44 protein-coding genes and 2 tRNA genes are annotated in these 57,671 nt (G+C 71.2%); 16 read left to right on the top strand and 30 right to left on the bottom strand.

Annotated elements, in window-relative coordinates; genetic code table 11:
* Positions 1–185: 185 nt before the first annotated feature.
* The 12 genes from AB0C73_RS31330 to AB0C73_RS31275 form a co-directional block, all read right to left on the bottom strand.
* Positions 186–1,640, bottom strand: coding sequence for a hypothetical protein (locus tag AB0C73_RS31330; RefSeq protein ID WP_362536750.1), 1,455 nt, complete (start codon positions 1,638–1,640; stop codon positions 186–188).
* A 73-nt stretch (positions 1,641–1,713) separates the two neighbouring features.
* The gene (locus AB0C73_RS31325) at positions 1,714–3,642 is read right to left on the bottom strand and encodes a TIGR03960 family B12-binding radical SAM protein (protein ID WP_362536748.1); all 1,929 of its coding nucleotides are present in this window, start codon (positions 3,640–3,642) and stop codon (positions 1,714–1,716) included.
* Between the two features lie 51 nt (positions 3,643–3,693).
* Positions 3,694–5,439, bottom strand: coding sequence for a CYTH and CHAD domain-containing protein (locus tag AB0C73_RS31320; protein ID WP_362536746.1), 1,746 nt, complete (start codon positions 5,437–5,439; stop codon positions 3,694–3,696).
* Positions 5,440–5,497: 58 nt separating this feature from the next.
* Entirely contained in the window at positions 5,498–6,697 is a 1,200-nt protein-coding gene (gene rodA, locus AB0C73_RS31315; RefSeq protein ID WP_362536744.1) for a rod shape-determining protein RodA, read from the bottom strand.
* A 4-nt stretch (positions 6,698–6,701) separates the two neighbouring features.
* On the bottom strand, positions 6,702–8,951 hold the full coding sequence (mrdA, locus tag AB0C73_RS31310; RefSeq protein WP_362536743.1) for a penicillin-binding protein 2: 2,250 nt from the start codon (positions 8,949–8,951) through the stop codon (positions 6,702–6,704).
* Positions 8,952–8,970: 19 nt separating this feature from the next.
* Positions 8,971–9,639, bottom strand: a complete 669-nt coding sequence (gene mreD / locus AB0C73_RS31305) for a rod shape-determining protein MreD (RefSeq protein ID WP_362536741.1) — start codon at positions 9,637–9,639, stop codon at positions 8,971–8,973.
* Complete coding sequence (gene mreC / locus AB0C73_RS31300) at positions 9,636–10,718, bottom strand: rod shape-determining protein MreC (protein WP_362536739.1); 1,083 nt, start codon at positions 10,716–10,718, stop codon at positions 9,636–9,638. Before mreC ends, mreD begins: the two co-directional genes overlap by 4 nt.
* 108 nt (positions 10,719–10,826) lie before the next feature.
* A complete protein-coding gene (locus AB0C73_RS31295) occupies positions 10,827–11,846 on the bottom strand; it encodes a rod shape-determining protein (protein WP_019886273.1) in 1,020 nt (339 codons plus the stop codon).
* A 329-nt stretch (positions 11,847–12,175) separates the two neighbouring features.
* Entirely contained in the window at positions 12,176–12,586 is a 411-nt protein-coding gene (ndk, locus tag AB0C73_RS31290; RefSeq protein ID WP_362536737.1) for a nucleoside-diphosphate kinase, read from the bottom strand.
* 76 nt (positions 12,587–12,662) lie between these two features.
* Positions 12,663–13,043 carry a DUF4233 domain-containing protein gene (locus AB0C73_RS31285; protein ID WP_362536735.1) on the bottom strand — a complete coding sequence of 127 codons (381 nt, stop codon included), beginning with the start codon at positions 13,041–13,043 and terminating at the stop codon, positions 12,663–12,665.
* 9 nt (positions 13,044–13,052) lie between these two features.
* Positions 13,053–14,573, bottom strand: a complete 1,521-nt coding sequence (locus AB0C73_RS31280; RefSeq protein ID WP_362536733.1) for a folylpolyglutamate synthase/dihydrofolate synthase family protein — start codon at positions 14,571–14,573, stop codon at positions 13,053–13,055.
* A 133-nt stretch (positions 14,574–14,706) separates the two neighbouring features.
* Positions 14,707–17,328 carry a valine--tRNA ligase gene (locus AB0C73_RS31275; RefSeq protein WP_362536732.1) on the bottom strand — a complete coding sequence of 874 codons (2,622 nt, stop codon included), beginning with the start codon at positions 17,326–17,328 and terminating at the stop codon, positions 14,707–14,709.
* Between the two features lie 138 nt (positions 17,329–17,466).
* Here AB0C73_RS31275 and AB0C73_RS31270 point away from each other — a divergent pair, with 138 nt between their 5' ends.
* Positions 17,467–18,420 carry a hypothetical protein gene (locus tag AB0C73_RS31270; RefSeq protein WP_362536730.1) on the top strand — a complete coding sequence of 318 codons (954 nt, stop codon included), beginning with the start codon at positions 17,467–17,469 and terminating at the stop codon, positions 18,418–18,420.
* Between the two features lie 78 nt (positions 18,421–18,498).
* Here the strand turns inward: AB0C73_RS31270 and clpX are convergent, their stop codons facing one another.
* From clpX to AB0C73_RS31245, 5 genes are all read right to left on the bottom strand, one after another.
* Complete coding sequence (gene clpX, locus AB0C73_RS31265; RefSeq protein ID WP_362536728.1) at positions 18,499–19,782, bottom strand: ATP-dependent Clp protease ATP-binding subunit ClpX; 1,284 nt, start codon at positions 19,780–19,782, stop codon at positions 18,499–18,501.
* A 179-nt stretch (positions 19,783–19,961) separates the two neighbouring features.
* The gene (locus AB0C73_RS31260; RefSeq protein ID WP_362536726.1) at positions 19,962–20,639 is read right to left on the bottom strand and encodes an ATP-dependent Clp protease proteolytic subunit; all 678 of its coding nucleotides are present in this window, start codon (positions 20,637–20,639) and stop codon (positions 19,962–19,964) included.
* 44 nt (positions 20,640–20,683) lie between these two features.
* Positions 20,684–21,301: an ATP-dependent Clp protease proteolytic subunit gene (locus tag AB0C73_RS31255; protein WP_362536724.1), complete on the bottom strand. Its 618-nt coding sequence runs from the start codon at positions 21,299–21,301 to the stop codon at positions 20,684–20,686.
* 331 nt (positions 21,302–21,632) lie between these two features.
* Positions 21,633–23,012, bottom strand: coding sequence for a trigger factor (gene tig, locus AB0C73_RS31250; RefSeq protein WP_362536722.1), 1,380 nt, complete (start codon positions 23,010–23,012; stop codon positions 21,633–21,635).
* A gap of 186 nt (positions 23,013–23,198) precedes the next feature.
* Positions 23,199–23,275, bottom strand: a tRNA-Pro gene (locus tag AB0C73_RS31245).
* Between the two features lie 131 nt (positions 23,276–23,406).
* On the opposite strand from AB0C73_RS31245, the gene AB0C73_RS31240 reads away from it, so the two are divergent.
* Positions 23,407–23,477, top strand: a tRNA-Gly gene (locus tag AB0C73_RS31240).
* A 170-nt stretch (positions 23,478–23,647) separates the two neighbouring features.
* Positions 23,648–25,216, top strand: a complete 1,569-nt coding sequence (locus AB0C73_RS31235; RefSeq protein ID WP_362536720.1) for a hypothetical protein — start codon at positions 23,648–23,650, stop codon at positions 25,214–25,216.
* Between the two features lie 99 nt (positions 25,217–25,315).
* Here AB0C73_RS31235 and AB0C73_RS31230 read toward each other — a convergent pair whose 3' ends face one another.
* Entirely contained in the window at positions 25,316–25,510 is a 195-nt protein-coding gene (locus AB0C73_RS31230; protein ID WP_362536719.1) for a hypothetical protein, read from the bottom strand.
* A 300-nt stretch (positions 25,511–25,810) separates the two neighbouring features.
* On the opposite strand from AB0C73_RS31230, the gene AB0C73_RS31225 reads away from it, so the two are divergent.
* Positions 25,811–26,893, top strand: a complete 1,083-nt coding sequence (locus tag AB0C73_RS31225) for an acyltransferase family protein (RefSeq protein ID WP_362536717.1) — start codon at positions 25,811–25,813, stop codon at positions 26,891–26,893.
* On the opposite strand, the gene AB0C73_RS31220 is transcribed toward AB0C73_RS31225, so the two are convergent.
* Positions 26,874–28,019: a PP2C family protein-serine/threonine phosphatase gene (locus AB0C73_RS31220; protein WP_362536715.1), complete on the bottom strand. Its 1,146-nt coding sequence runs from the start codon at positions 28,017–28,019 to the stop codon at positions 26,874–26,876. The genes AB0C73_RS31225 and AB0C73_RS31220 overlap by 20 nt on opposite strands.
* Before the next feature lie 107 nt (positions 28,020–28,126).
* Here AB0C73_RS31220 and AB0C73_RS31215 point away from each other — a divergent pair, with 107 nt between their 5' ends.
* Positions 28,127–29,365, top strand: a complete 1,239-nt coding sequence (locus tag AB0C73_RS31215) for a GNAT family N-acetyltransferase (RefSeq protein WP_362536713.1) — start codon at positions 28,127–28,129, stop codon at positions 29,363–29,365.
* 55 nt (positions 29,366–29,420) lie between these two features.
* Here AB0C73_RS31215 and AB0C73_RS31210 read toward each other — a convergent pair whose 3' ends face one another.
* Positions 29,421–30,266, bottom strand: a complete 846-nt coding sequence (locus AB0C73_RS31210; protein WP_362536711.1) for a DNA-formamidopyrimidine glycosylase family protein — start codon at positions 30,264–30,266, stop codon at positions 29,421–29,423.
* On the bottom strand, positions 30,266–30,760 hold the full coding sequence (locus tag AB0C73_RS31205) for a ribose-5-phosphate isomerase (protein ID WP_362536709.1): 495 nt from the start codon (positions 30,758–30,760) through the stop codon (positions 30,266–30,268). Before AB0C73_RS31205 ends, AB0C73_RS31210 begins: the two co-directional genes overlap by 1 nt.
* A 230-nt stretch (positions 30,761–30,990) precedes the next feature.
* Between AB0C73_RS31205 and AB0C73_RS31200 the strand changes: the two genes are divergently transcribed.
* Both AB0C73_RS31200 and AB0C73_RS31195 read left to right on the top strand, forming a co-directional pair.
* Positions 30,991–32,451, top strand: coding sequence for an amino acid permease (locus tag AB0C73_RS31200; protein ID WP_362536707.1), 1,461 nt, complete (start codon positions 30,991–30,993; stop codon positions 32,449–32,451).
* Positions 32,452–32,500: 49 nt separating this feature from the next.
* A complete protein-coding gene (locus AB0C73_RS31195) occupies positions 32,501–33,823 on the top strand; it encodes an FAD-binding oxidoreductase (protein ID WP_362536706.1) in 1,323 nt (440 codons plus the stop codon).
* A 7-nt stretch (positions 33,824–33,830) separates the two neighbouring features.
* Here AB0C73_RS31195 and AB0C73_RS31190 read toward each other — a convergent pair whose 3' ends face one another.
* Positions 33,831–34,427 (bottom strand): biotin transporter BioY, encoded by a 597-nt coding sequence (locus tag AB0C73_RS31190; RefSeq protein ID WP_362536704.1) that lies wholly within the window; start codon positions 34,425–34,427, stop codon positions 33,831–33,833.
* A 257-nt stretch (positions 34,428–34,684) separates the two neighbouring features.
* On the opposite strand from AB0C73_RS31190, the gene AB0C73_RS31185 reads away from it, so the two are divergent.
* The gene (locus AB0C73_RS31185; RefSeq protein ID WP_362536702.1) at positions 34,685–36,106 is read left to right on the top strand and encodes an amino acid permease; all 1,422 of its coding nucleotides are present in this window, start codon (positions 34,685–34,687) and stop codon (positions 36,104–36,106) included.
* Between the two features lie 117 nt (positions 36,107–36,223).
* On the top strand, positions 36,224–37,699 hold the full coding sequence (locus AB0C73_RS31180; RefSeq protein ID WP_362536700.1) for an amino acid permease: 1,476 nt from the start codon (positions 36,224–36,226) through the stop codon (positions 37,697–37,699).
* 79 nt (positions 37,700–37,778) lie between these two features.
* Here the strand turns inward: AB0C73_RS31180 and AB0C73_RS31175 are convergent, their stop codons facing one another.
* Positions 37,779–38,684 (bottom strand): hypothetical protein, encoded by a 906-nt coding sequence (locus AB0C73_RS31175; protein ID WP_362536698.1) that lies wholly within the window; start codon positions 38,682–38,684, stop codon positions 37,779–37,781.
* A 163-nt stretch (positions 38,685–38,847) separates the two neighbouring features.
* Positions 38,848–39,483, bottom strand: a complete 636-nt coding sequence (locus AB0C73_RS31170; RefSeq protein WP_362536696.1) for a DsbA family protein — start codon at positions 39,481–39,483, stop codon at positions 38,848–38,850.
* Between the two features lie 167 nt (positions 39,484–39,650).
* On the opposite strand from AB0C73_RS31170, the gene pepN (AB0C73_RS31165) reads away from it, so the two are divergent.
* Both pepN (AB0C73_RS31165) and AB0C73_RS31160 read left to right on the top strand, forming a co-directional pair.
* A complete protein-coding gene (gene pepN, locus AB0C73_RS31165; protein WP_362536695.1) occupies positions 39,651–42,212 on the top strand; it encodes an aminopeptidase N in 2,562 nt (853 codons plus the stop codon).
* Between the two features lie 150 nt (positions 42,213–42,362).
* On the top strand, positions 42,363–43,193 hold the full coding sequence (locus AB0C73_RS31160) for a hypothetical protein (protein WP_362536693.1): 831 nt from the start codon (positions 42,363–42,365) through the stop codon (positions 43,191–43,193).
* A gap of 3 nt (positions 43,194–43,196) precedes the next feature.
* Here the strand turns inward: AB0C73_RS31160 and AB0C73_RS31155 are convergent, their stop codons facing one another.
* From AB0C73_RS31155 to AB0C73_RS31145, 3 genes are all read right to left on the bottom strand, one after another.
* Entirely contained in the window at positions 43,197–44,411 is a 1,215-nt protein-coding gene (locus AB0C73_RS31155) for a serine hydrolase domain-containing protein (RefSeq protein ID WP_362536691.1), read from the bottom strand.
* Positions 44,412–44,512: 101 nt separating this feature from the next.
* On the bottom strand, positions 44,513–44,980 hold the full coding sequence (locus tag AB0C73_RS31150) for an NUDIX domain-containing protein (protein WP_362536689.1): 468 nt from the start codon (positions 44,978–44,980) through the stop codon (positions 44,513–44,515).
* Positions 44,981–45,002: 22 nt separating this feature from the next.
* Complete coding sequence (locus AB0C73_RS31145) at positions 45,003–45,515, bottom strand: HPP family protein (protein WP_362536688.1); 513 nt, start codon at positions 45,513–45,515, stop codon at positions 45,003–45,005.
* Positions 45,516–45,668: 153 nt separating this feature from the next.
* Here AB0C73_RS31145 and AB0C73_RS31140 point away from each other — a divergent pair, with 153 nt between their 5' ends.
* The 4 genes from AB0C73_RS31140 to pepN (AB0C73_RS31125) all read left to right on the top strand — a co-directional run bounded on the left by AB0C73_RS31140 (position 45,669) and on the right by pepN (AB0C73_RS31125) (position 53,756).
* Entirely contained in the window at positions 45,669–46,226 is a 558-nt protein-coding gene (locus AB0C73_RS31140; RefSeq protein WP_362536686.1) for a CGNR zinc finger domain-containing protein, read from the top strand.
* 301 nt (positions 46,227–46,527) lie between these two features.
* Positions 46,528–49,857, top strand: coding sequence for a S8 family serine peptidase (locus AB0C73_RS31135; RefSeq protein ID WP_362536684.1), 3,330 nt, complete (start codon positions 46,528–46,530; stop codon positions 49,855–49,857).
* Between the two features lie 170 nt (positions 49,858–50,027).
* Positions 50,028–51,044, top strand: a complete 1,017-nt coding sequence (locus AB0C73_RS31130) for an aspartate-semialdehyde dehydrogenase (RefSeq protein WP_362536682.1) — start codon at positions 50,028–50,030, stop codon at positions 51,042–51,044.
* Positions 51,045–51,185: 141 nt separating this feature from the next.
* Positions 51,186–53,756 (top strand): aminopeptidase N, encoded by a 2,571-nt coding sequence (gene pepN / locus AB0C73_RS31125; protein ID WP_362536680.1) that lies wholly within the window; start codon positions 51,186–51,188, stop codon positions 53,754–53,756.
* Between the two features lie 113 nt (positions 53,757–53,869).
* On the opposite strand, the gene alc is transcribed toward pepN (AB0C73_RS31125), so the two are convergent.
* The 3 genes from alc to AB0C73_RS31110 are packed head-to-tail and all read right to left on the bottom strand — an operon-like array spanning position 53,870 to position 56,947.
* The gene (gene alc, locus AB0C73_RS31120) at positions 53,870–55,006 is read right to left on the bottom strand and encodes an allantoicase (protein WP_362536678.1); all 1,137 of its coding nucleotides are present in this window, start codon (positions 55,004–55,006) and stop codon (positions 53,870–53,872) included.
* 59 nt (positions 55,007–55,065) lie between these two features.
* On the bottom strand, positions 55,066–55,992 hold the full coding sequence (locus tag AB0C73_RS31115; RefSeq protein WP_362536676.1) for a LysR family transcriptional regulator: 927 nt from the start codon (positions 55,990–55,992) through the stop codon (positions 55,066–55,068).
* 10 nt (positions 55,993–56,002) lie between these two features.
* Complete coding sequence (locus tag AB0C73_RS31110; protein ID WP_362536674.1) at positions 56,003–56,947, bottom strand: EamA family transporter; 945 nt, start codon at positions 56,945–56,947, stop codon at positions 56,003–56,005.
* A 110-nt stretch (positions 56,948–57,057) separates the two neighbouring features.
* On the opposite strand from AB0C73_RS31110, the gene AB0C73_RS31105 reads away from it, so the two are divergent.
* Positions 57,058–57,555 (top strand): MarR family transcriptional regulator, encoded by a 498-nt coding sequence (locus AB0C73_RS31105; RefSeq protein ID WP_362536672.1) that lies wholly within the window; start codon positions 57,058–57,060, stop codon positions 57,553–57,555.
* The last annotated feature ends 116 nt before the right edge of the window (positions 57,556–57,671 follow it).

Genomic DNA, 57,671 nt, shown 5'->3' with positions numbered 1-57,671 from the left:
CTGCTGCGGGGAGATCTCGGGTGCGGGCGCCGCGCCGGGGACGTTCGTTGTACTACCCAGAGTACGCGCCCCCGCCACCTGCGGTTCCCCGCCCGGCTCCGGCTCGGCTCCGCCGAGGAGCGCGCGCGAGGGGTCTCCGGCCGACCAGGCCGGATCAGCGAGCGCCCGCCGCGCAGCGGCTGATGTCACCGCGGGGACCCCGGATCCAAGGCGGAGGAAGCCGACGATGGAGGAGCCATGGCGGCTGACGACAACGTGGGAGACGGGGTGTCAGGGCGACGCGAGCCCGGCCTGGCCGGCCAGAGACCCCTCACGTCCTGGCGGGCCCGGCGGACGGTGTCCCGGGCCGAGGCGAGCGCGGCGCGCGTGGCGTGGCGGCCCTCGGCGAGCGCCTTGCGCGCCGGCGCCCACACGGCGTCGCGGACCCAGTGCCCGACCGGGGTGCAGACCTCGCGGTACGCCCAGGCGAGGGGCCGCCGGACCAGATGCCGCGCCAGCCAGCGGACCGGCCGCCCGACGAGATTCCGCGCCGCCCACGCCACCGGCCGCACCAGCAGCGTGCGCACCGCCCAGGCGATCCCCCGCCCCACGGCCCGCGACACGAACCCGGCGGCCCGCCAGCAGATCCCGACCGCGTCACGGATCTCGCGCCCGAGCGGGGCGAGGACGCGCCGCCAGAGCCAGGCGGCGGGGCGGGCGATGCCGTACGTGACGAAGGGCACGAGCAGATACCGCCAGAAGGTGACGACGGGCCAGGCGAGTGCCGTGAGGGTCCAGCGGCCGAGGACGGCGAGGCCGCGGCCGAGGCGGGTGAGGGCGAAGGCGAGGCCGTACCAGATGCCGCCGAAGAACCACGCGAGACCGCGCCAGACGCCGGTGCCGAGCCAGGCGAGACCGCGCCAGACGCCGGTGCCGAGCCAGGCGAGACCGCGCCAGAGGCCCGTGGCGGCCCAGGTCACGCCGTGCCAGAGGCCCGTGGCGGCCCAGGCGATCCCGCGCCCGAGGCCGGTGAACAGCCAGGTCAGGCCGTGGCCCGTACGGGTGAGCAGCCACCCGACGCCCCGGCCCAGCGGGGCGAGCACCGCGCCGTACAGCCACACCGCCGGGGCCGCGATCCCGTACCGCCACACGAAGACCACAGGCCACACAAGCACCTTGGCGAGGCCGGTGAGCAGCCACCGGAGCCCCCGCCCGAGCGGCGCCAGCACCGCCCGGTACAACCACACCGCCGGGGCCACGACCCCGTACCGCCACAGGGCCGTGAAGAACCAGGCCACCGCCTTGCCGAGGCCGGTGAACACCCACCCCAGGCCCTGGCCCGTACGGGTGAGCAGCCACCCGACACCCCGCCCCAGCGGGGCGAGCACCGCGTCGTACAGCCACACCGCCGGGGCGACGATCACGTACCGCCACAGCATCACGAAGGGCCAGGTCACCGCCTTGCCGAGCCACCTCGCGCCGAGGGCGAGACCGCGGCCGGCCGGGCGGAGCACGGCGCGGTCGAGGAAGCGGGCCGTGACCTTGAGGGCGTCCCAGGTCATGCGGACCGGGAGGATCAGGAGCAGCACGACGATCCGCACCGGGATGCGGATCAGGGCGTGCGGGGTGGGCGGGGCCGGCGCCGGGTTTTCCGTGCTCATGACCGACAGGACGCCGACGGCCCGGCGGAGGGTTCACCTTCCGCCGGGCCGTCACCCGATCGCAATACCGGGACTACTTCACGACCGTCAGGGGCAGCAGCTTCTTGCCGGTCGGGCCGATCTGGATGTGCGTGTCCATCTGAGGACACACGCCGCAGTCGAAGCACGGCGTCCAGCGGCAGTCCTCGACCTCGGTCTCGTCGAGCGCGTCCTGCCAGTCCTCCCAGAGCCAGTCCTTGTCGAGACCGGAGTCCAGGTGGTCCCAGGGCAGGACCTCCTCGTAGGTGCGCTCGCGGGTCGTGTACCAGGCGACGTCCACGCCGAACTCGGGGAGCGTCTTCTCGGCGCACGCCATCCAGCGGTCGTACGAGAAGTGCTCGCGCCAGCCGTCGAAGCGGCCGCCGTCCTCGTAGACCGCGCGGATGACCGCGCCGATGCGGCGGTCACCGCGCGAGAGCAGGCCCTCGACGATGCCGGGCTTGCCGTCGTGGTAGCGGAAGCCGATCGAGCGGCCGTACTTCTTGTCGCCGCGGATCTTGTCCCGGAGCTTCTGCAGACGCTCGTCCGTCTCCTCGGCCGACAGCTGCGGGGCCCACTGGAACGGCGTGTGCGGCTTGGGCACGAAGCCGCCGATGGAGACGGTGCAGCGGATGTCGTTCTGGCCGGAGACCTCACGGCCCTTGGCGATGACGTTGATCGCCATGTCGGCGATCTGCAGCACGTCCTCGTCGGTCTCGGTCGGCAGGCCGCACATGAAGTACAGCTTGACCTGGCGCCAGCCGTTGCCGTACGCGGTGGCGACGGTCCGGATCAGGTCCTCCTCCGAGACCATCTTGTTGATGACCTTGCGCATGCGCTCGGAGCCGCCCTCGGGGGCGAAGGTGAGACCGGAGCGGCGCCCGTTGCGGGTCAGCTCGTTGGCGAGGTCGACGTTGAACGCGTCCACGCGGGTCGAGGGGAGGGAGAGGCCGACCTTGTCGTCCGTGTAGCGGTCGGCGAGGCCCTTGGCGATCTCGCCGATCTCCGTGTGGTCCGCGGAGGAGAGGGAGAGGAGGCCGACCTCCTCGAAGCCGGTCGCCTTGAGACCGCGCTCCACCATCTCGCCGATGCCGGTGATGCTTCGCTCCCGCACGGGGCGCGTGATCATGCCGGCCTGGCAGAAACGGCAGCCGCGGGTGCAGCCGCGGAAGATCTCGACGGACATGCGCTCGTGGACGGTCTCCGCGAGCGGGACGAGGGGCTGCTTGGGGTACGGCCACTCGTCGAGGTCCATGACGGTGTGCTTGGACACGCGCCACGGCACGCCGGACTTGTTGGGGACGACGCGGCCGATGCGGCCGTCCGGCAGGTACTCGACGTCGTAGAAGCCCGGGATGTAGACGGAGCCGGTCTTCGCGAGGCGGAAGAGGACCTCCTCGCGGCCGCCGGGCCGGCCCTCGGCCTTCCACTGGCGGATGATCTCGGTCATGTCGAGCACGGCCTGCTCGCCGTCGCCGATGATCGCCGCGTCGATGAAGTCCGCGATCGGCTCGGGGTTGAAGGCGGCGTGGCCGCCCGCGAGCACGATCGGGTGGTCGACGGTGCGGTCCTTGGACTCCAGCGGGATGCCGGCGAGGTCAAGCGCCGTGAGCATGTTGGTGTAGCCGAGCTCCGTGGAGAAGCTCAGGCCGAACACGTCGAAGGCGGAGACCGGGCGGTGGGAGTCGACGGTGAACTGCGGCACGCCGTGCTCGCGCATCAGCTCTTCGAGGTCCGGCCAGACGCTGTAGGTGCGCTCGGCGAGGACGCCCTCCCGCTCGTTCAGCACCTCGTAGAGGATCATGACGCCCTGGTTGGGCAGACCGACCTCGTACGCGTCCGGGTACATCAGTGCCCAGCGGACGTCGGCGGACTCCCAGGGCTTGACCGTGGAGTTCAGCTCTCCACCGACGTACTGGATCGGCTTCTGCACGTGCGGGAGCAGAGCTTCGAGCTGCGGGAAGACAGACTCGGCAGCAGACATGTCGAACCTTCGTGAGCTGGCAGGGGGCGACTCTCAAGCGTACCCCGGTGCTCAGTGGCTCAGTGCCGCCCGGATTTCCGGGGCGGAGGCCCTGGCCCAGACCTCCGGGAGCTGGTGTTCGCGGGCCGCCGCGGCGGCTTCCTCGCGCGCGTACAGGACGCCCCAGGTGAAGGAGGGTTCGCCGGCGGCGTGCGCCTGGGTGGCGAGGTCGAGCAGCGCGGCGCGGGCGACGACGCTGTCCTGGTGGTCGCCGAGGCAGGTCTGGACGGCCTTCATGCGCTTCGCGAAGCGCCGGGCGGGCTTCCCGAGGGTCGGTACGGCGGCCTCGCCGGCGTAGCGGGCGCGCTTCGCCGCCTTGCGGGCGGCGTGGAGCGCGAGGTCGCGGTCCTGGCCGGGGTCGAGGGCGAGGGCGTGGTCGACGCGGGCGGCGAGGCGGCGGTAGTCGCGGCGGACGGCCTTGGGGATGACCTTGGCCGCGTCCTTGCGGGCGGCGGGGAGGAGGGGCGGGGCGGCGAGGAGCGCGTCGAGGCGGTCGAGCAGGGCGAGGTGGCGGGCGGAGTCGAGGGCGTCGAGGGTACGGCGCCGGGAGCCGCCGCCCTTCGCCTCGGCCCAGGTCCTGAGCCGGTCGCGCACGGGGCCGACGTGCAGGTCGGGCGGCAGCGCGTCGAGGGCGGCGCGCAGCCGGGCGTCGAGGACCTCCAGGTCCCGGGCGTACCCCAGCTCGCCCGCGAGCCACTTCAGCTCCTCGCCGACGGGGTCGGTGACGGTGCGGTCGAGGACCTTGCCGTACGTCCGGAACGCGCTGCGCAGGCGGCGGGAGGCGACGCGCATCTGGTGCACGGCGTCGGGGAGGTCGCGGCGGACGGCGGGGTCGAGGGCGACGAGGGCGTCGACCTGCTCGCGTACGTACGCGAGGACGGCGGCGCCGGCCGTGCCGGGGGCCAGGGCCTTGTCCCCCACCCCGCCCCTTCCCGAAACCCTGACGAGACCGGGGGCTCCGCCCCCGTCCCCCCGCCGCGCCCGCTTCGCGGCGCGATCGTCACCGGCCGGGGCCGGGGAAGCACCCGCCTCCCCAGCCGCAGGCGCGGGGCCGCCCGCGCCGCCAGGGGAGGCATCGGCCTCGCCCGCCGCAGGCGCGGGGCGGGCCGCGGCGGCCGGCGGCGCAGCCGCCGACGCCACCGCGCCCGCCGTCCCGCCCGTCTCCTCCAGGGCCCTCGCCAGTTTCGACGGGGACGACGAGCGGTGGATGCCCGCCTTCTTCAGGCGTTTCTCGACCGCGTCGAGGAGAGCTTCGTCCGCGGCCTCCGTGTCGTCCGCCAGTTCGACCTCGATCTCGGTCCAGGTGGTCTCGGGGCCCGTGGGGAGGCGCTGGGCGTGGACCGTGTCCGTGGAGAGTTCCGCGAGGACCGTGCCGTCCTTCGACGTGAGGTGGTGGACGTCGCGGTGGGAGACGAGGCGGACGACCGGGACGACGGGAAGATCGCGGACGCGGGAGCGGAGGAGGGACGCCAGGGCCTCGGGGAGGGTGTCCGAGAGCGGGGCGCGGATCTCGTCGCGGATGCCCGTCGCGACCGGGAACTTGAGGTGCCAGCCGGCATCCGCGCCGCCGGTGCGGCGCCGCAGGGTCAGGGAGGCGGCGGCGAGGCGCAGGTCGGCGGTGTCGTAGTAGACGGCGTCGAGTTCGGTGACGCCCTCGTCCTGGACGGCGGCCACGCCCCGGACCCTGGTCAGGTCCGGGAGCCGCACGTCCGCGCCGTCGGCCTCGTACTTCCGCTCGACCTCTCGCTTCTCCTCCATGAGACGAATCTACGACTGGAGGACGGCCAAGGGGAGTACGGCGCCGGACAGGTCCTGGCTAGGCCGTCATCGGCCGCTGGACCCGGATCGACTGGAGCAGGCCGATCGCCACCCACACCGCGAACATCGACGAGCCGCCGTACGACACGAACGGCAGCGGAAGTCCCGCGACCGGCATGATGCCGAGGGTCATGCCGATGTTCTCGAAGGCCTGGAAGGCGAACCAGGCGATGATGCCGGCGGCGACGATCGTGCCGTACAGCTCCGTGGTCTCACGCGCTATCCGGCAGGCGCGCCATAGGATGACGCCGAGCAGGACCAGGATCAGCCCCGCGCCGACGAAGCCGAGTTCCTCGCCCGCGACGGTGAAGACGAAGTCCGTCTGCTGCTCGGGGACGAACTGGCCGGTCGTCTGGGAGCCCTTGAAGAGGCCGGCGCCGAGCAGGCCGCCGGAGCCGATGGCGATGCGGGCCTGGTTGGTGTTGTAGCCGACGCCGGCCGGGTCGAGGTCGGGGTTGGCGAAGGCGGCGAAGCGGTTGATCTGGTACTCGTCGAGCATGCCGAGCGTGGTGACGAGGACCGCTCCCGCGATGCCCGCGCCGATCAGGCCGAGCACCCAGCGGTTGGAGGCGCCGGAGGCGAGCAGCACGCCGAGCACGATGACGGCCATGACCATCACGGAGCCGAGGTCGGGCATCAGCATGACGATGCCCATCGGCAGGGCCGCGAGGCCGAGGGCCTTGGCGACCGTGCGGTGGTCGGGGTGGAGCTGGTCACCGGCGTCGACCTTCGCGGCGAGCAGCATCGCCATCACCAGGATGATCGTGATCTTCACGAACTCGCTCGGCTGGAGCGAGAATCCGCCGCCGACCACGATCCACGCGTGCGCGCCGTTGATGGTCGCGCCGAGCGGGGTGAGGACGGCGAGGATCAGCAGGATGGAGATGCCGTAGAGGATCGGCACGGCGCCGCGCAGGGTGCGGTGGCCGAGCCAGACCGTGCCGATCATCAGGGCGAGCCCGATGCCGGTGTTGAGGACGTGCCGGAAGAGGAAGTAGTACGGGTCGCCCTGGTTGAGCTCGGTACGGCCGCGGGTCGCGGACCACACGAGCAGCGAGCCGATGAAGGACAGCGCGAGCGCCGACAGCAGGATCGGCCAGTCGAGCCGGCGCAGCACCGAGTCGCGGGCGGTGAGCTTGGCGAGGGTGCCGCGCTCGGGGGCGTAACGGGAGACGGAGAAGCCGTGCGGTGCGGTCATCGGGTCACAGCCTTCCCCGGGTGGCGGGCGGGCCCGCGAGCTGCTGGTCGTCGGGCTTCTTCGCCGGGTCGGCCGGCGGGTCGGCCGGCGGGTCCGCCGGCTGGGTGGCGTCCGCCGTCGCCTTCTCCGGGTCCACCTTCCCGGCCTCCGGGTCGTACGGCTGGATCTTCGGCGCGTCGATGGAGCCGTCCGCCTCGATCTTGGGCAGCGCCTTCTGCGGCTGCGGAAGGAGGGCCCTCTTCAGGTCCTGCTTGCCGGAGTCGTCGAGTCCGTACAGCGCGTCGTAGATGTTGCGCACGGCGGGGCCGGAGGCGCCGGAGCCCGTACCACCCTGGGCGATCGTCATGATGATCGCGTAGTCCTTGGTGTACGTGGCGAACCAGGAGGTCGTCTGCTTGCCGTAGACCTCGGCGGTACCCGTCTTGGCGTGCATCGGGATCTTGTCCTGCGGCCAGCCGCCGAAACGCCAGGCGGCCGTACCGCGGGTGGCGACTCCCGCGAGGGCTTCGTCTATCAAGTCGCGGGTCTTGGCGTCGAAGGGCAGCCTGCCGTGCGACTTGGGAGCGATCTCGTCCACCGTCTTGCCGTCGGCGCTGATGACGGCCTTGCCGACGGTGGGGTTCCACAGGGTGCCGCCGTTGGAGATGGCGGAGTAGATGGTGGCCATCTGGATGGGGGTGACGAGGGTGTCGCCCTGGCCGATGGAGTAGTTGACGGAGTCACCGGCGCGCATCAGGTTGCCTTCGAGGCAGTTCTCGTACGAGAGCTGCTGGACGTAGGTGCCGCCCTTCTTCCCGTACTTGCACCACCACTCCTTGTTGTCCTCCCAGAACTTCTGCTTCCACTGGCGGTCGGGGACGCGGCCGGTGACCTCGTTGGGGAGGTCGATGCCGGTCTCGGCGCCGAGGCCGAACTGGTGGGCGGTCTTGTAGAACCAGTCGCCCGGGTTCTTCTTCGGCTTCATCCCGCCGTCCTTCTGCCACTGCTGGTGCGCGAGGGCGTAGAAGACGGTGTCGCAGGAGACCTCAAGGGCGCGGCCGAGCGAGATCGGGCCGTGGTTCTGCGACTCGAAGTTCTTGAAGACCTGGTTGCCGATGGAGTACGAGCTGGTGCAGGGGTAGCGGCCGTCGAAGTCGTAGCCCGCGTTGACGGCGGCGGTGGTCGAGATGACCTTGAAGATGGAGCCGGGGGCGGCCTGGCCCTGGATGGCCCGGTTGAGCAGCGGGAAGTTGGAGTTCTTGCCGGTGAGGGCCGCGTAGTCCTTCGCGGAGATGCCGCCGACCCAGGCGTTGGGGTCGTAGTCGGGCTGCGAGGCCATGGCGACGATGCGGCCGGTCTTGGCCTCCATGACGACGACGGCGCCGGCGTCGGCCTTGTAGTTCTCGTTGGTGTTCTTGTCGAAGGTCTTGCGGGCCTCGACCATCGCGTTGTGGAGCTCCCATTCGGCGACCGCCTGGACGCGGGCGTCGATGGAGGTGACCACGTTGGCGCCGGGCACGGCCACGTCGCTCTTGGCCTGGCCGATGACCCGGCCGAGGTTGTCGACCTCGTAGCGGGTGACGCCGGCCTTGCCGCGCAGCTGCTTGTCGTAGGTCCGCTCAAGGCCCGAGCGGCCGACCTGGTCGGAACGCAGATACGGCGAGTCGGTGTCCTTGGCCTTGGTGATCTCCGCGTCGGTGACGGGCGAGAGGTAGCCGAGGACCTGGGAGGTACGGGACTTGCCGGGGGCCGGGTAGCGGCGCACCGCGGCGGGCTCGGCGGTGATGCCGGGGAAGTCCTCGGCGCGCTCGCGGATCTGCAGGGCCTGCTGGGTGGTGGCCTCGTCGGTGACCGGGATCGGCTGGTAGGGCGAACCGTTCCAGCAGGGCTTGGGGGTCTTGGAGTCGCAGAGCCGGATCTTGTTGACGACGTCCTCGGGCTTCATGCCGAGGACGCCGGCGAGCCGGGTGAGGACGCCCTTGCCGTCGTCCTTCATCTTCAGCAGCTCGGTGCGCGAGGCGGAGACCACGAGCCGGGTCTCGTTGTCGGCGAGCGGGACGCCGCGGGCGTCGAGGATGGCGCCGCGGACGGCGGGCTGGACGACCTGCTGGACGTGGTTGCTCTTCGCCTCGTCGGTGTACTCCTTGCCGTTGCGGATCTGGAGGTACCAGAGGCGTCCGCCGAGCGTGAAGAGCAGGGAGAAGACGAGGACCTGGATGACGACGAGCCGGATCTGGACGCGGGGGGTCCGCCCGGTCTCGGGGATGTTGCTCATGCTGCGGGCTCCCCCTGGATCACAGTCGCTTGACTCCCTTGATGCGTCCGGCGCGTGAGGCGCGGCTGCGGGCGGCCTTGACGCGCAGGCCGCCGCGCTGGGTGCCGATCCTCAGGCCGGTGCCGGAGGACAGCCAGCCGGAGGCGACGTCGGAGCCGCTGCCCCCGTTGGTGTCGGCCAGCGGGTCGTTCTCCGCGCGCCGGGCGATCGCCATGATCAGCGGCACGGTGAAGGGCGCGAGGAGCAGGTCGTAGAGGGCCGCGGTGAACAGCAGGAAACCGAGGCCGACATGGCGGGCGGCGGTGTCGCCGACGAGGGCGCCGACGCCCGCGTAGAGCAGGGTGGAGCCGATCGCTGCGGCGACGACCACGGCCATCGGGCCGGTGGCGGACTTGAGCCGGCCGGTCTCGGGCTTGGCCAGGCCGCACAGGTAGCCGACGACGCACAGCACGAGGGCGTAGCGCCCGGCGGCGTGGTCGGCGGGCGGCGCGAGGTCGGCGAGCAGCCCGGCCGTGAAGCCGACGAGGGCGCCGGTGACGTGCCCGTACACCAGGGCGAGGGCGACGACGGTCAGGAGGACCAGGTCGGGGACGGCGCCGGGGAGCTGGAGGCGGGCGAGGACGGAGACCTGGACGACGAGGGCGACGACGACCAGGGCGGCGGAGAGGAGGATGCGGTTGATCTTCACGGTGTCTCCCCCTGGTCCTGCGGCTGCTGCTGGTTCGGCTGCTGGGCCGGCTGGTCGGCCGCGTTCGGCTGGTCGGCCGGCGCCTGCGGGTCCGCCGGTGTCTGCGGGTCGACCGGCTTCACGCCCTGCTGCTGCGGCTGGTTCTGGTTCGCGCCCGGCTGCTGCTGTCCGTCCGGGGGCGGCGGGGTGACCGTCACCGTGACCGTCGGGGCCGGCTTGGGCTTCTGCGGCAGGACCATGTCGCGCGGGTCGGAGCGCGGGGCCTGGACGACGACGCCGACGATGTCGAGCTTGGTGAAGCCGACGTACGGGCGGACGTAGATGTTACGGGTGAGGCCGCCGCCCGAGGGGTCGACGCGGACCACCTCGCCGACCGGCACACCGGGCACGAAGGGCTTGTCGGCCTGCGAGCCGAAGGTGACGAGACGGTCGCCCGCCTTGACCTTGGCCTTGCCGTTGAGCAGCTGGACGAGCAGCGGGCGGTCGCCCTGGCCGGTGGCGAAGCCGAGTTCGTCGGTCTTCTCCATGCGGGTGCCGACGGTGAAGTCGGGGTCGTTGGCGAGCAGCACGGTGGAGGTGCTGGGGCCGACGGTGGTGACCCGGCCGACCAGGCCGGAGCCGTTGAGCACGGTCATGTCGCGCTGGATGCCGTCGCGCGCGCCGACGTCGATGGTGACGGTCCAGGAGAAGCCCTGGGCCGCCCCTATGGCGATGACCTCGGCGCCCTTGATGCCGTACTGGCCGGCGCCGGCGGTCTTCAGCATCGCGTCGAGCTCGCGCAGCCGGCTGCGGTTGCGGTCGTCGCTGCCGAGCCTGGCCTTGAGGGCGGCGTTCTCCTGCTCCAGGGCGGCGATCCGGTCGTGCCGTTCGCCGGAGTCGCGGACCGCTCCTATGGCGTTGCCGATGGGGTCGACCGCCGAGGCGACTCCGTTCTCGACGGGACCGAAGACCGCGGCCGCGGCCTGTCGGGCACCGTCGACCGGCGACTCCTGGCCTCCTCGGATGTCCACCGTGATCAGTGCGAACGCGATGGCGATCAGCAGTACCAGGAGCAGCCGGCTCTCTCGTGTGTCCCTCACGTGCGGCGGCCGTGCCCTTCCTCGAAACGACGGGATGTGACGGGTGTTGAAGACGATGAAGTTGTACGGGTACGGGGGCGGCGCCCCGGGTCGGCGGCGCGCCCCGGGTCAGCGGCGCGGCTGGGCGTCGAGGACCTGCTGGAGGGCCTCGAACTCCTCGACGCACTTGCCGGATCCGAGCGCCACCGAGTCCAGCGGGTCCTCGGCGATGTGGATCGGCATGCCGGTCTCGCGGCGGAGCCGTTCGTCGAGGCCGCGGAGCAGGGCGCCGCCACCGGTGAGAACGATGCCGCGGTCCATGACGTCACCGGAGAGTTCCGGCGGGCACTTGTCGAGGGTGGTCTTGACCGCGTCGACGATCGCGTTGACCGGTTCCTCGATGGCCTTGCGGACCTCGGCGGCGGAGATCACGACGGTCTTGGGCAGGCCGGAGACCAGGTCGCGGCCGCGGATCTCGGTGTGCTCGTCCTGTTCGAGGTCGTACGCCGAGCCGATGGTGATCTTGATCTGTTCGGCGGTGCGCTCACCGAGGAGGAGCGAGTACTCCTTCTTGATGTGCTGGATGATCGCGTTGTCCAGCTCGTCGCCGGCCACCCGGATGGACTGTGCCGTGACGATTCCGCCGAGGGAGATGACGGCCACCTCGGTGGTGCCGCCGCCGATGTCGACGACCATGTTGCCGGTGGCCTCGTGGACCGGGAGGCCCGAGCCGATGGCCGCGGCCATGGGCTCCTCGATGATGTGCACCTGGCGGGCGCCGGCCTGGGTGGAGGCCTCGATGACGGCGCGGCGCTCGACTCCGGTGATGCCGGACGGCACGCAGACGACGACCCGGGGGCGGGCCAGGTAGCGGCGCTTGTGGATCTTGAGGATGAAGTAGCGGAGCATCCGCTCCGTGATCTCGAAGTCGGCGATGACGCCGTCCTTGAGCGGGCGGACGGCGACGATGTTGCCGGGCGTCCGGCCGATCATCTTCTTCGCCTCGGCACCGACCGCGAGGATGCCGCCGGTGTTGGTGTTGATCGCGACGACGGACGGCTCGTTCAGAACGATGCCTCGACCCCTGACGTACACCAGCGTGTTGGCGGTCCCGAGGTCGACAGCCATGTCACGGCCGATGAACGACATTGAGTTCCCCTTGTTTCCCATGAGGATGCGTCGGGCCTTCCCTAGCGGAGCGTTGACGGCTTCTCAGGTCGGCGAGGTGGTGGCTGAAGGTGGTGCGGCGTGCGGTTTTCCATCGTAGTGCCGCCCGCACGGATACCGCGCGGCGGACCGCCCCAGTCCACCTCTGTATAGGTGACGACTCTGTATAGGTGACGGAATGACGCGGCGATCCGTTCCCGGGTTCGGCGTTCATATGCCTGGGGGCGACCGAATTCCTTCGGTCGCCCCCAGGACATGACGCTGATCGGATGACGCCCGTTCAGTCGCCGGGGAAGAAGATCTTCGCTCGCTCAGACGCCGGGGAAGAAGATCTTCAGCTCCCGCGCGGCGGACTCCTCGGAGTCCGAGGCGTGGATCAGGTTCTCGCGGACGATGGTGCCGAAGTCGCCGCGGATGGAGCCGGGCGCTGCGGCGATCGGGTCGGTCGGGCCGGCCAGGGTGCGCAGGCCCTCGATGACCCGCTCGCCCTCGACGACCAGCGCGACGACCGGACCGGACTGCATGAAGCCCATCAGCGGCTCGTAGAAGGGCTTGCCCTTGTGCTCGCCGTAGTGCTGCTCCAGCGTCTCCTGGTCCAGCGCGCGCATCTCCAGGGCCGTGATGGTCCAGCCCGCCTTGCGCTCGATACGGCCGATGATCTCGCCGACCAGGCCACGGCGGACGGCGTCGGGCTTGAGCAGGACGAGCGATCGCTGGCTCACGGGGGAACTCCTTCAGACAACGGTGTGCGGGGGCTAGCTAGGCCCTACGAATCTACAGGGCCCGGACCGGCACCGATCACGCAGCGTCAGGCCCTGCGGAGCCCTGGGCCCCGGCCGTCGCCGTCTCCTGGCGGGCCGCCCAGTCCGCCTTGACCTGGTCGATCCGGCGTCCGTAGTGCACCGACGCCCACCACAGGGCGGCGAAGACCGCGCCGAGGAAGAACATGACCGGCACGACGAAACCGCTGGCGATCAGCGCGATCTGCAGGGCCCAGCCGAGCTGCACCCCGCCCGGACGGGTGATCATCCCGCACAGCAGCACCGACAGCAGCATGGCGATCCCGCAGACCCACCACACCGTGGACGTCGCCAGGGAGTCGTCCTTCATGGCGACCAGACCGGCGAAGCCGATCACGAAGAACTCACCGATCAGCGTCGAGGAACACAGCACCCGCATGGCTCAGTCTCAGCCCCTCTTGAGCAGCAGCCGGGCGTCGCCGACCGTGAAGATCGAACCGGTCACGAGCACGCCCGCGCCCGCGTACTCGCCCTCCTCCTCGGCGAGGGTGATCGCCGTCTCCAGGGCGTCGTCGAGCCGGGGCTCGACGACCACCCGGTCCTCGCCGAAGACCTCGACGGCGATCGCGGCGAGCGCGTCCACGTCGGTGGCCCGGGGGTTGGAGTTCGCGGTGACGACGACCTCGGCGAAGATCGGTTCGAAGGCCTCCAGGAGACCCTTCGCGTCCTTGTCGCCACTGGTGGACACCACGCCGATGAGCCGGGAGAACCCGAAGGCCTCGCTCACGCCCTCGGCCGTGGCGCGCGCGCCGTGCGGGTTGTGCGCGGCGTCCAGGATCACCGTCGGCGACTTGCGCACGACCTCCAGACGCCCGGGCGAGGCCACCTGGGCGAAGGCCCGGCGGACCGTGTCGATGTCGAGGGTGCGGGCGTGCTGCGCGCCGATGCCGAAGAAGGCCTCGACGGCGGCGAGCGCCACGGCCGCGTTGTGCGCCTGGTGCGCGCCGTGCAGCGGGAGGAAGACGGAGTCGTACTCGCCGCCCAGGCCGCGCAGGGTGAGCAGCTGGCCGCCGACGGCGATCTCGCGGGAGACCACGCCGAACTCCATGCCCTCGCGGGCCACGGTCGCGTCCACGTCGACGGCCTTCTTCAGGAGCACCTGGGCCGCGTCGACGGGCTGCTGGGCGAGGATCACGGTCGCGCCGGGCTTGATGACCCCGGCCTTCTCGCCGGCGATCTCGGCCGGCGTCTCGCCGAGCCGGTCGGTGTGGTCGAGGTCGATCGGGGTGACGACGGCGACGGAGGCGTCGATGACGTTCGTCGCGTCCCAGGTGCCGCCCATGCCGACCTCGACGACGGCGACGTCGACCGGGGCGTCGGCGAAGGCCGCGTACGCCATGCCGGTGAGCACCTCGAAGAACGACAGCCGGTACTCCTCGCGGGCGTCGACCAGCTCCACGTACGGCTTGACGTCCTGGTACGTCTCGACGAAGCGCTCGGGGTCGATCGGGGCGCCGTCCAGGCTGATCCGCTCGGTGATGGTCTGCACGTGCGGCGAGGTGTAGCGGCCGGTGCGCAGGTCGAAGGCGCCGAGCAGGGCCTCGATCATGCGGGCGGTGGAGGTCTTGCCGTTGGTGCCGGTGATGTGGATCGAGGGGTACGCGCGCTGCGGCTCGCCGAGGACGTCCATCAGAGCGGCGATCCGCTTGACGGAGGGCTCCAGCTTGGTCTCGCCCCAGCGGGTGGACAGCTCGGTCTCGACGGCGCGCAGGGCCTTGTCGACCTCGGGGTCGGCAGGCCGGGACGGCACCGGGTCGCCCTGCGGCGGACCGGAGACGGCCCGCAGGGTACGGCTGCCCGCCTCGATCACCGCCAGGTCGGGGTCGCGGTCTGTCTCGTTGTCGACGATGTCGTCGAACAGGTCGTCGCTGGGATCGCGCGGTTCGGTCGGGTCGCTCGGCTCACTCACGCGTCCAGTCTACGGAGCGCCACCGACAGCACCTGACAGGACCTGACAGGACCTGTGGCTCGGCCGGTGGTACGCGAAGGGGCCCGGCACCGCGCGTGCGGTACCGGGCCCCTCCTTGGTGCTGCCTTACGGGCTACGCCTGCGGCAGGCGCTCCAGCTGCGCCTGGATGCGGGCGATGTCCTCCTCCGCCTTGGCGAGGCGGGTGCGGATCTTGTCCACGACGTTGTCCGGCGCCTTCGCCAGGAACGCCTCGTTGCCCAGCTTGCCCTCGGCCTGCGCCTTCTCCTTCTCGGCGGCGGCGAGGTCCTTGGCGAGGCGCTTGCGCTCGGCGGCGACGTCGATCGTGCCGGAGAGGTCGAGCGAGACCGTCGCGCCGGCGACCGGCAGGGAGGCGGTGGCGGCGAAGCCCTCGCCCTCCGGCTGGAGGCGCAGCAGCTGGCGGATGGCGCCCTCGTGCGCGGCGAGCGGCGTGCCGTCGAGCTCCAGGCGGGCCGGGACCTTCTGGCCGGGCTGGAGGCCCTGGTCGGCGCGGAAGCGGCGGACCTCGGTGACGACCTGCTGCAGGTTCTCGATCTCGGCCTCGGCGGCCTCGTCGCGGAAACCGCTGTCGGTCGGCCACTCGGCGATGACGAGGGACTCACGGCCGGTGAGCGTGGTCCACAGGGCGTCGGTGACGAACGGGACGATCGGGTGCAGCAGACGCAGCATCACGTCCAGGACCTCGCCGAGGACCCGGCCGGAGACCTTGGCCTGCTCGCCGCCCGCGAAGAACGTCGTCTTCGACAGCTCGACGTACCAGTCGAAGACCTCGTCCCACGCGAAGTGGTAGAGAGCGTCGCTGAGCTTCGCGAACTGGTAGTCCTCGTAGAAAGCGTCGACCTGAGCGACCGTCTTGTTGAGACGGGACAGGATCCAGCGGTCGGTCGCCGACAGCCGCTCGACCGGGGGCAGTTCGCCCTCGATCGTCGCGCCGTTCATCAGCGCGAAGCGGGTCGCGTTCCAGATCTTGTTGGCGAAGTTCCGGGACGCCTTGACCCAGTCCTCGCCGATCGGGACGTCGACGCCCGGGTTGGCGCCGTTGGCCAGGGTGAAGCGGACGGCGTCGGAGCCGTACTGGTCCATCCAGTCCAGCGGGTTGACCACGTTGCCGAAGGACTTCGACATCTTCTTGCCGTTCTGGTCACGGACCATGCCGTGCAGGGCGATGGTGTGGAACGGCGGGGTGCCGTCCATCGCGTACAGACCGAACATCATCATCCGGGCGACCCAGAAGAAGAGGATGTCGTAGCCGGTGACGAGGACCGAGTTCGGGTAGAACTTCGCGAGGCTCTCGGTCTGCTCGGGCCAGCCGAGCGTGGAGAACGGCCACAGGCCGGAGGAGAACCAGGTGTCGAGGACGTCGGTGTCCTGGTGCCAGCCCTCGCCGGTGGGCGCCTCCTCGTCGGGTCCGACGCAGACGACCTCGCCGTTCGGGCCGTACCAGACCGGGATGCGGTGGCCCCACCACAGCTGGCGCGAGATGCACCAGTCGTGCAGGTTGTCGACCCAGTCGAAGTAGCGCTTCTCCATCTCCTGCGGGTGGATCTTGACCTTGCCGTCGCGGACCGCGTCACCGGCGGCCTGTGCGAGCGGGCCGACCTTGACCCACCACTGCATGGAGAGACGCGGCTCGATGGTGGTCTTGCAGCGCGAGCAGTGGCCGACGGAGTGGGTGTACGGGCGCTTCTCGGCGACGATCCGGCCCTCGGCGCGCAGTGCGGCGACGATGGCGGAGCGGGCCTCCAGGCGGTCCAGGCCCTGGAAGGGGCCGTGGACGGTGATGACCGCGTGCTCGTCCATGACGGCGATCGACGGGAGACCGTGGCGCTGGCCGATCTCGAAGTCGTTCGGGTCGTGGGCGGGCGTCACCTTGACGGCGCCGGTGCCGAACTCGGGGTCGACGTGCGCGTCGGCGACGACCGGGATGCGGCGGCCGGTGAGCGGCAGCTCGATCTCGGTGCCGACCAGGTGCCGGTAGCGCTCGTCCTCCGGGTGGACGGCGACGGCCGTGTCACCCAGCATCGTCTCGGCGCGGGTGGTCGCGACGACGATGGACGCGTCGCCCTCGCCGTAGCGGATGGAGACGAGCTCGCCGTCGTCGTCCTGGTACTCGACCTCGATGTCGGAGATCGCGGTGAGACAGCGCGGGCACCAGTTGATGATGCGCTCGGCGCGGTAGATCAGCTCGTCGTCGTAGAGCTTCTTGAAGATGGTCTGGACGGCCTGCGACAGGCCCTCGTCCATGGTGAAGCGCTCGCGCGACCAGGCGACGCCGTCGCCGAGGCGGCGCATCTGGCCGGAGATCTGGCCGCCGGACTCGGCCTTCCACTTCCAGACCCGCTCGACGAAGGCCTCGCGGCCCAGGTCGTGGCGGGACTTGCCCTCCTTGGCGAGCTCGCGCTCGACGACGTTCTGGGTGGCGATGCCGGCGTGGTCCATGCCCGGCTGCCACAGCGTCTCGTAACCCTGCATCCGCTTGCGGCGGGTGAGGGCGTCGATCAGCGTGTGCTCGAAGGCGTGGCCCAGGTGGAGCGATCCGGTGACGTTCGGCGGCGGGATGACGATGGTGTACGGCGGCTTGTCGCTCTTCTCGTCCGCCTCGAAGTAGCCGCGCTCTACCCAGCGCTCGTACAGCGGCCCCTCTACCTCGGCCGGCGTGTACTGGGTCGGCAATTCGGTGGTGGCTGCTGTCTGCTGCTGAGTGTTCTCGGTCACGGGCCCAGTTTAGGGGTGTCACAGCCTGGTCCTGAAACGGGATTGTTCCGTAACGGTGTACCCCCCACCGCCCCGGCACGCCGCGACTTCCGACAGGATGTTCGTTACGCATAAACATCCTGTGAGGGGAAACAGTCGATGAGCTACAACCAGCCAGGTCCGTACGGCGGCGGTCAGCCGAACCCGTACGGGCAGCAGCCCGGCCCGCACGGCGGCCAGCCGAACCCGTATGGCCAGCCGCAGGCCCCGCAGCCCGGCTACGGCTACCCCCAGCAGGCCCCGCAGGGCGTCCCGCCGCAGCAGCAGCCGTACGGGTACCCCCAGCAGCCCCAGCAGCCCGGGCCCTACGGCCAGCCGCCGCAGCAGCCGCCGTACGGCGCCCCGCAGGGCCCGGGCGGCTACATGCCGCAGCCGCCGGCCCCGAAGAAGTCCAAGGCGGGTCTGACGATCGGCATCGTGGCCGCGGTGGTGGGTCTCGCGGTCGGCGCGTACTTCGCGTTCGGCGGTGGCAGCGGCTCGAACGTCGCGGACGACGGCCCGCACAAGCTGATCACGCCCGCCACGGTGCTCACCGAGTACAAGAAGTCCACGGACTCGAAGCCCTCCAACGACAAGAAGTCGTTGGAGGAGGCCGAGAAGGCCGGCGTCAAGAACTCCCATGAGGTCGAGGCCCAGTACCAGGTCAAGGACGAGGCCAACCCGCTGGCCGGCAAGCTGATCCAGTTCAACGGCCTCTACGGCGAGATCGAGGACCCGGAGAAGGTCGTCGACGCCGTCTTCGCCGCCATCAAGTCGGAGTCGCAGAAGGGCGACGACAAGGACGCGCCGACGTTCGAGGGCGACCCGGTGGCCTACACGCCGGCAGGCCTCGACGGCGCGATCCTCAAGTGCCAGTCGGGCAAGACCAAGGCCGACCCGGCCGAGAAGATCCCGGCGATGAGCATGACGGCCTGCGTGTGGGCCGACCACAGCACCGTGGGCATCGTCATCCCGATCGACATGGCCTCGATGCTCACCGGCAAGGGCTCCACCGGCGCGGAGGCCGCGGACATCACCGCCAGGTTCCGCAAGGAAGTCCGCGTCAAGGCCTGATCAGGCCCGTACCCGCGAAGGGGCGCCCCCGCCGAACCACTCGGCGGGGGCGCCCCTTTCGTGTCCGTACGGCGGGCGCTACGCGCTCTTCTCGTGCCGTCCGTCGTTCTTCACGATCCGCGGGACCAGCGTCGGGTTGACGTTGTTCCGGACCACGTCCGCCGTGATGACCACGCGGGCCACGTCCTTGCGGGACGGGACCTCGTACATCACCGACTGGAGGACCTCCTCCATGATGGCGCGCAGGCCGCGCGCGCCGGTGCCGCGGAGGATGGCCTGGTCGGCGATGGCCTCCAGGGCCGGGCGGTCGAAGTCCAGCTCGACGCCGTCGAGTTCGAAGAGGCGCTGGTACTGCTTCACCAGCGCGTTGCGCGGCTCGACGAGGATCTTGAGGAGGGCCTCGCGGTCCAGGTTGTGGACCGAGGTGATGACGGGGAGACGGCCGATGAACTCGGGGATCATCCCGAACTTCACCAGGTCCTCCGGCATGACCTCCTGGAACTGGTCGCTCGACTCGATCTCGCGCTTGGAGCGGATGGTCGCCCCGAAGCCGATGCCCTTGGCGCCGGCCCGCGACTCGATGATCTTCTCCAGGCCGGCGAAGGCGCCGCCCACGATGAAGAGCACGTTCGTCGTGTCGATCTGGATGAACTCCTGGTGCGGGTGCTTCCGTCCGCCCTGCGGCGGGACGGAGGCCGTGGTGCCCTCCAGGATCTTCAGCAGGGCCTGCTGCACGCCCTCGCCGGAGACGTCGCGCGTAATCGACGGGTTTTCGCTCTTACGGGCGACCTTGTCGATCTCGTCGATGTAGATGATGCCGGTCTCGGCCTTCTTGACGTCGTAGTCCGCGGCCTGGATCAGCTTGAGCAGGATGTTCTCGACGTCCTCGCCCACATAGCCTGCCTCCGTCAGCGCGGTGGCGTCGGCGATGGCGAACGGCACGTTGAGCATCCGGGCCAGGGTCTGCGCCAGGAGCGTCTTGCCGGAGCCGGTGGGCCCGAGGAGCAGGATGTTGGACTTCGCCAGCTCGATGGCGTCGTCCCGGCCCTGCGCGCCGCCGTTCTCGCCGGCCTGGACGCGCTTGTAGTGGTTGTACACCGCCACCGAGAGGGCCTTCTTCGCGGGCTCCTGCCCGACGACGTACCCCTCGAGGAATTCGTAGATCTCGCGCGGCTTGGGAAGTTCCTCCCACCGCACCTCGCTCGTCTCGGCGAGCTCTTCCTCGATGATCTCGTTGCAGAGGTCGATGCACTCGTCGCAGATGTACACACCGGGTCCTGCGATGAGCTTCTTCACCTGCTTCTGGCTCTTTCCGCAGAACGAGCACTTGAGCAGATCGCCGCCATCACCGATGCGTGCCACGAGGTGCTTCCCCTTCGCCTGGGAGCGCTTGGTTCAGCGACTCCTGGTGCCTCATATTCGACGGTACCTTGCCGGGCCCCCCGTTCGGGCCCCCCTTGGCACGGTTCACATGGATGCGATTCGGCCACACATGCCGTGCGGGCCGCGCCAAGGAGTCCGTACCAAGGGAAGGGCGAACGTCAGACCGTCGAGCCCGCCGTGCTCTTACGGGTCGAGATGATCTGGTCGATCAGGCCGTACGCGAGGGCGTCCTCGGCGGTCAGGATCTTGTCGCGCTCGATGTCGTCGCGGATCTTCTCGATCGGGGTCGAGGAGTGCTTGGCCAGCATCTCCTCCAGCTGGCTGCGCATGCGCAGGATCTCGTTGGCCGCGATCTCCAGGTCGGAGAGCTGCTCACGGCCGGTGCCACCGGAGGGCTGGTGGATCAGCACGCGCGCGTTGGGCAGGGCCATCCGCTTGCCGGGGGTGCCGGCGGCGAGCAGCACGGCCGCGGCGGACGCCGCCTGGCCCATGCAGACCGTCTGGATGTCCGGCTTCACGAACTGCATCGTGTCGTAGATGGCGGTCAGCGCGGTGAAGGAGCCACCGGGGCTGTTGATGTAGATCGAGATGTCGCGGTCCGGGTCCATCGACTCCAGGCACAGCAGCTGCGCCATCACGTCGTTGGCGGAGGCGTCGTCGATCTGCACGCCGAGGAAGATCACGCGCTCCTCGAAGAGCTTCGCGTACGGGTCGTACTCGCGGATGCCCTGCGAGGTGCGCTCGACGAAGCGCGGGACGACATAGCGGTTGTCCACCTGCGGGCCGGTGTAGAGGCCGCTCGCGGAGAAGTTCGGGGTCATGGGGCTGTTCACCATCCTGAGGGCGATCGTGGCTGGGCTGTGGAGCGGGCTGCCGGGGCTCAGGCGCCCGTGCCGCCGCCGCCCGGGACACCCGCGGCGTGGGTGATGATGTCGTCGATGAGGCCGTAGTCCTTGGCCTCCTCCGCGGTGAACCAGCGGTCGCGGTCGCCGTCGCGGATGATCGTCTCGACGGTCTGGCCGGAGTGGTGCGCGGTGATCTCGGCCATGCGCTTCTTCGTACGGAGAAGGTACTCGGCCTGGATCTTGATGTCCGAGGCGGTGCCGCCGATGCCGGCGGAGCCCTGGTGCATCAGGACGTCGGTGTTCGGCAGCGCGAAGCGCTTGCCGGCGGTGCCGCCGGTGAGCAGGAACTGGCCCATCGAGGCCGCCATGCCCATACCGATGGTCACGACGTCGTTGGGGATGTACTGCATGGTGTCGTAGATGGCCATGCCGGCCGTCACCGAGCCACCGGGGCTGTTGATGTACAGGAAGATGTCCTTCTCCGGGTCGGCGGCCAGGAGGAGCATCTGCGCGGTGATCTTGTTGGCGATCTCGTCGTCGACCTGCTGGCCGAGGAAGATGATCCGCTCGCCGAGCAGCCGGTTGTAGACATGGTCGCCGAGGCCGCCACCGATGGACGGCTCACCCGCGGCGTAAGGCTTCAGATTCGTCACGTATCCACCTGCTCGTCTCCGACGGCCCCGGGCCGTCTCGCGTCTCGTTCCGGGGGCACTGGCCCCCGTATTCATGGACCCTAACGCGCAGGTAGGACAACGCCATCCCGGTTCCCGAACTGTTCGCTGGGAGCGCAAGGTAGTTGGGCACGCATGAATACGTCACCAAGGGTGCCACCACGGGGTTGTGCCGCCGGCCCCGGGTACGTCCGACGGCGGCGGCCCGGGTACGTCCACGGGCCCGGGCGCACGGGGGTGCGACCGGGCCCGTGGCACGGCGTTCGGCGGCGTTCACCGGGCGGCGCGGGCCGCCCGGTGAGCCTTGAGAGCCTTACTTCTCCTCGGAGACCTCGGCCTCGCCGGTGACGGCCTCGACCGTCTCCGTGGCCTGCTCCTCGTCCTCGTCGGACAGGTCCACCACGTTGCCGTTGGTGTCGACGACCTTGGCGGCCTCGACGACGACCGCGAGGGCCTTGCCGCGGGCGACCTCGCCGACCAGCATCGGCACCTGGCCGCCCTGGACGACGGCCTGGGCGAACTGGTCGGGGGACATGCCGGAGGAGGCGGCGCGGCGCATGAGGTGCTCGGTGAGCTCCTCCTGGTCCACGTTCAGCTTCTCCTGGGAGACCAGCTCGTCGAGCAGGAACTGGGTCTTGATGCCCTTGACCGCCTGCTCCTTGGTCTCGGCGTCGAACTCCTCGACCGTCTTGCCCTGGAACTCCAGGTACTTCTCGAGGGTCAGGCCCATCTGGCCGAGCTGGTGGTGCTCCAGGTTGTGCTTGCGGGTGTTGATCTCGTCCTCGAGCAGCTTCTCGGGAACGGGGATCTCCGCGATCTCCAGGAACTTCTCCAGGACGCGCTCCTGGGCCTGGGTGGCCTGGTCGAACTGCTTCATGTTCTCGAGGCGCTTGCGGCTGTCGGCCTTGAGCTCGTCGAGGGTGTCGAACTCCGACGCCATCTGCGCGAACTCGTCGTCCAGCTCGGGGAGCTCGCGGGCGGCGACGGCGGTGACCTTGACGGTGACCTCGGCCTCCTTGCCCGCGGCCGAGCCGCCCTTCAGCTCGGAGGTGAAGGTGGCCTCGCCGCCGGCCTCCAGGCCGGTGACGGCGGCGTCGATGCCGTCGAGCAGCTCGCCGGAGCCGATGGTGTACGAGACACCGTCGGCGATGCCGTCGGGCAGGACCTCGCCGTCGACCTTGGCCTGCAGGTCGATCGTGACGACGTCGCCCTCGGCGGCGGCGCGCTCGACCGGGTTCGTGGAGGCGAAGCGCTCGCGCAGCTGCTCCACGGACTTCTCGACGTCCTCGTCGGTGACCTCGATGGCGTCGACCTCGACCTCGATGCCGGAGTAGTCCGGGATCTCGATGGCCGGGCGGATGTCGACCTCGGCGGTGAAGGCCAGCAGCTCGCCGTCCTTCAGCTCCGTGATGTCGACCTCGGGCTGGCCCAGCGGGTTGACCTCGGCCTCGTTCACGGCCTCGGTGTAGAACTTCGGGAGCGCGTCGTTGACGGCCTCCTCCAGCACCGCACCGCGGCCGAAGCGCTGGTCGATGACGCGCGCGGGGATCTTGCCCTTGCGGAAGCCCTTGACCGTGACCTGCTGGTTTATCTTCTTGTACGCCGCGTCGAGGCTGTCCTTGAGCTCCTCGAAGGGCACCTCGACAGTGAGCCGAACCCGGGTCGGGTTCAGGGTCTCCACGGCGCTCTTCACGGTTCGGTCTCCTTGATGGCTGATTCCTGGTTTCCGGCGGCACCGCCAGGGCGGTTCCGGCCGATCGGCCCGGTCAGAGAGACACACGGGCACGCAGCTTGCATAGTAACCGCAAGCGGCAGGCGCCCCACAACGCGATCTTCACCGGTGAACTTCAGCGTGAACTTCGCGCGCGTGATCGTGTACTGGTCGGGGTGGCGGGATTTGAACCCACGGCCTTCCGCTCCCAAAGCGGACGCGCTACCAAGCTGCGCCACACCCCGTCGGTGCGACACGTAGGGTACATGGACGGAGACGGTCCGACGCCCCCTCTTTCCGAGGCGCGTGCGGACGACCGCCCGGACCCGCTACGATGGCGTCCGAGCCGCGGCCCTGGCCTGCGGCGTCTTGTTGTGCGGGCGTAGCTCAATGGTAGAGCCCTAGTCTTCCAAACTAGCTACGCGGGTTCGATTCCCGTCGCCCGCTCTGTTGATGACGGCTCGGGCCCCTTCTTCTTCGAAGGAGGGGCCCGAGCCGTCACCGTTTCCGGGTCGATACGCGCCCCCCCCGCGGCCGATAAAAACCCTGCGCCCGACGCCGGGCGTCCCCGTTAGCGTCTCCCCCGCAGTGACCAACTGCCTTCAGGGGAGGGGAACATGAAGAGGACGAGCAGGGGAACGGTGGCCTCGCTGGCGCTCGCGTGCGCGGCCGCGCTGCTGGGTACCGGCACGGCGTCCGCCGCCGAGTACCCGTACTCGGTGACCGATCCGTCGTCGCAGCCCGGCGGCTGCACCACCGCGGGGGAACTCGCCTGGGTGGGGAACACGGACGTGATGCTGACGGCGAAGGTCCAGGGGGAGAGCAGTACCGAGGGGCTGCCGCAGGCGCACTTCCGGCTCTGGCGCGAGGGGGCGCCCGAGACCCCGGTGGTCGACACGACCGTCGGGACGAGCGGGGGCTCGACCGTCACGCTGCCGGTGCTGAAGACCTCCCTGCCGCCGGAGGGCCCGTACTGGTGGCAGGTGCGTCTGGAGAGTGCGAGCGGCGCCTCGGAGTGGACCACGGCGTGCGGTTTCTCGACCGACCACACGCGGCCGGCGGCTCCGGCGGTGGCCTTCCTCGACGCGACGCCGTATCCGAACGCCTCGGACCCGGGAACGGTCCGGACCGTACGGATCGCCCTTCCGGAGGGGACGGAGGCCTCGTACTTCTGCGTGGACCCGCTGAGCCGGGACGTCACCCTGTCCTGCCCGGCCGAGAAGCGGGTGCCGGTCGGCGCGGACGGGACGGCGACGACGACCTTCGTGACGCCGGAGCGGACGGGCCCGGCGACGGCGTGGGCGCGCGCGTTCGACCGCGCGGGGAACCCCTCGGACGCGGCGGGTGCCGACTACTGGGTGAAGACGCCGTTCGTGGAGCCGTTCGGCGACTTCGACAGCGACGGCCGGGCGGATCTGCTGGGCGTGGATGCCGAGGGGCGGCTGACGCGGGGCGCCGGCCTGGAGGGCGGCGGCTTCGCCGCGCCCGTGGTCGCCGACGGGCGGGACTGGACGGGTGCGGTGGTGGCCCGGGCGGGGTACCTGATCAACCGGTTCGGGCCGCAGGAGCCCAATGACGTGCGCAACGACCTCGTGGCCCGGCAGGGCGCGAAGCTGCTCGTGTACCCGGGTGACGGCGCGGGCGGCTTCGGGGCGCCGGCGGAGATCACCGGGTACGACTGGTCGAATGTGACGGCCATCTCCCTGGGCCGGGCGCCCGAAGGCGTTCTGCCGAGGCTCGTCGTGGTCGAGGGCGACCGGCTGCTCGTGTTCGACCTCTACGAGGGCGGCACGGAGCTGCGCGTGAGCGAGCCGGTGGTGCTGGCGTCGAGCGGCTGGGCGGGACGGACGATCGCCGCGTCCGACGCGTACTTCGGGTGGTTCGCGGCCGGTGTGCTCGCCCGGGACCCGGAGCGGGGCTCGCTGGAGTTCGCGGGTGTCGACTACGGCCTGGACACGGCGCCGTACGTGCTGGTGCCGCCGGTGACGGTGGCCGACTCGGACTGGACCGCGCGGCAGGTGCCGTCGCTGGTCGCGGCCGGTGACCTGACGGGTGACGAGCTGACCGACCTGGTCACCGCCGACCGGCGGGGCGGTCTGACGCTGCACCCCGGGCGTGAGGACGGGACCCTGGGCACGCCGGTGCCGCTGAGCGGTACGGGCTTCAAGGGCCTGCGGCTGTTCTGAGTCCCGGGACACCGTGACGACGCAAGGGCCCCTGCCGTTCGCGGCGGGGGCCTTCGCCGTACGTCCGCGCCACACACCCCTGGCGCGACGCGGCGGCGGTCAGAACTTTATGGCGCCGATCGTCTGCGTTATCGAGTCCAGGAAGCGCTGGATGTCGTCGGCCATGCCCGTGGAGGCGAGGAAGAAGCCGAAGAGGACCGCGACGACGGCCGGGCCGCCCTTGAGGTTTCCGCCGCGGATCAGCACCACCAGGATGATCGCCAACAGCAGCACCATGGACAGTGAAATGGCCACAACTGATCACACCCTCGGTCGGTCCCACCTTGCCGCCCGGGAGCGCACGTCACAGAACACCCCCGCCGCATCTATCGTGCCACCAACTTCCTTCCCGCTGCGGCCGGGTGACGAATCGCCCCGGCAAGAGGAGTGAGAAAAGAGAGACGAAGGGCACACGGGCACAACGGTGTGCCTTTTACGCCGTTTCAGGAGGTTGACCTATGAGGCAATGCCAGAATTTGCGGCATTTGGGGGTGATTTGACGACAACGTGCACAACACTTTTCGCACAGGTGACGCACAGATAGCGTCAACATTCATGTGCTCCCTCACCCACCAGGGTGCCGTCGGTGCGGCCACCGCACCCGCCGGGCCCGCGACACCCCCCGGCACCCCGGCCGCGTCCCGCCGGGACCCGTACTTCGACAACGCGAAGTACCTGGCCATCCTGCTGGTGGTCATCGGCCACGTCCTGCCCGTCGTGCTGGCCGGCAGCCGGACCACCCGGGCCCTGTACGAGTTCATCTACGTGTTCCACATGCCGGTGTTCATCCTCGTCTCCGGCTACCTCTCGCGCAGCTACACCGGGAAGCCCGCGCAGCTCAAGCGGCTGCTGACCGGCGTCGCCCTGCCGTACGTGGTCTTCGAGGTCGTGTACACGTTCCTGACCCGCTGGGTCGAGCCCGGCCGGCCGTTCAGCCTGCTCCAGCCCACGTACCTGATGTGGTTCCTGCTCGCACTCTTCGTCTGGCGCGTGACGGCCCCCTTCTGGTCCGTCGTGCGATGGCCGGTCACGACCTCGATCGTGATCGCCGTGCTCGCCACGGCGACGCCGACCCTCGGCGATCAGCTCGAACTCCACCGGATCGTGCAGTTCCTGCCGTTCTTCGTCATCGGCCTGCGGATGAAGCCCGAGCACTTCGTGTGGCTGCGCCGCACCCCGGTGCGCGTGGCCGCCGTGGTCGTCATGGCCGTGACGCTGGTGGTCACCTACCGGGTGACCCCGTACGTCCCGCTGAACTGGATCTACCGCTCCCGGGGCGTCCAGGAGCTGGGCATGAAACTGCTGCCCGGCATGTTCTGGGCCGGTGTCCTCTTCCTCCTCACCCTGCTCCTCTGCGCCGCCTTCCTCTCCCTCGTGCCCGGCTCGCGGCGCTGGTTCACGGTGCTGGGCGCCGGCACCATCTGCGGTTACCTGCTGCACGGCATCGTGATCCGCGTCGGCTCCTACAGCGGCCTCTACGACCGTCTCGACTGGCTCCAGACTCCGCTGGGCCGGGTGGTCATCACCGTGGTGATGCTCGCGGTGATGACGCTCCTGTGCACGCCCGTGGTGCGGAAGGTCATGAAGCCGGTGACCGAGCCGGAGCTGGCCTGGGCGTTCAGGCGGAACGAGAAATAAGGAGCAGGGCGCGGTCGTCGTTGACGTCCTTGGCGCAGGCTTCGATGAGGTGCCAGGCGGCGCCCTCGAAGCCGGCGGCGACGTGGCGGTCGGCCTCGCCGGTGAGGCGGTCGATGCCCTCGGCGATGTCGCGGTCGGGGCTCTCGACCAGGCCGTCGGTGAAGAGCATCAGCACGTCGCCGGGGCGCAGTGAGCCCTTGACCGGGTGGAACTCGGCGCCGTCGTACACGCCGAGCAGCGGTCCGTCGGCGTCCTTCTCCTCCCAGCGGCCGGTGCCGGCATGGAGCTGGAGCGCGGGCAGGTGGCCGGCGGAGAGGAGTTCGTAGTCGCCCGAGTCGAGGTCGAGGACGAGATGGACGGAGGTGGCGAAGCCCTCGTCCCAGTCCTGGCGCAGCAGATAGCCGTTGGCGGCGGGCAGGAAGCCGTGCGGCGGCAGCGAGCCGAGGAGCCCGCCGAAGGCGCCGGAGAGCAGCAGGGCGCGGGAGCCCGCGTCCATGCCCTTGCCGGAGACGTCGGTGAGGACGACTTCGAGGGTGCGGCCGCCGTGGGTGCGGGCGGCGACGACGAAGTCGCCGGAGAAGGACTGGCCGCCGGCCGGGCGGAGCGCCATCTCCCGGTGCCAGCCGCCCGGGAGGCGGGGCAGCGCGCTCTGCACCCGGATGCGTTCGCGCAGGTCGAAGAGCATGGTGCCGCCACGCCGCCAGGGCACGCCGACGCGGGCGCGGAACTGTGCGATGAGTAGCCCGAACAGTCCGCAGGCGGCCACCACCAGGACGATGCCGGGGGTGACCCGGGCCGGGCCCTCGGTGTAGGGGCCGAGGACGACGGACTCGACGATGAGCGCGCCCGCGGCCGTCGCGTACAGGCCGAGGAGGCTGGCCGGCCGCAGCAGCAGCCCGCCCGCGACGATCGGCAGGACGAGCGCGGCCGGCGAGCACCACACCGGATCGAAGAGCGTGCCGAAGGTGATGGCGGGGATGGTGAGGAGCAGCCCCGCCATGGCGATCCAGTCGGAGCCGTCGCCGCGGAAGTAGTCGACCGCGCTCCGGCGCAGCGAGACACGGGCCCGGAGGGCGCGCCTGCGCATCCGGGCCGCGTACGAGTTCACTGCGCCGCGACGTCCCATTGGCCTGGACCCTATCCACCCGATCGGAGGTCGTGCAGGGGGACCCGGGTGACAACGTGTGCGAAACCGGGTCGCGTCGGCCCGCGGGGCGCTGATATCGATGGCATATGACGATCGAACTGCGGGTGCTCGACCCGGCCGAATGGGACAACTGGTACGCGGTGCTGGAACTCGCGTTCGGCGGGGTCGCGGAGGCGGACGAGGAGCGCAAGCTCTGGCAGGAGCTCACCGAGCACGAGCGGTTCATCGGCGCCTGGGACGGGGACCGCTGCGTCGGCACGGCGGGCGCGTTCTCCTTCCGGCTGTCCGTCCCGGGCGGGGCCGTGGTGCCGGCCGCCGGAGTGACCATGGTGAGCGTGGCCGGAACGCACCGGCGGCGCGGGATCCTCACCTCGATGATGCGGCGCCAGCTGGAGGACGTACGGAGCTGGGGCGAGCCTCTGGCGGTCCTGACGGCCTCGGAGCCGGTGATCTACGGCCGCTACGGCTACGGGGCGGCGACGTACGCGACCCACGCGACGATCGACACGACGCGGGTGCGGCTGGCGGTGCCGGAGGGCGCGGACGGCGCGGACGGCGTGACGCTGCGGGTGACGACGCCGACGGAGGCGCTCGACGCGACCGAGGCGGTGTACGCGCGGCTCGTCGCCCGCCGGCCCGGGATGCTGGAGCGGCGCCCCGGCTGGGAGCGCCTGGCCCTGCTCGACCCGCCGGGTGACCGCGAGGGCGGCTCGCCGCGCCTGTGCGTGCTCGCGGAGCGGGACGGGGAGGTCGTCGGCTACGCCCACTACGCGATCAAGCCGAACTGGTCCTTCGCGGGCGCCGACGGCTCCGTCTCGGTGCACCAGCTGCACGGGCTCGACCCGGCGGCGGAGGCGGCGCTGTGGCGGTTCCTGTGCTCGGTGGACCTGACCGCGCGGGTGAAGGTGCACAGCCGGCCGGTGGACGACGCCTGGCAGCACCTGGTGTCGGACGTCCGGCGCTGCGAGCCGACCCTCCGGGAGATCCTCTTCGTACGTCTCGTGGACGTGGGCGCGGCGCTGGCGGCACGGACGTACCAGGCGCCGGTGGACGTGGTGTTCGAGGTCACGGACGCGTTCTGCCCCTGGAACGAGGGGCGTTGGCGGCTGACGGGGGACGCGAAGGGGGCGGTGTGCGTGCGGACGGACGAGGCGGCGGATCTGGCGCTGTCCGTGCGGGAGTTGGGGGCGGCGTATCTGGGGGGCGTGTCGCTGGTGTCGCTGGCGGGGGCGGGGCGCGTGCGGGAGTTGCGGGGCGGGGCGTTGACGGAGGCTTCCGTCGCCTTCGGGTCGCCGGTCGCGCCGTGGTTGCCGCACGGTTTTTGATTCCCCACCCCGCCCCTTCCCAGAACCGGGGGTTCTGCCCCCGGACCCCCGCTCCTCAAACGCCGGAGGGGCTGGTTTTTTGACAGCGCGGGCACCAGAAGAGGTTTCGCGCCGCCAGTTCCGCCGTGCGGATCTCCGTGCCGCAGATGTGGCAGGGCCGGCGGGCGCGGCGGTAGACGTAGACCTCGCCGCCGTGGTCGTCGACGCGCGGCGGGCGGCCCATGGCCTCGGGGGTGTGTTCGGGGCGGACCGTGTCGATGCGGTTCAGGCGGACGCCCTCGCGCATCAGCATCACCAGATCGGCCCAGATCGCGTCCCACTCCCCCGCGGTCAGGTCCTTGCCCGCGCGGTACGGGTCGATGCCGTGCCGGAAGAGGACCTCGGCGCGGTAGACGTTGCCGACGCCCGCCACGATCTTCTGGTCCATGAGCAGGGCCGCGACCGTCGTACGGGAGCGGGCGACGCGCTTCCAGGCGCGGCCGGGATCGGCGTCCTCGCGCAGCGGGTCCGGGCCGAGGCGGTCGTGTATCGCCTGCTTCTCGGCGTCGGTGATGAGCGCGCAGGTGGTGGGGCCGCGCAGGTCGGCGTACGACTCCGGGTCGGCGAGCCGCAGCCGGACGGTGTCCGTGGGCGGCGGGGCGGGCACGTCCGGTGTGACGTCTCCGAAGCCGATCTTGCCGAACAGGCCGAGGTGGATGTGGACCCACTCCCCGCCCGGGAGGCCCGTGAAGCCGAGGAAGAGGTGCTTGCCGTGCGCCTCGGTGCGCGCGAGGACCGTCCCGTCGAGCAGGGCCGCCGAGTCGGCGAACTTGCCCTGCGGGCTGGAGACACGCACGGACCGGCCGCCGAACCGTTCCCGGTAGTCGGCGGCCAGCCGGTGGATGGTGTGCCCTTCGGGCATCAGGCGGTGGGCTCCTGCGGGTGGTGGGCCGGGATGGGGGGCAGGACGCCCTCCGTCTCGTACGCCGACAGCATCTCGATGCGACGGGTGTGACGCTCGTCACCGGAGTACGGGGTCTTGAGGAAGACCTCGACGAAGGAGGTGGCCTCGTCCTGGGTGTGCATGCGGGCGCCGACGGCGACGACGTTGGCGTTGTTGTGCTCGCGGCCGAGGGCGGCGGTCTGCACGCTCCAGGCGAGGGCGGCGCGCACCCCCTTGACCTTGTTCGCGGCGATCTGCTCGCCGTTGCCGGAGCCGCCGATCACGACGCCGAGGGCCTCCGGGTCGGCGGCGGTCCGCTCCGCGGCGCGCAGGCAGAACGGCGGGTAGTCGTCCTGGGCGTCGTAGATGTGGGGTCCGCAGTCGACGGGCTCGTGGCCGTGGGCCTTCAGCCATTCGACGAGGTGGTTCTTGAGTTCGTAGCCGGCATGGTCGGAGCCGAGGTAGACGCGCATGGGTCCGAGTGTGGCACGGCGGGAAGCGGGTAGCGGTCAGCGGGGTGGCGCCCCGGCCACCCGTCTTCCAGGGCTTCAGGCCGCGCCCCCGCCCCTGGCTGGTCTGGACCTTATGCCCCACATATGGCCTGAGTCACGATACGGAATCATCTCTTCCGTACTCACCGGTCGCCCTGTTTCATGTCTCCAGCTCGCGACCCGAGCACGCCCCCACACCGAAGGAAGCGTTCATGAACACGCAGCCGACCCTGGCGAAGGAAGGCAGGACCACCGGCAACACCGGTGAAATCCAGCCCGACGGCACCAACGGCCTGAAGGCCGGGCTGAAGAACCGCCACCTGTCGATGATCGCCATCGGCGGTGTCATCGGTGCCGGTCTCTTCGTCGGCTCCGGCTCCGGCATCGCCGCCGCCGGTCCCGCCATCCTCCTGTCCTACGCGCTGGTCGGCGCGATGGTCGTCTTCGTGATGCGGATGCTCGGCGAGATGGCCGCCGCACGCCCCGCCTCCGGCTCCTTCTCCGCCTACGCGGACCAGGCGCTCGGCCGCTGGGCCGGTTTCACCATCGGCTGGCTGTACTGGTTCTTCTGGGTCGTCGTCCTCGCCGTCGAGGCGACCGCCGGCGCCAAGATCCTCGAAAGCTGGATCCCGGCCGTCCCGCAGTGGGGCTGGGCGCTCATCGTGATGGTGGTGCTCACCGCGACCAACCTCGGCTCCGTCGCCTCGTACGGCGAGTTCGAGTTCTGGTTCGCCGGCATCAAGGTCGTCGCCATCGGCGCCTTCGTGGTCATCGGTCTGCTCGCCGTCTTCGGCGTGCTGCCCGGCTCGGACAACCCGGGCGCCGGATTCGCGCACCTCACCGACGCCGGCGGGTTCTTCCCGATGGGCGCGGGCGCGATCCTCACCGGTGTGCTGATGGTCGTCTTCTCCTTCATGGGCTCCGAGATCGTCACCCTGGCCGCCGGCGAGTCCGAGGACCCGCAGCGCGCCGTCACCAAGGCCACCAACAGCGTGATCTGGCGGATCGGCGTCTTCTACCTGGGCTCGATCTTCGTCGTCCTCACCCTGCTGCCGTGGAACGACAAGTCGATCCTCGACAAGGGCTCGTACGTCGCGGCCCTCGACTCCATCGGCATCCCGGCCGCCGGCCAGATCATGAACGTGATCGTCCTGACCGCCGTGCTGTCCTGCCTGAACTCGGGCCTCTACACCGCCTCCCGCATGGCCTTCTCCCTCGGCCAGCGCGGTGACGCGCCCCGCGCCTTCGCCCGCACCAACAAGCGGGGCGTGCCGACGGCGGCGATCCTCTCCTCCGTGGTCTTCGGCTTCGTCGCGGTCTTCTTCAACTACAAGTGGCCCGACACCGTCTTCGCCTTCCTCCTCAACTCCTCCGGCGCGGTGGCGCTCTTCGTCTGGCTGGTCATCTGCCTCACCCAGCTGCGGATGCGCGGGATCATCCTGCGCGAGGCGCCCGAGAAGCTGGTCGTGCGGATGTGGCTCTTCCCGTACCTGACCTGGGCCACCGCCGCGATGATCGTCTTCGTCCTCGGCTACATGGTCTACGACGGCGGCAGCAACCGTGAGCAGGTCGTGCTCTCGCTGCTCGTGGCGGCGCTGGTGCTCGCGATCGGCCTGGTCAAGGACCGTCTGCAGAAGTCCCGGGCGCAGACGGAGCTCGTCGACACGATCTGATCCGCGATCCCCCACGATCGCCTCCCATACCTGACGGGAGCTGTCAGGTATGGAGCGGAAGCTCTCCGTGTACCCACCACCTCGGGAACGGAGAGCTTCCGTGTTTTTCCAGACCGCCTTCACCGTCCGGCCCGACCGCCTCGTCTCCGCCACCGGGCCCGAGGACGTCCGGACCGCCGTCCGGTACGCCGCCGAGCACGGTCTCTCCGTGACCGTGACCAGCACCGGGCACGGCCTCGGCGGGACCGTCGAGGGCGGGGTGCTGATCGACACCCGGGCCATGGACGGGGTCGAGGTCGACCCGGTGGCCCGCACCGCGCGGATCGGCGCCGGGGCGCGCTGGGGGCAGGTGGCCGAGGCCGCCGCGCCGTACGGGCTCGCGCCCCTGAACGGCTCCTCGCCCGGCGTCGGTGTGGTCGGCTATCTCCTCGGCGGCGGGCTCGGGATCCTGGGCCGGACGTACGGCTGGGCCGCCGACCGGGTCCGCGCGGTCGAGCTGGTGACGGCGGACGGCGCCGTACGGCGGCTGGTGCCGGGCGACGCGGCCTTCGGGGCGCTGCTCGGCGGCGGGGCGGTGCACCGGTTCGGCGTGGTCACCGAGGTGACGGTGGATCTGGTGCCGGTCGCACGGCTCTACGGCGGCTCGCTCGCGTTCGACGGGGCGGTGGTGGACCCGGCCGAGGTGCTGCGCGGTTACGTGCGCTGGGCCGAGGCCCTGCCCGCGACGCTGACCTCCTCGCTCGCCGCGCTCGTCTATCCCGACGTCCCGGCTCTGCCGCCGCACCTGCGCGGGCGGTACGTGCTCTCGGTGCGGGTCGCGTGCACCGGAGCCTCCGGGAACTCAGCCGAGGGCGAGCGGCTCGTGGCGCCGCTGCGGGCGCTCGGGCCCGCGCTCTCCGACTCGCTGCGGGAGCTCCCGTACTCCGAGAGCCCCACGATCCACGCCGACCCGGACGTCCCGCACGCCTACTGGGGCGACGGGATCCTGCTCGACGTGATGGACGAGGGGGCGGTGACGGAGGTCCTCCGGCTGACCGGGCCGGAGGCCGGGCGGATGGTGGTGGTGCAGCTCAACCACCTGGGCGGGGCGCTCGCCGCGGAGGGGCCGGCCTCGGTGCCGTACCGGGAGGCGGGGTGGCTGGTGCGGGCGCTGTATCCGCTGGACGAGACCGGAGAGGCGGGCGTGGCGCCCGTACGGGAGCTGCACGCGCGCGTGGAGGCGGCGCTGGCGCCGCGGACCCTGGGACGGGCGGTGAACTTCGTCTTCGGCGACCGGGAGCGTACGGAGGGGCTCTACGACCCGGAGACGGCGAAGAGGCTCGCCGCGGTCGAGTCGGAGCTCGATCCGGCGAACCTCTTCGGAAGGGGGTGACCGATGGTCAGCCCTGGCGGCCGCCGACCAGCTTCCAGGCGGCCGGGAGCAGACCCATGGCGAGGGCCGCCTTGAGGGCGTCGCCGATGAGGAAGGGGGTCAGGCCGGCCGCGACGGCCTGGCCGAAGGACATGCCGGTGGCGAGGGCCAGGTAGGGCACGCCGACCGCGTAGATGATCGCGGAGCCGAGCACCATGGTGCCGGCCGTGCGCAGCACCGAGCGGTCGGCGCCGCGGCGGGCGAGGCCGCCGACGACGGTGGCGGCGAGCAGCATGCCGAGGATGTAGCCGAAGGACGGCATGGCCCAGCCGGAGGACGCCTCGGCGAACCACGGGACGCCCGCCATGCCGGCGACGGCGTACAGCGCGAGGGAGAGGAAGCCGCGGCGGGCGCCGAGCGCGGTGCCGACGAGCAGGGCGGCGAAGGTCTGGCCGGAGACCGGGACGGGGGAGCCCGGGACGGGCACGGTCAGCTGGGCGGCGAGACCGGTGAGCACGGCGCCGCCGGCGACCAGCGCGAGGTCGCGGACGCGGCTCGCCGGGACGAGGTCGGCGAGGACCGTACCGGAACGGAGGGAGGAGACGGGGGCGGTGGCGGTGCTCATCGGTACTCCGTGAGGTGGGAAGGGGACGGGGGCAGGCTCGACCGTATGCCAGGAGTGAACGCCCGATCACCGTCAGCCGCTCACAAAGCACAACGCGAACCCTTCGTGGAGATCAAACAAACCTGCCTGTTCATGCATCTCGCCACGTGACGCTCATCACGGGGAACTCCCGCCAGGACATCCCTTTTGCGTCAACGGCCCGTCACCGGGGAGACTGTGGGGTCCCCATAAACAACCGAAGAGCGCGAGCCCTCCACATGCACGACGCACCACCCGTCCCGCGGTCCTCTCCGGCCTCCGAACAGGAGCCGCTGTCCCACGGTCTGAAGCAGCGTCATCTGACGATGCTGGGCCTGGGCGGGGTGATCGGCGCCGGACTCTTCGTCGGCTCGGGCGCGGGCATCGCGGTGGCCGGTCCCGGGATCGTCGTCTCGTATCTGATCGCGGGCGCGCTGGCGATGCTGGTCATGCGGATGCTGGGCGAGATGTCGGCGGCGATGCCGGCCTCCGGCGCCTTCTCGGTGCACGCGGAGCGGGCCCTCGGCCGCTGGGCGGGCTTCTCGGTGGGCTGGCTCTACTGGTTCCTGCTCGTCGTGGTGCTCGCCGTGGAGGCGACGGGCGCTGCGCGGATCGCGCACGGCTGGGTGCCGGGGGTCCCGCAGTGGGGCTGGGTGCTGATCTTCATGGTGGTGTTCACGGCGGCCAATCTGGCGGCGGTGAGGAACTTCGGCGAGTTCGAGTTCTGGTTCGCGGCCCTGAAGGTCGGCGCGATCGTGCTGTTCCTGGTGCTCGGCGTCCTCGCGATCGTCGGATGGCTCCCGGACACCGCGCCGGTGGGCCTCGCGAATCTGACCGGCCAGGGCGGTTTTCTGCCGCACGGCTGGTCGGGTGTCGTCTCCGGCGTCCTCGCCGTGGTCTTCGCCTTCGGCGGCCTTGAGGTCGTGACGATCGCGGCGGCCGAGTCGGACGACCCGGCGCGCAATGTCGCGCGGGCGGTGCGCAGCGCGGTGTGGCGGATCCTGCTCTTCTACGTGGGTTCGATGCTGGTGATCGTGACCCTGCTGCCGTGGACGGCGATGAAGCCGGGCGAGTCGCCGTACGTGGCGGTGCTCGACGCGATCGGGGTACGAGGGGCCGGCCAGATCATGAACGTGGTGGTGTTCGTGGCGCTGCTCTCGGCCCTGAACGCCAACCTCTACGGCTCGTCCCGGATGGTGTTCTCGCTGGCCGAGCGCGGTGAGGCGCCGAAGGGCCTGCTCAGGGTCTCGGGCGGCGGGGTGCCGGTGCGGGCGGTGCTCGCCTCGGTGGCCTTCGGCTTCGTGTCCGTCCTGCTCAATCTGAAGTGGCCGGATTCGGTCTTCCTCTACATGCTCAACGCGGTCGGCGCGGTGCTGCTGTTCGTGTGGGCGCTGATCGCGGTCTCGCAGCTGCGCCTGCGCCGCCGGATCGAGCGCGAGGCGCCCGAGACGCTGACCCTGCGGATGTGGGGCTTCCCCTGGCTGACCTGGACCGCGCTCGCCGCGATGGCGGCGGTCGTGGTGCTGATGCTGCTCGACGAGGGCGCCCGGCCGCAGATCCTGTGGTCGAGCGGGGCCACCGCGGCCGTGCTGCTCGTGGCGTGGGTGCGCGAGCTGCGAGGGCTGCGGGAGCTCCGCGCCTCCTCCACCGAACGGAACTGAATCTTCACCTTGCGTGAAGCTCGTGCCCGTATAGCGGACATCCGTTCCCTCTGAGCGGTGCGTCCCCACAGACTGTGGGGCACCCTCCCCGTCTCAGCTAGTGAACAGGGTTCGCCCATGTCTCGGACAACCGCGCCCGCGCCGGCCGACCGCAAGGACGGCGCGACCGCCCCCGGCGACGGCTCCCCCAGCCCGTCCCCCAGCCTGTCCCACGGCCTCAAGCAGCGCCATCTGTCGATGATCGCCCTCGGCGGCGTCATCGGCGCCGGCCTGTTCGTCGGCTCCGGAGCGGGCATCGCCGCCGCAGGACCGTCGATCGTCCTCGCGTACGCGCTCTCCGGTCTGCTCGTCATGCTCGTGATGCGCATGCTGGGCGAGATGTCGGCCGCGTACCCGTCCTCCGGCTCGTTCTCCTCGCACGCCGAGCGGGCCTTCGGCTCCTGGGCCGGCTTCGCCTCCGGCTGGGCGTTCTGGGTGCTGCTCAGCGTCGCCGTCGGCCTGGAGGGCATCGGCGCGGCGAAGATCGTCACCGGCTGGCTGCCCGGCACGCCGGAGTGGGCCTGGGTCGCGCTCTTCATGCTGGTCTTCTGCGGCACCAACCTGGCGGCCGTGAAGAACTTCGGCGAGTTCGAGTTCTGGTTCGCCGCCCTGAAGGTCGGCGCCATCGCCCTCTTCCTCGGCCTGGGCGTGCTCGCCGTCCTGGGCGTGCTGCCCGGCACCGACTCCCCCGGCACCGGCAACCTCTTCGGGCAGGGCGGCTTCCTGCCCAACGGCAGCGAGGGCCTGGTCGTCGGCCTGCTGGCCTCGGTGTTCTCGTACGGCGGCATGGAGACCGTCACCATCGCCGCCGCCGAGTCCGCCAACCCCGTGCAGGGTGTCGCCAGGGCCGTGCGCACCGCGATGTGGCGCATCTCGCTCTTCTACATCGGTTCGATGGCCGTCGTCGTCACCCTCATCCCGTGGAACGACCCGGCGATCGCCGAGAAGGGCCCGTACGTCGCCGCCCTCGACCACCTGGGCATCGAGGGCGCCGGCCAGATCATGAACGTCGTGGTCCTGGTCGCGCTGCTCTCCGCGATGAACGCCAACATCTACGGCTCCTCGCGCATCGCCTTCTCCCTGGTCCACCGCGGCCTGGGCCCGAAGGTGCTCGGCCGCGTCTCCGGCGGCGTGCCGCGCCCGGCGGTGCTCGCCTCCTGCTTCTTCGGCTTCGTCTGCGTGGGCCTGAACTACTGGTCCCCCGACAAGATCTTCCCGTGGCTGCTCAACATGATCGGCGGCGTGATCCTGGTCGTCTGGATCTTCATCGCGGCCTCGCAGCTGGTGCTGCGCCGCCGCCTGGAGCGCGAGGCGCCCGAGAAGCTGGTCGTGCGGATGTGGCTCTACCCGGGCCTGTCCGTCGTCGCCCTGGCCGGTATGGCGGTCATCTTCTTCCTGATGGCCCGTGAGCCGGACACCCGCGTGCAGCTGTACGCGACGGGCGCGATGACGCTGGTCCTGGCCGTGATCGGCCTGGTGCGCCAGAAGGCGCGGGCCGGTGCGGGCGCGAGCGCGGGCGCCGGTGCGCTGGCTCCGGCGGCCGAGGAGGCCTGACCGAGCCGGCAGTGAGGTACGTACGGCGCCCCGTCGAGCGAGTGCTCGGCGGGGCGCCGCCGTATGCCGATACGCGACCTCACGCGCCGCAGTACGGGGCGGTGCGCACGTATCCGCCGTGGTTCTCGTCGTCCGTGCCGAGCAGCGCGTCGCCGGTGCCGGGCAGGCACTCGACGGCCTCGGTCTTGTAGCCGGGGAAGGTGCCGAGCACGGTCGGGCTCGCCGCGAGCGTGACGCGTACCCGGCCCGCGGCCGAGACCGTGAACCGGCCGATGTCGCTGACGGCGGAGTCGAACGGCCCGTCGTCGCCGGCGTCCGCCGCCGAACTCGCCAGGATCCGGCCGGAGTCGGTCACCGCGAGGTCGGAGATGTGGCGCGTGCCCTCGCCGGCCGGGTACGTCGAGGTGTACGGGCGCTTCGTCACCGCACCGAACAGCGGCTGCCCCCACGGGGCGAAGGCGAGCGGCGCCGCGTACAGCGTGGCGGGCCGGGCCGGTCCTTCGCCGCGGTCGGCCCACAGGGCGGCGAGCTTCCCGTCCCGGGCGACCAGCGCGAAGCTCTCGTAGTCGTCGCCCTGGCCGATCGCGGGCAGCGGCGCGTAGTCGGCGACCGTGGCCGTGGCGCCGTCGACCTCGATCCGGTAGACGATCCCGCGGCTCGCGAGCGCCAGATACGCGCCGGGCGCTCCGGGGACGGCCTCGACGGCCTCCAGGTCGTTGGGCTCGGCGCCGTTCCAGGTCAGCCGCCCGACGGCGAGGGCACCGTCCCGGTACGAGACCCGGGAGAGCCGCGGCTGCCCGGGGCGCTTGTTGTCGTTCACGAACAGGGCGCTGTCACTGCCCGCGCCCTCGGAGGCGAGACCGCTGACCCCGCTGCGGGCGTCGGTGCCGACCTGCTCCCAGTCGTCCAGGGGCGCGGCCGCGGCGGCCGGGGCGAGCAGTCCGAGGAGCGCGGTCGCGGTGGCGAGCTTCAGGGGAAGGTTCATGCCCGCACGTTATTGATCTTGAGCGGCGCAGCCCCAGCGTCGTGTGACTCCAACGGCGGGGCGCGCGGAAGCAGACCTGGATCTCACCGGGCAGGCGGGGAAAGAGGACGGCCCCCGCGGTGACGTGAACCGCGGGGGCCGTCCGCGAGCGCGGGCGCGGGGGCTACTCGAAGCTCGGTGCCGCCGTCCGGGTGCGCTTGATCTCGAAGAAGCCCGGCGTCGAGGCGACGAGCAGCGTGCCGTCCCACAGCCGGGCCGCGGCCTCGCCGCGCGGGATCGGGGTGACGACCGGGCCGAAGAAGGAGACCTCGTCGCCGTCCGGGCCAGGCACGGAGATCACCGGGGTGCCGACGTCCTGGCCGACCTTGTCGATGCCCTCCTTGTGGGAGGCGCGCAGCTCGGTGTCGTAGGTGTCCTTGTCCATGTAGTCCGCGAGCTCGGCCGGCAGGCCCACGTCGGTGAGCGCGCCGACGACCGCCTCGCGCGTCGGGCCCTCGCCGTTGTTGTGGAAGCGGGTGCCGAGCGCGGTGTAGAGCTTGCCGACGACCTCGTCGCCGTGCAGCTGCTGGGCGGCGATCACCACGCGGACCGGGCCCCAGGCCTGGGTCTCCAGCATCTCCCGGTACTGCTCGGGCAGCTCGTCCAGCTTGTTCTCGTTGAGCACGGCCAGGCTCATGACCTTCCAGCGCACGTCGACCGGGCGCACCTTCTCCACCTCCAGCATCCAGCGGGAGGTCATCCAGGCCCACGGGCACAGCGGGTCGAAGAAGAACTCGGCGGTGGTCCTGCTCTCGGACATGTGACTCCTCGGAAACGACCTGGGGAACAGCCTCGGAAAACGGCCTCGGTAGGCGTTGCGCCGTAGGACGCAACGCCGAGGGCACCCGACGGCATTCCCCCGTGCCGGGTGACAGCGGCACATGGCAGGATCGGTCCTGTTTCGATGGCGTCACGAAGGAGTGCACCGTGCCCGGTGAGAATCTGTCCCGCGACGAGGCCCGCGAGCGGGCCGAGCTGCTGAGCGTCGACGGGTACGAGGTACACCTCGACCTGCGGTCGGCGGTCGGCGAGTCCGGGGATGGTGTGCGCACCTTCCGCTCGGTGACCACGATCCGCTTCCGCCGTACGGGCGCCGGCGACGCCACCTTCGTGGACCTGATCGCCCCGTCGGTGAACGCGGTCACCCTCAACGGCCGCGCGCTCGACCCGGCGGCCGTCTTCGACGGCTCGCGGATCGCGGTCGACGGCCTCGCCGACGAGAACGTCCTCGTCGTCGACGCCCAGTGCGCCTACAGCCGCACGGGCGAGGGCATGCACCGCTTCGTCGACCCGGAGGACGGCGAGGTCTACCTCTACACGCAGTACGAGCCGGCCGACGCCCGCCGCGTCTTCGCCAACTTCGAGCAGCCCGACCTCAAGGCGCCGTACCGCTTCGAGGTGGACGCGCCCGAGGGCTGGACGGTCTGGTCGAACGGCGTGGGCGAGCAGGACGCCGAGGGGCGGTGGCGGTTCGCCGAGACGGCGCCCATCTCCACGTACATCACCTGCGTGGTGGCCGGCCCGTACCACTACGTCACGGACACCTACAAGCGCACCTTCGCCGACGGCTCCGAGCTGGAGATCCCGCTGGGCGCCATGTGCCGCAAGGGGCTCGCCAAGCACTTCGACGCGGACGACGTCTTCCTGATCACCAAGCAGGGCTTCGACTTCTTCCACGACAACTTCGACTACCCGTACCCCTTCGGGAAGTACGACCAGGCCTTCGTCCCCGAGTACAACCTCGGCGCGATGGAGAACCCGGGCATGGTCACCTTCCGCGAGGAGTACATCTACCGCGGCAAGGTCACGCAGGCGGCGTACGAGCGCCGGGCGAACGTGATCCTGCACGAGATGGCCCACATGTGGTTCGGCGACCTGGTCACCATGGTGTGGTGGGACGACCTGTGGCTGAAGGAGTCCTTCGCCGACTTCATGGGCTCCTTCTCGCTCGCCGAGGCGACCCGCTTCACCAACAGCTGGGTGACCTTCGCCAACAACCGCAAGGCCTGGGCGTACCGCGCCGACCAGCTGCCGTCCACCCACCCGGTCACGGCCGACATCCGTGACCTGGAGGACGCCAAGCTCAACTTCGACGGCATCACCTACGCCAAGGGCGCCTCGGTCCTGAAGCAGCTGGTGGCGTACGCGGGCCGGGACGCGTTCCTGGAAGGCGCGCGCCGCTACTTCAAGCGCAACGCCTACGGCAACACGCGTCTGGGCGACCTCCTGTCGGTCCTGGAGGAGACCTCCGGCCGCGACATGAAGGCCTGGGCGAAGTCCTGGCTGCAGACCTCCGGTGTCAACACCCTCACCCCGGACGTCACCTACGGCGCCGACGGCCGGATCACCGAGCTCGCCGTCGCCCAGGAGGGCGAAGAGCTGCGCCCCCACCGCGCCGCCGTCGGCCTGTACCGCCTCTCCGGCGGGGACCTCGTGCGCTACGCGCGCGTGGAGGCCGACATCACCGGCGCCCGCACGGTGGTGGCCGAGCTCGCCGGGCAGGAGAAGCCCGACCTGGTCCTCGTCAACGACGACGACCTGACCTACTGCAAGGTCCGCTTCGACGAGGGCTCGCTGGCCACCCTGCGCGCCCACCTCGGCGACATCACCGACCCCCTGGCCCGCGCGCTGTGCTGGTCGGCGCTGTGGAACCTGACCCGTGACGGCCTCATGCCGGCCCGGGACTTCCTGGCGATCGTGCTCGCCTTCGCGGGCCGCGAGACCGACATCGGCGTGCTCCAGATGGTGCACGCCTGGGCGCAGTCGGCGGTCACCCACTACGCGGCGCCGGAGTGGCGGCCGGAGGGCGGGCGGCTGCTCGCCGAGGGCGGGCTGCGCGAGCTGCGGCTCGCCGAGCCGGGCAGCGAGCACCAGCTGACCTGGGCGCGCTTCTTCGCCGCCGTGGCCTCCTCGGACGCCGACCTCCAGCTCCTGGAGGGCCTCCTCGACGGCTCGGCCGCCGTCGACGGCCTGGTCGTCGACCAGGAGCTGCGCTGGGCGTTCCTCCAGCCGCTGGCCACCCACGGGCGCGCCGACGAGACGCGGATCGGCGCCGAGCTCGCCCAGGACGACACCGCGACCGGCAAGCGCCACCAGGTGCGCTGTCTGGCCGCCCGCCCGTCGGCGGCGGTCAAGGCACAGGCCTGGGCGCAGGTCGTCGAGTCGGACGCGCTGTCCAACGCCCTGGTGGAGGCGACGATCGCGGGCTTCGTGCAGCCCTCGCAGCGCGAGCTGATCGCGCCGTACGCGGAGAAGTACTTCGCGGTGATCGAGCGGATCTGGGCCGAGCGGTCCATCCAGATCGGCATGGACGTGGTCCGCGGGCTGTTCCCGGGGCTCCAGGACCGTGCCGAGACCCTCGCCGCGACCGACGCGTGGCTCGCGGACCACGCCGACGCCGCCCCGGCGCTGCGCCGTCTCGTCCTGGAGGCGCGGGACGACCTGGCGCGGGCGCTGCGGGCGCAGGAGTGCGACGGCCGCGCCGCGTAGTCCCGTGGGCGAGCAGGGCCCCCTGTCGGCGCATGCCAGGGGGCCCTACTCGGCAGTCGAACGTGCGTACTTTAGCCCCGCCTTGTCCGTATTGGGCAACGCGCTTGTAACAGCGGTTAGGTGAGGCTCTGTCGACGGAAGACCGTCGACATGAACCACAACACCCCCGACGCCCCCCTCTCCCCCCTCCCCCACACCGGCGTGGACCGGTTCCGTGAGGCCATCCGGCACGCCCGCGCCGAGGCGATGCTCACCGGCCTCGCCGCGCTCTCCCTGCACCGCTTCGCCGCCGCTCCCTCGCCGGGCATGATCGACCGGGTCGACGTGCTCGTGCCGCGCACCCGCCGGCTGCGTTCCACCGGGCACGTGCGGGTGGTGCGCACCGCCGAGCCGCCGCAGCCGCTGGAGATCGACGGGCTGCCGGTCGCCCCGGTGCCCCGGGCGCTCGCCGACGCGGTCTCGGCACTGACCGACGCGGGCGTGGTACGCCGGCTGCTCACCGAGGCGGTCAGTGGCGGGCACTGCGAACCGGGCGCGGTGGTACGGGAGTTGAACCGGGCCCGGCTGCTCACCCGCCCGCATGTGGTGGACGCGGTGGACTCGCTGCTCGCCGAGGGCCGATCGATCGCGGAGGACCGGCTGTACGCGATGGTGCGGGAGTTCGCGCTGCCGGACCCGTTGTGGAACGTGGACCTGCGGCTGCCGGGCGGCCCGCACCTGGGCGGCGTGGACGCCTACTGGCCCGACCAGGCGGTCGCCGTCGAGCTGGACACCCGGGCGCCGCGGCAGGACGACGACGCGCTGTGGTCGGAGTACACGCGCAAGCGCGAGCACCTGGAGCGGCTCGGGATCACCGTCGTGCATCTCACCCCGCGCAAGCTGCGCGAGGCGATGGACCAGCAGGCGACCGTGGTCCGTACGGCCCTGATGGCCGCGGCGGACCGGCAGCCGCCCGCGTATGTCGTCGTCCTGCCCCGCTGAGGCCTACTTCTCGGGGGATGCGCTCGGGGACGCGCTCGGGACTGTGCCGCAGAACTCCGCCTCCAGGAGGGCCTGTGTGTCGCCCGTCCAGTCGGCGTTGAAGTTCGCGGCGAGCGAGTGCTCACCGTCCCGGGTGGCCACCGCCTGGGAGCTGGAGCCGTGGATGCCGCCGCTGTGGCCCCAGATCTCCTTGCCGCAGCTCAGCCCGATCTCCATCAGACCGAGCCCGTACCGCGGCGCCCCTGCCTCGGGGGACATGGCGACCGTGTCGGTCATCTCCTTCATCTCGGCCTTCGGCAGCAGCCGGCCCTTGAGCAGGGCACGGTAGAAGGTCTGCAGGTCGTTCGCGTCGGAGATCATCTCGCCCGCCGCGCTCGCGATGCTCGGGTTGAGTTCGGTGACGTCGTAGGTCGGTCCGGTGGTGGCGTCCAGGGACAGCTTCGAGTACGCGGGGGAATGCGGCCGCGGCATACGGGACTTGGTCCCGGGGACGCTGGTGGCGCGCAGCTTGAGCGGCTTGATGATCCGGTGCTCGACGGCCTGGCCGTACGGGCGTCCGGTGACCTTCTCGATGACCATGCCGGCGAGCACGAAGTTGGTGTTGGAGTAGTTCCAGGAGGTGCCGGGCGCGAAGTCCGGCTCGTGGTTCATCGCGACGGCGACGAGCTGCCGCGGGGTCCAGGTGTCGTAGCGGTGCTGGAGGAAGTCCGGGCCGAAGACCTTCGCCTGGAAGCCCGGGTCCTCGGTGTAGCCGTAGATCCCGCTGGTGTGGTTGAGGAGCTGGCGGACGGTGATCGCGCGCCCGTCGTGGCCGTGGCCGCGGACGACGCCGGGCAGCCACTTCTCGACCTTGTCGTCGAGGTCGATCCGGCCCTCGGCCTGGAGCTGGAGCAGGACGGTGGCGGTGAAGGTCTTGGTGATGGAGCCGACCCGGAAGCGGTCGTCGCCGCCGCGCTCGCCTGCGGTGCCGGTCCATCGGTCCCTGCCGTCGCGGGCCTGGGCGACCGCGCCGGGCACGCCCTGCGCCACGGCCGCGTCGAGGGCCTGCTGGGTGGCGGCGTGGGAGGTGCGGGCCGGCTCGGGCGGGGCGGCGGCGACGGCGGGTGCGGCAAGCGCGGTGGCGGTGATCCCGGCGACGAGTCCGGCGGCGAGGAGGGTACGGACGGTGCGTGCGGTGCGGAGGGTGCGGACGGTGCGTGCGGTGCGTGCGGCTGACATGCGGACTCCCGTGTTCCCGTGATCATGCGTGCTGTGGTCACGGGAGGGGACCACCCGGGGTGCGGGGCGGGTTGAGCCGCCCCGCACGGGTTGAGCCGTTTTCAGCCGTTCGCCGGACCGGTGAGCGGCGAACGGCCCAACGGGGGCCGGTCACGCCAGAGTTGGAGGCCGATGTCGACGAGATCGACCCGGTCGAGACCGGGCACGGCGTCGAGCGGATGCCAGGCGGCGAGATCGGTGGACCCGTTGATCTCGTGCCGCAGTTCGCCGCCGGTGATCCGGGCCTCGTAGAGGATCCGCAGCCCCTGCCAGTCGCCGGGCCGGCCGAGCCGGAACATGAAGTCGCGGCGGATGGAGTCGATGCCGAGCAGCACGGTGGGCTCGGCCACGTACCCGGTCTCCTCCTCGACCTCCCGCACGACGGTCTCGACCGGCTCCTCGCCGTGGTCCATCCCGCCGCCGGGCAGCGTCCACCGCTTGCGCCCGTCCTTGGCCACCCAGCGGGCGAGCAGTATCTCGTCGTCCCGCACACACACGGCGTAGGCCGCCACCCGCAACTCCTGCTTCATACAGCGAGGTTAGAGCGAGTCCTCAGAACCAGTAGGCCGGATACCGCCGCCCCGTCAGGCGCGCGCCCGCCAGGCCGGCGCCCACAAGGAGCACGGTCGCGAGGGCGAGGAGCGCCAGGAAGGGCCAGAACGGAGGGTGCTGGAGGGTGACGATGACCGCCGTGGCGGCGGCCGGGGAGTGCGGGGTGCGGGCGGCGGCCATCACGCCGAGGGCGAGGCCGCCGGCCAGGGCGGCAGCCCAGAGGCCGGGGCCGGTGACGGCGAGGACGGCGAACCCGGTGAGGGCGGAGAGGAGCTGGCCGCCGACGACCGAGCGGGGCTGGGCGAGCGGCAGGTCGGGGGCGCCCGCGACGAGCGCCATGCTGGCGGCGAGCGGCGGGATGAGCAGCGGCTGGCGGAGCGCCGTCCCGACGGCGACGAGCAGCAGCAGGGCGCTGACGCTGACGGCGGTGGAGGCGAGCAGCACACGCGGCCGGGGCCGGGCGGGGGCGCCTGAGGTCCGGGCGGGGGCGGCGAGGGGCGGGGCGGTCGTCACAGGTGATCCTCCAGGGATGCGGGCCGGGGGCGTGTCCCACCCCTCACAGCTAACCTCTCATCGCGACTTTAGAGGTTAGTAATGGCGTCACGCAACCAGTCACGTAACCTTGAGGGGTTAGTCTGAAAACCGCCGCCGAGGAGGGCGCCCGCCATGACCGTCCCGAACGCCGCCGCCCCCGACCCCCGGCCGCTCACCGGTGAGCCCGTCTCCCTCGACCTGCTCAACACCCGCTGGATGGCGGACGGCGTACGGCAGGACCTGCTGACCGGCACCGACGGCCTGGCGATCTGGCTGGCCGCCAACGGGCTCGACGGGCGGTTCGCCGCCGACCCGGCCACCCTGCGGCACACCCTCACCGCCCGCGACGCGCTCGGCGCCCTGGTCGACCGGCCCGGCGACCCCGCGGCCACCGCCCGGGTGGACGCGGTCCTCGGCCACGGGCGCATCCGGGCCACCCTCACCGCGGAAGGCCCCGGCGAGCAGCCGGAGTTCGCCGATCCGGCCTGGGGCCCCGGCTGGACCGCCGCCCGCGACTACCTCGACCTGCTGCGCACCCAGCCGGACCGCATCCGCAAGTGCGCCCACGAGGCGTGCATCCTGCACTTCTTCGACACCTCGCGGAACGGCACCCGCCGCTGGTGCTCGATGGCCCTGTGCGGCAACCGGGCCAAGGCCTCGCGGCACTACGCCCGCACGAAGGACCAGTAGTCCCGAGGAACCGGTAGCCCCGAGAGACCGGCGACCCCGAGGCGGCCTCCCGCCCCCGGGGTCACCTCGGGACGGTCCGGGCGATCCCGGGAAATCGCCGGTAACCCTCCCGCAACCCCCTGCCGATACATCCCTGTTGGGGAGATTTACGCCCTGTGGCGCATGAACCGCGGTGGCGGATTTCCGCCATGCGCGCATTCCGTCGCCCGGTAACTCTCCCCAAAACCCTGTGACTTACGAAAGGCTGAGCGGTCATCCGGTACCGAAATCCGGACCCTCTTCTTTCACTTCAGGGATGTAAATGACCACCCCCGAATCGCAGAGCTCCATACCCGGGCGCTCGACCCCCGGGACCAGACGCGCGGCCCGTATCGCCGCCGCCGCCGGACTCGTGACCGCGCTGATCGCGAGCGGCGCCGCCCCCGTCCTGGCCGTCGACGCCCCGGCCGCCGGCACCCCGGCCACCTCCCCGGCGAAGACCGCCGACCCGGCCGACAAGCTCGGCGTCACCGACGCCCAGCGGCTCGACGAGGCCGAGGCCGCGCACAAGCCGAACGTCACGGTGCTCGTCGCCACCGCCCCCGGCGCCACCGAGCAGGTCGCGGGCCAGCTGGACGCCGTCCCCGGCGCCTCCGTCGGCCGCCAGGACGACAAGCTCGGCTACGTCCGCGCCACCCTGCCGACCGCGAAGGCCGACGCGGCCATCAAGGCCGCGACCAGGCTCTCCTCGGTCCAGTCGATCGACCTCCAGGCGGAGATCGAGCTCGACGACCCGAAGCCCGACGCCGGCACCACCGGCGCCGTCGAGGGCACCACGGTCACGCAGACCTACCCGGCGCCCGGCAAGTACACGCCGGCGAAGAACCCGTACAACCCGTCCTTCGAGACCGGTGCGGTCGACTTCGTCCAGGACCACCCCAAGGCCGACGGCCGCGGCGTGACCATCGGCATCCTCGACTCCGGTGTCGACCTCGGCCACCCGGCCCTGCAGAAGACCACCACCGGCGAGCGCAAGATCGTCGACTGGGTCACCGCCACCGACCCGCTGACCGAGGGCGACGCCACCTGGCGCGCCCAGATCACCCCGGTCGCCGGCCCCGTCTTCAGCGCGAGCGGCCGGAGCTGGAACGCCCCCGAGGGCGCCTTCAGCTTCAGCGTGTTCCGCGAGTCGGCCACCGCGGGCGGCGACCCGAAGGGCGACATCAACCGCGACGGCGACACCACCGACGTCTTCGGTCTGCTCTACGACGCCGCCGCCGGCACCGTCCGGGTCGACAACGACCAGAACGGCGACTTCACGGACAACGAGCCGATGAAGCCGTACAAGGACGGCAACCAGGTCGGCTACTTCGGCACCGACAACCCGGCCACCGAGGTCGTCGAGAAGGTCCCGTTCGTCGTGCAGATCCGCAAGGACGTGCCGATGGACCCGGCCGGCGGCACCTGGGTCGGCAAGAAGGCCGACTTCGTCAACATCGGTCTCGTCGAGTCCGCGCACGGCACCCACGTCGCCGGCATCACCGCCGCCAACGGCCTGTTCGGCGGAAAGATGAAGGGCGCAGCGCCCGGCGCGAAGCTCGTCTCCATGCGCGCCTGCACCTGGACCGGCGGCTGCACCAACACCGCGCTCACCGAGGGCATGATGGACCTCGTCGCCAACCGCGGCATCGACATCGTCAACATGTCCATCGGCGGTCTGCCGCTGCAGAACGACGGCGACAACGTGCGCGCCCGCCTCTACACCCGTCTCATCGACGAGTACGGCGTGCAGCTGGTCATCTCGGCCGGCAACGAGGGCCCGGGCATCAACACGATCGGCGACCCCGGCCTGGCCGACAAGGTCCTCTCGGTCGGCGCGGCCGTCTCCAAGGAGACCTGGGCCGCCAACTACGGCTCGGCCGTCGAGAAGAAGTACGCGATGTTCCCGTTCTCCTCGCGCGGCCCGCGCGAGGACGGCGGCTTCACGCCGACCATCACCGCCCCCGGCTCGGCCGTGAACTCCATCCCGACCTGGCTGGCCGGCCAGGGCGTCGCCGAGGCCGGCTACACCCTGCCCGCCGGTTACGGCATGCTCAACGGCACCTCGATGTCCTCGCCGCAGGCGGCGGGCGCGAGCGCGCTGCTGATCTCGGCCGCCAAGCAGAAGCGCATCGCGCTCTCCCCGAACACCCTGCGCACCGCGCTCACCTCGACCGCGAAGCGCATCCCGGGCACCGCGGCCCACGAGCAGGGCGCCGGCCTCATCGACATCGAGGAGGCCTGGGACTCGATCCTGTTCGGTGCCACCGCCCACGACTACAAGGTCGAGGCCCCGGTCGACACCGCGATCTTCCCGGCCCCGCACACCGGCACCGGCGTGTACGACCGCGAGGGCGGCCTCAAGGTCGGCCAGAAGAAGGTCTACGACGTCACCGTCACCCGTACCAGCGGCCCGGACCGGAACGTCTGGCACGAGCTGAGCCTGAAGTACAACGACGGGACCTTCCGCATCCTCGGCGAGGACTTCGTCGCGCTGCCGCTGAACAAGCCGGTCACCGTCCGGCTTGAGGCCCGCCCGCGGACCGCCGGCGTGCACAGCGTCATCCTGGAGGCCGACGACCTGTTCACCGAGGGCGTCGACAAGCAGATCCTCGCCACCTCGGTCGTCTCGAACGACCTGGTCGCGCCGGGCTACGGCTACTCCGCCACCGGCTCCGTGCAGCGGAACAGCCACAAGTCCTACTTCGTGACCGTGCCGAAGGGCGCCAAGACCCTCGAGGTCGCGATCGGCGGGCTGAAGGAGAAGAGCCAGACCCGGTTCATCACCCAGCACCCGTACGGCGTGGCCCTGGAGGACAACGCGACCAACCAGTGCTACCCGCACTACAACCCGGCGAACACCTGCCGCCCGGACGTGCGCTCCTACGCGAACCCGATCCCGGGTGTCTGGGAGATCATCGTCGAGTCCCGCCGCACCTCGCCGGACCTGGACAACCCGTTCACCCTGGAGGTGTCCGTCCTCGGCGCCGACTTCGACCCGGCCGTCCAGACGGTCGCCGAGGCGAAGATCGGCACCCCGGCCGCCGTGCAGTGGAAGGTGAGCAACGGCTTCGCCGCGCTCGACGGGCGCCTCAAGGGCGGCTCGCTCGGCTCGCAGAAGTCCGAGCGCCCGACCATCCAGCACCACGAGCAGCAGACCCGCACCGTCACCGTCGGTGAGGGCGTGGAGCGCCTCGACATCGCCATCGGCAACACCTCCGACCTGGCCGCCGACCTCGACCTCACGGTCCTGCTCGACGGCAAGCAGGTCGGCCAGTCCGCCGACGGCGACTCCGAGGAGGCCGTGAGCCTGCTCAACCCCGCCCCCGGCACGTACACCGTCGTCATCGACGGCTACTCCGTGCAGGCGGCCGGCGGCACCGCCTACGACTACAAGGACGTGTACTACTCGTCCGCGCTCGGCACCGTGAAGGTCGACGAGTCGAAGCCGGTCCAGCTGGCCAACGGCGGCACCGCCGAGGTCGCCGCCGAGGTCGTGGTGAACTCCGCCGCGCCCGAGGGCCGGCAGTTCTTCGGTGAGGTCCAGCTGCTGAACGCGCGCGGCACCGCCGCGGGCACCGGCAGCGTGGTGATCGAGAAGGTCACTCCGTAACGGACCCGGTATCCCTGGGGGCGGGCGCCGAGCGCCCGCCCCTTTCCGTTCTCGCGGGCTTCGCCGTCCCGTGACCTGTCCGACCCTTGGACAATGGATTGGACAAGGCGCCCGGGGACATACGCATCATGGAAGCGGCAGCCGCTGCACATACGCACAGAGGAGTCCCCGTGAAGGTCGGAATCGTCGGAGCCACCGGTCAGGTCGGCACGGTCATGCGCAGGATCCTGGCCGAGCGGAAGTTCCCGGTGGACGAGCTGCGCCTCTTCGCCTCCGCCCGCTCCGCGGGCAAGGTCGTGGACGGTGTGACCGTCGAGGACGCCGCCACCGCCGACTACACCGGCCTGGACATCGTGCTCTTCTCGGCCGGCGGCGCCACCTCCAAGGCCCTCGCCGAGAAGGTCGCCTCCCAGGGCGCCGTGGTGATCGACAACTCCTCCGCGTGGCGCCGCGACCCCGAGGTGCCCCTCGTGGTCTCCGAGGTCAACCCGCACGCGATCAAGGACCGCCCCAAGGGCATCATCGCCAACCCGAACTGCACCACCATGGCCGCCATGCCGGTGCTCAAGCCGCTCCACCAGGAGGCCGGCCTGACCGCGCTCGTCGCCACCACCTACCAGGCCGTGTCCGGCTCGGGCCTGGCCGGTGTCGCCGAGCTGGACGAGCAGGTCAAGGCCGTCGCGCCGCGCGCCGCCGAGCTGACCCACGACGGCGAGGCCGTCGCCTTCCCCGAGCCCGGCGTCTACCGCCGCTCCATCGCCTTCAACGTGCTGCCGCTGGCCGGCAGCCTGGTGGACGACGGCTCGCACGAGACCGACGAGGAGCAGAAGCTCCGCAACGAGTCCCGCAAGATCCTGGAGATCCCCGAGCTCAAGGTCTCCGGCACCTGCGTCCGCGTCCCGGTCTTCTCCGGCCACTCGCTCCAGGTCAACGCCCGTTTCGAGCGTCCGATCAGCGTCGAGCGCGCCTACGAGCTGCTCAAGGACGCCGAGGGCGTCGAGCTCTCCGAGATCCCGACCCCGCTCCAGGCGGCCGGCAAGGACGCCTCCTACGTGGGCCGCATCCGGGTCGACGAGACCGTCGAGCACGGCCTCGCGCTCTTCCTCTCCAACGACAACCTGCGCAAGGGCGCGGCGCTGAACGCCGTGCAGATCGCGGAGCTGGTCGCGAAGGAACTGCGGGGCTGATCCCCGTACGTACGGAGGAACGGCGGCCACCGGTGACGGTGGCCGCCGTTCTTCGTGTTCGCCCTGGGAAATGTGCCGTGCGTCTCCCGTACACCCCGTGGAAGGATGGCCCAAACGTCACGAAACCGAGGAGTTGACCGGGTGCCTGGTACGAACCTGACCCGTGAAGAGGCCCAGCAGCGGGCGAAGCTGCTGTCCGTGGACGCGTACGAGGTCGACCTCGACCTCACCGGTGCGCAGGAGGGCGGCACCTACCGGTCCGTCACCACCGTCCGCTTCGATTCCGCCGCCGAGAACGCCGAGACCTTCATCGATCTCGTCGCCCCCACCGTGCACGAGGTGGTGCTCAACGGGCACGCCCTCGACGCGGCCGCCGTCTTCCGGGACTCCCGGATCACGCTGGCGCAGCTCAAGCAGGGCCGCAACGAGCTGAAGGTCGTCGCGGACTGCGCGTACACCAACACGGGTGAGGGCCTGCACCGCTTCGTCGACCCGGTCGACGGGCAGGCGTACCTCTACACCCAGTTCGAGGTGCCGGACGCGCGCCGGGTCTTCGCCTCCTTCGAGCAGCCCGACCTGAAGGCCACCTTCCAGTTCACCGTGAAGGCGCCCGAGGGCTGGAGCGTGATCTCCAACTCGCCCACCCCGGAGCCGAAGGACGGGGTGTGGGAGTTCGCGCCGACGCCGCGCATCTCCTCGTACATCACGGCCCTGATCGTCGGCCCGTACCACGCGGTGCACTCGACGTACGAGGGCAAGGACGGCCAGGTCGTGCCGCTCGGCATCTACTGCCGTCCGTCGCTCGCCGAGTTCCTCGACGCCGACCACATCTTCGACGTGACCCGGCAGGGCTTCGACTGGTTCCAGGAGAAGTTCGCGTACGACTACCCGTTCGCGAAGTACGACCAGCTCTTCGTGCCGGAGTTCAACGCCGGCGCCATGGAGAACGCGGGCGCGGTCACCATCCGCGACCAGTACGTCTTCCGCTCCAAGGTGACGGACGCGGCCTACGAGCGGCGCGCCGAGACCATCCTCCACGAGCTGGCCCACATGTGGTTCGGCGACCTGGTCACCATGGAGTGGTGGAACGACCTGTGGCTGAACGAGTCGTTCGCCACCTTCACCTCGGTCGCCTGCCAGGCCTCCGTCGAGGGCACCCGCTGGCCCAACGCCTGGACCACCTTCGCCAACGCGGAGAAGACCTGGGCCTACCGCCAGGACCAGCTGCCGTCCACCCACCCGATCATGGCGGACATCAACGACCTGGAGGACGTGCTCGTCAACTTCGACGGCATCACCTACGCCAAGGGCGCCTCCGTCCTGAAGCAGCTGGTGGCGTACGTCGGCCAGGACGAGTTCTTCCAGGGCGTGCAGGCGTACTTCAAGCGCCACGCGTACGGCAACACCCGCCTGGCCGACCTGCTCGGCGCCCTGGAGGAGACCTCCGGCCGCGACCTGAAGGCCTGGTCGAAGGCGTGGCTGGAGACCGCGGGCATCAACATCCTGCGCCCCGAGATCGAGACCGACGAGAACGGCGCGATCACCTCCTTCGCCGTCCGCCAGGAGGCCCCGGCGCTGCCCGCCGGCGCCAAGGGCGAGGCCGTCCTGCGCCCGCACCGGATCGCGATCGGCCTGTACGACCTCGACGCGGCCGGCAAGCTGGTGCGCACCGAGCGCCTGGAGCTGGACATCGACGCGGCCGAGCTGACGCCGGTCCCGCAGCTCGCCGGCAAGCAGCGCCCGGCCGTCGTGCTCCTCAACGACGACGACCTGTCGTACGCCAAGGTCCGCCTCGACGAGGTGTCCCTGAAGAACGTCACCGCGCACCTCGGCGACTTCACCGAGTCGCTGCCGCGCGCGCTGTGCTGGGCCTCCGCCTGGGACATGACCCGGGACGGGGAGCTCGCCACCCGCGACTACCTGGACCTGGTGCTCTCCGGCATCACCAAGGAGACCGACATCGGCGTGGTGCAGTCGCTGCAGGGCCAGGTGAAGACGGCCCTCGACCTGTACGCGGCGCCGGAGTGGCGCGCCGAGGGCCTGGCCCGCTGGGGTACGGCCGCGCAGGAGCAGCTGCGGGCGGCGGCCCCGGGCAGCGACCACCAGCTGGCGTGGGCGCGGGCCTTCGCGGCGACCGCCCGTGAGGACGCCGAGCTCGGCCTGCTCGCGGCGCTGCTCGACGGCGGCGAGACGATCGAGGGCCTGGCGGTGGACGCCGAGCTGCGCTGGGCGTTCGTGCAGCGGCTCGCGGCGGCCGGCCGGTTCGACGAGGCCGAGATCGCGGCCGAGCTGGAGCGCGACAAGACGGCCGCGGGCGAGCGCCACGCGGCCACGGCCCGCGCGGCCCGTCCGACGGAGGCGGCGAAGGCCGAGGCGTGGGCGTCGGTCGTGGAGTCCGACACGCTGGCGAACGCCGTGCAGGAGGCCGTGATCCACGGCTTCGTGCAGGCGGACCAGCGCGAGCTGCTCGCCCCGTACACGGAGAAGTACTTCGCCTCGATCAAGCGGGTCTCCGAGACCCGCAGCCACGAGATGGTCCAGCAGATCGTGGTGGGCCTCTACCCGACGCTCCAGGTGTCGCAGGCGACCCTGGACGCCACGGACGCGTGGATCGCGGCGAACGACCCGGCCCCGGCCCTGCGCCGTCTGGTGACCGAGTGCCGCGCGGGCGTCGAGCGCGCCCTGAAGGCGCAGGCGGCGGACGCGGCCTGATCCTTCTGAGCCGGTAGGTGAGGGGCCCCGGACCGATGTCGGTCGGTCCGGGGCCCTTCGTCTTCTGCGCGTACGGGTAGGGGTACGGGCTCGGGTACGCGCTCGGCTCGGCGTCAGTCCGTCAGGCGGGCGTACCTCGCGCGCAGTTCGGCGGCACCGTCCTCGGTGAGGCTGCCGTGCAGGCGCATCCGGGCGACGCCGCCGTCCGGGAAGGCGTCCAGGCGCACATGGGTGACGACGGCACGGGCGGCGAGCGGGAAGCGGTGCAGGGTGTCGGGCTGGAGGCGGGTGCGCGGGATGATCTCGAACCACTCTCCCTTCTCGCCGTCGCGGCCCTGGAGGGAGATCCAGCCGGCCGCGTTGCCCTTGAGGTAGGCGGTGTCGATCTCGACGGCGCGGACGGCGCCCTGGGCGGCGAGCCGGAAGCGCACCCAGTCGTTGGTGCCGCGGACCCGGCGGCGGCGGTTCTCCCAGCCGTCGTCCATCTTGCGCGAGGTGCCGGGCAGGATGATCTGGGTGGGCGAGGAGTAGAACCGGTCGGAGGCGTCCTCATAGGCGCCGCCGTTGAGGACGGCGACGAGGTCGAGAGTGCCGAGGACGTCCAGCCACTCGGGGTCCGGGACGACCTCGCCGTGCACGCGGAGGCGGGCGATGCCGCCGTCCGGGTGCTGGCAGAGCCGCAGGTGGGTGTAGCGGCGCTCGGCGCTGATCTCGAAGCCGTTGGCGGCGTGGCCGCGCACGGGGGTGGGCGGCACGAGCTCCTCCCACGTGGTCTCCAGGAGCTCCTCGGGGCTAGGGCTTCCCTCGACGGCGGCGGCCTGGACGCTCACCTTCTGCGGGTAGTTGCCGCGGAAGTGGGCGGTGTCGACGACGATGCCGCGGATGACGCCGGGGGCGCCGAGGCGGACGATCGCCCAGTCGTGGTCCTCGGGCGCGGGGAACGGGTGGCCGGCGTCGGCGCCGCGGCGGCGCCGGGTCTCCCAGCCGTCCATGATCTTGCCCTTGTGGCCGAAGTGCTCGGGGTCGAACACGGCCCGCTCGCGGACGAGCAGGTTCTCCCGCTCGGCGAAGAACTCGTCGTTGGCGGCGACGACACCGGCGCCGAGGCGCCGGTCGGCGAGGTCGACGAGCTCGGTGAAGGGGAAGTCGCCGGTGCGGTAGTCGGCGTACGGGTCGCCGCCGGCGTACGGCGCGGCGTCGTTGGCGTGCGGGTCCTGGTCCTGGGTCGGGTCGTTCGCGTCGAAGCTCATGTCTCGACTGTGCCGCCGACGCACCTCGCAGGTCCATCGAATGTTTTCGACAGATTTCTTCAGCTCTGCTGAACGATCTCACCCTGCGTGGCGGCCTGGCGCAGGGCCGCCAGGACCCGGGCGACGGCCGGGCCTTCCTCCGCTCCGCGCCGTACCGCCGCGACGACATGGCGGCGGGGCTGGTCGGCGGAGAGCACCCGCATGACGACCCCGGAGCCGGTGCGGCGCTCGGCGGCGGCCATCCGGGGCACCAGGGCGACGCCCATCCCGGCCTCGACCATGGCGAGGATCGCGGTCCAGCCGGCCGCGCTGTGCGCCTGCTCGGGCACGAAGCCGGCGACCTCGCAGGCGGCGGTGGTGATCTCGGACCAGGGCCCGGAGCCGCCGAAGATCCAGGGCTCGGCGGACAGGTCGGCGAGCCGCAGCCCGGGCGCGCCGGCGAGCGGGTGCCCGGCGGGCAGGGCGACGTCGAGCGGGTCGGCGAGCAGCGGCACCCGGCTGAACCGGGGATCGCGGGCGGTGGGCGCGTGGGCGGCGAGGGAGAGGGCCAGGTCGGCCTCGCCGGCGGCGAGGAGTTCGTACGCCTCCGCCGCCTCGGCCTCGCGGACCCGGACGTCGAGCCCGGGGTGGGCGGGACGCAGCGCCTGGACGGCGGGGACGACGAGCGCGGAGACGGCGGTGGAGAAGGCGGCGACCCTGACCCGGCCGGCCTCGCCGCGCCGATGGGCGTCGAGCTCGGCCTCGGCCCGTTCCAGCTGCGCGAAGACGGCCTCGGCGTGCCGCAGCACCAGGTGGGCGGCGTCGGTGAGCCGGACCCGCCGGCCGTGGGCCTCCAGGACGGGCACCCCGAGCTGCTTGGAGAGGTTGGTGAGCTGCTGGGAGACGGCCGAGGGGGTCATGCGCAGAGCCTGCGCGGTCGCGGTGACGGTGCCGCGGTCGCGCAGGCTGCGGAGGATCTGGAGCTTCTTGATGTCCCACTCGGTCATGGGCGGCAACCTACCGGCTCACCGAAGCTTTCCGGCTGTTCTCTTCAGTGGAGCCGAACGATGCGGCGGTGGGCTCCGCTCCCCCGGGCTCCTGCTTCTTCGCGCGGGGCGCGAGCTGACCGGCCAGGGTGGCGCCGAAGGCGATGCCCATGCCGAGCAGCTGGACCGGGCCGAGGGCCTGGCCGAGGGCGGCCCAGCCGATGACGGCGGCGGTGATCGGCGAGAGCGGGCCGAGCAGGGTGACGGAGGAGGCGCTGAGCCGCTCGATGCCGCGGAACCAGAGGAAGTAGGAGATCGCGGTGTTGCCGAAGGCGAGGTAGGCGTAGCCGCCGAGGTTGGCGCCGGTGAGGGCCGGCGGGGCGCCCTCGATGGCGAAGGCCAGCGGCAGGATGATCAGGCCGCCGGCGGTGAGCTGCCAGCCGGTGAGCGCGAGGGCGCCGACGCCCTCGGGGCGGCCCCAGCGCTTGGTGAACACGGTGCCGGCGGACATCGAGAGGGCGGAGAGCAGTCCGGCGACGACGCCGACCGCGTCGAACGCCGCACCTGCCTTGAGCACCACGAGACTGACGCCGAAGGCGGCGGCGATGGCGGTGAGCAGGGCCTTCACCGTGGGCCTGTCGCCGAGCACCAGCGCGGCGAGGCCGACCACGAAGAGCGGCCCGACGGAGGCGACGACGGCGGCGACACCGCCGGGCAGCCGGTAGGCGGCGAGGAAGAGGAGCGGGAAGAAGGCGCCGATGTTGAGCGCGCCGAGGACCGCGGACTTCCACCACCAGGCGCCCCGCGGAAGCGTGCGGGTGAGGGCGAGCAGCAGCAGCCCGGCGGGCAGGGCCCGCATCAGACCGGTGAAGAGCGGCCGGTCGGGCGGCAGGAACTCCGTGGTGACGACGTAGGTCGAGCCCCAGGAGACCGGGGCGAGGGCGGTCAGGGCGACGGTGGCGGCCTTGCGGGACATGACGGTTCCCCCCTGCAATGACTGGCTTGGCAGTCATTAACTTAGCACTAAGCTACTTAGGCGCAAGCGACTTACTTGTAAGTGACTCAATAGAGAGGGAAACTGGCCGTATGGACAACCACGACGCCGTCGACGCCATCACCGACCAGTGGGCCGCCGTCCGGCCGGACCTGGACACGCTGCCGATGGCCGTCTTCGGGCGGATCTACCGCCTCTCCGCCGCCATGCACGGGAGGGTGGACAAGGCCTACAAGCCGTACGGGGGCATGGCGCTCGGCGAGTTCGACGTGCTCGCCACACTGCGCCGCTCCGGGGAGCCGTACACGCTCTCACCGCGCGAGCTGACCGCCACGCTGATGATCACGACGGGCGGGATGACCGGCCGGCTCGACAAGCTGGAGCGGGCCGGGCTGCTCACCCGCAGCCCCGACCCGAACGACCGGCGCGGGCTGCGGGTCACCCTCACCGAGGAGGGCCGGGACCTGGTCGACCAGGCCGTCGGCGCCGGACTCGCCCAGCAGCGCGCCGCGCTCGAGTCGGCGCTCACCGCCGAGGAGGCGGAGCAACTGGCCGGGCTGCTGCGCAGGCTGCTCGCGACCACGGCCTGAGCGGCCACAGCCCGACGACAGACGACACGCGAGGGCGCCGCGCGTCGTAGCCGTCGCCCTTGGGCTTGGTGAGCGCCTTGGCGGCGGTGAGCAGCTCGGAGTAGGTCTTCGGGGGC

The sequence above is a fragment of the Streptomyces sp. NPDC048623 genome, assembly GCF_040650755.1.
Lineage (GTDB): Bacteria > Actinomycetota > Actinomycetes > Streptomycetales > Streptomycetaceae > Streptomyces.
Note: the sequence above shows the minus strand (reverse complement) of the source record. Positions and strands in the feature narration are given on the sequence as shown.

Excerpts from the sequence above, each read along its gene's own strand:
- AB0C73_RS31235 (WP_362536720.1), top strand. The coding sequence starts at position 23,648 with ATGAAGAGGACGAGCAGGGGAACGGTGGCCTCGCTGGCGCTCGCGTGC.
- AB0C73_RS31285 (WP_362536735.1), bottom strand. The coding sequence starts at position 13,043 with ATGCGGGTGCTGTGTTCCTCGACGCTGATCGGTGAGTTCTTCGTGATC.
- AB0C73_RS31190 (WP_362536704.1), bottom strand. The coding sequence starts at position 34,427 with ATGAGCACCGCCACCGCCCCCGTCTCCTCCCTCCGTTCCGGTACGGTC.
- AB0C73_RS31150 (WP_362536689.1), bottom strand. The coding sequence starts at position 44,980 with ATGAAGCAGGAGTTGCGGGTGGCGGCCTACGCCGTGTGTGTGCGGGAC.
- AB0C73_RS31175 (WP_362536698.1), bottom strand. The coding sequence starts at position 38,684 with ATGAACCTTCCCCTGAAGCTCGCCACCGCGACCGCGCTCCTCGGACTG.
- AB0C73_RS31110 (WP_362536674.1), bottom strand. The coding sequence starts at position 56,947 with ATGTCCCGCAAGGCCGCCACCGTCGCCCTGACCGCCCTCGCCCCGGTC.
- AB0C73_RS31325 (WP_362536748.1), bottom strand. The coding sequence starts at position 3,642 with ATGTCTGCTGCCGAGTCTGTCTTCCCGCAGCTCGAAGCTCTGCTCCCG.
- AB0C73_RS31205 (WP_362536709.1), bottom strand. The coding sequence starts at position 30,760 with ATGCGCGTCTACCTCGGCTCCGACCATGCCGGCTACGAACTCAAGAAC.
- AB0C73_RS31195 (WP_362536706.1), top strand. The coding sequence starts at position 32,501 with ATGGAGCGGAAGCTCTCCGTGTACCCACCACCTCGGGAACGGAGAGCT.
- AB0C73_RS31320 (WP_362536746.1), bottom strand. The coding sequence starts at position 5,439 with ATGGAGGAGAAGCGAGAGGTCGAGCGGAAGTACGAGGCCGACGGCGCG.
- AB0C73_RS31160 (WP_362536693.1), top strand. The coding sequence starts at position 42,363 with ATGAACCACAACACCCCCGACGCCCCCCTCTCCCCCCTCCCCCACACC.
- AB0C73_RS31330 (WP_362536750.1), bottom strand. The coding sequence starts at position 1,640 with ATGAGCACGGAAAACCCGGCGCCGGCCCCGCCCACCCCGCACGCCCTG.
- AB0C73_RS31115 (WP_362536676.1), bottom strand. The coding sequence starts at position 55,992 with ATGACCGAGTGGGACATCAAGAAGCTCCAGATCCTCCGCAGCCTGCGC.
- alc (WP_362536678.1), bottom strand. The coding sequence starts at position 55,006 with ATGAGCTTCGACGCGAACGACCCGACCCAGGACCAGGACCCGCACGCC.
- AB0C73_RS31260 (WP_362536726.1), bottom strand. The coding sequence starts at position 20,639 with ATGGTGAACAGCCCCATGACCCCGAACTTCTCCGCGAGCGGCCTCTAC.
- AB0C73_RS31210 (WP_362536711.1), bottom strand. The coding sequence starts at position 30,266 with ATGCCCGAAGGGCACACCATCCACCGGCTGGCCGCCGACTACCGGGAA.
- AB0C73_RS31170 (WP_362536696.1), bottom strand. The coding sequence starts at position 39,483 with ATGTCCGAGAGCAGGACCACCGCCGAGTTCTTCTTCGACCCGCTGTGC.
- AB0C73_RS31200 (WP_362536707.1), top strand. The coding sequence starts at position 30,991 with ATGAACACGCAGCCGACCCTGGCGAAGGAAGGCAGGACCACCGGCAAC.
- AB0C73_RS31155 (WP_362536691.1), bottom strand. The coding sequence starts at position 44,411 with ATGTCAGCCGCACGCACCGCACGCACCGTCCGCACCCTCCGCACCGCA.
- AB0C73_RS31295 (WP_019886273.1), bottom strand. The coding sequence starts at position 11,846 with ATGTCGTTCATCGGCCGTGACATGGCTGTCGACCTCGGGACCGCCAAC.
- AB0C73_RS31140 (WP_362536686.1), top strand. The coding sequence starts at position 45,669 with ATGACCGTCCCGAACGCCGCCGCCCCCGACCCCCGGCCGCTCACCGGT.
- mrdA (WP_362536743.1), bottom strand. The coding sequence starts at position 8,951 with ATGAGCAACATCCCCGAGACCGGGCGGACCCCCCGCGTCCAGATCCGG.
- AB0C73_RS31270 (WP_362536730.1), top strand. The coding sequence starts at position 17,467 with ATGAGCTACAACCAGCCAGGTCCGTACGGCGGCGGTCAGCCGAACCCG.
- AB0C73_RS31180 (WP_362536700.1), top strand. The coding sequence starts at position 36,224 with ATGTCTCGGACAACCGCGCCCGCGCCGGCCGACCGCAAGGACGGCGCG.
- AB0C73_RS31185 (WP_362536702.1), top strand. The coding sequence starts at position 34,685 with ATGCACGACGCACCACCCGTCCCGCGGTCCTCTCCGGCCTCCGAACAG.
- AB0C73_RS31220 (WP_362536715.1), bottom strand. The coding sequence starts at position 28,019 with ATGGGACGTCGCGGCGCAGTGAACTCGTACGCGGCCCGGATGCGCAGG.
- AB0C73_RS31225 (WP_362536717.1), top strand. The coding sequence starts at position 25,811 with ATGTGCTCCCTCACCCACCAGGGTGCCGTCGGTGCGGCCACCGCACCC.
- AB0C73_RS31105 (WP_362536672.1), top strand. The coding sequence starts at position 57,058 with ATGGACAACCACGACGCCGTCGACGCCATCACCGACCAGTGGGCCGCC.
- AB0C73_RS31215 (WP_362536713.1), top strand. The coding sequence starts at position 28,127 with ATGACGATCGAACTGCGGGTGCTCGACCCGGCCGAATGGGACAACTGG.
- AB0C73_RS31135 (WP_362536684.1), top strand. The coding sequence starts at position 46,528 with ATGACCACCCCCGAATCGCAGAGCTCCATACCCGGGCGCTCGACCCCC.
- rodA (WP_362536744.1), bottom strand. The coding sequence starts at position 6,697 with ATGACCGCACCGCACGGCTTCTCCGTCTCCCGTTACGCCCCCGAGCGC.